The sequence below is a fragment of the Pseudomonas sp. 1L-C-7-B-C1 genome (assembly GCF_057291635.1).
Window position 1 is genome coordinate 1 of sequence record NZ_JBXAWH010000019.1, and the last position, 57,671, is coordinate 57,671.

At 60.5% G+C, this 57,671-nt stretch carries 49 protein-coding genes, 1 tRNA gene and 1 pseudogene (1 of these 51 running past the window's edge); 15 read left to right on the forward strand and 36 right to left on the reverse strand.

The features are described 5' to 3' along the window. Window positions 1–136 precede the first annotated feature (136 nt). From nuoN to cspD, 23 genes are all read right to left on the reverse strand, one after another. A complete protein-coding gene (gene nuoN / locus AC0Z8Z_RS24065; protein ID WP_074892029.1) occupies window positions 137–1,594 on the reverse strand; it encodes an NADH-quinone oxidoreductase subunit NuoN in 1,458 nt (485 codons plus the stop codon). A gap of 7 nt (window positions 1,595–1,601) precedes the next feature. Continuing rightward, complete coding sequence (gene nuoM, locus AC0Z8Z_RS24070; RefSeq protein WP_485620792.1) at window positions 1,602–3,134, reverse strand: NADH-quinone oxidoreductase subunit M; 1,533 nt, start codon at window positions 3,132–3,134, stop codon at window positions 1,602–1,604. A gap of 52 nt (window positions 3,135–3,186) precedes the next feature. Continuing rightward, window positions 3,187–5,034 (reverse strand): NADH-quinone oxidoreductase subunit L, encoded by a 1,848-nt coding sequence (nuoL, locus tag AC0Z8Z_RS24075; protein WP_272635025.1) that lies wholly within the window; start codon window positions 5,032–5,034, stop codon window positions 3,187–3,189. Beyond that, window positions 5,031–5,342 (reverse strand): NADH-quinone oxidoreductase subunit NuoK, encoded by a 312-nt coding sequence (gene nuoK / locus AC0Z8Z_RS24080; protein ID WP_065989117.1) that lies wholly within the window; start codon window positions 5,340–5,342, stop codon window positions 5,031–5,033. Before nuoK ends, nuoL begins: the two co-directional genes overlap by 4 nt. A gap of 4 nt (window positions 5,343–5,346) precedes the next feature. After that, a complete protein-coding gene (gene nuoJ / locus AC0Z8Z_RS24085; protein ID WP_037008804.1) occupies window positions 5,347–5,847 on the reverse strand; it encodes an NADH-quinone oxidoreductase subunit J in 501 nt (166 codons plus the stop codon). A 9-nt stretch (window positions 5,848–5,856) separates the two neighbouring features. Next, window positions 5,857–6,405, reverse strand: a complete 549-nt coding sequence (gene nuoI, locus AC0Z8Z_RS24090) for an NADH-quinone oxidoreductase subunit NuoI (protein ID WP_037008808.1) — start codon at window positions 6,403–6,405, stop codon at window positions 5,857–5,859. 11 nt (window positions 6,406–6,416) lie between these two features. Next, window positions 6,417–7,406, reverse strand: a complete 990-nt coding sequence (nuoH, locus tag AC0Z8Z_RS24095) for an NADH-quinone oxidoreductase subunit NuoH (RefSeq protein WP_037008811.1) — start codon at window positions 7,404–7,406, stop codon at window positions 6,417–6,419. Further along, complete coding sequence (nuoG, locus tag AC0Z8Z_RS24100; protein WP_485620793.1) at window positions 7,403–10,114, reverse strand: NADH-quinone oxidoreductase subunit NuoG; 2,712 nt, start codon at window positions 10,112–10,114, stop codon at window positions 7,403–7,405. Before nuoG ends, nuoH begins: the two co-directional genes overlap by 4 nt. Before the next feature lie 134 nt (window positions 10,115–10,248). Continuing rightward, entirely contained in the window at window positions 10,249–11,607 is a 1,359-nt protein-coding gene (gene nuoF / locus AC0Z8Z_RS24105; RefSeq protein ID WP_122536329.1) for an NADH-quinone oxidoreductase subunit NuoF, read from the reverse strand. Beyond that, entirely contained in the window at window positions 11,604–12,101 is a 498-nt protein-coding gene (gene nuoE, locus AC0Z8Z_RS24110; protein ID WP_074892019.1) for an NADH-quinone oxidoreductase subunit NuoE, read from the reverse strand. Before nuoE ends, nuoF begins: the two co-directional genes overlap by 4 nt. Before the next feature lie 2 nt (window positions 12,102–12,103). Further along, entirely contained in the window at window positions 12,104–13,885 is a 1,782-nt protein-coding gene (nuoC, locus tag AC0Z8Z_RS24115; protein WP_485620794.1) for an NADH-quinone oxidoreductase subunit C/D, read from the reverse strand. A gap of 74 nt (window positions 13,886–13,959) precedes the next feature. Further along, window positions 13,960–14,634, reverse strand: a complete 675-nt coding sequence (locus AC0Z8Z_RS24120) for a NuoB/complex I 20 kDa subunit family protein (RefSeq protein WP_065989126.1) — start codon at window positions 14,632–14,634, stop codon at window positions 13,960–13,962. Between the two features lie 10 nt (window positions 14,635–14,644). Next, window positions 14,645–15,058 carry an NADH-quinone oxidoreductase subunit A gene (locus AC0Z8Z_RS24125; protein WP_037008823.1) on the reverse strand — a complete coding sequence of 138 codons (414 nt, stop codon included), beginning with the start codon at window positions 15,056–15,058 and terminating at the stop codon, window positions 14,645–14,647. Between the two features lie 513 nt (window positions 15,059–15,571). After that, entirely contained in the window at window positions 15,572–16,897 is a 1,326-nt protein-coding gene (aceA, locus tag AC0Z8Z_RS24130; protein ID WP_485620795.1) for an isocitrate lyase, read from the reverse strand. 641 nt (window positions 16,898–17,538) lie between these two features. Next, the gene (locus AC0Z8Z_RS24135) at window positions 17,539–18,327 is read right to left on the reverse strand and encodes a secretin N-terminal domain-containing protein (protein WP_172611455.1); all 789 of its coding nucleotides are present in this window, start codon (window positions 18,325–18,327) and stop codon (window positions 17,539–17,541) included. Window positions 18,328–18,489: 162 nt separating this feature from the next. After that, on the reverse strand, window positions 18,490–18,915 hold the full coding sequence (locus tag AC0Z8Z_RS24140) for a GNAT family N-acetyltransferase (RefSeq protein ID WP_172611456.1): 426 nt from the start codon (window positions 18,913–18,915) through the stop codon (window positions 18,490–18,492). After that, window positions 18,908–20,074, reverse strand: coding sequence for a ribosomal protein uL16 3-hydroxylase (locus AC0Z8Z_RS24145; RefSeq protein WP_485620796.1), 1,167 nt, complete (start codon window positions 20,072–20,074; stop codon window positions 18,908–18,910). The genes AC0Z8Z_RS24140 and AC0Z8Z_RS24145 overlap by 8 nt, the downstream gene beginning before the upstream one ends. Before the next feature lie 84 nt (window positions 20,075–20,158). After that, window positions 20,159–21,529 (reverse strand): adenylosuccinate lyase, encoded by a 1,371-nt coding sequence (gene purB / locus AC0Z8Z_RS24150; RefSeq protein ID WP_485620797.1) that lies wholly within the window; start codon window positions 21,527–21,529, stop codon window positions 20,159–20,161. A gap of 132 nt (window positions 21,530–21,661) precedes the next feature. Further along, a complete protein-coding gene (gene hflD, locus AC0Z8Z_RS24155; protein ID WP_122536337.1) occupies window positions 21,662–22,282 on the reverse strand; it encodes a high frequency lysogenization protein HflD in 621 nt (206 codons plus the stop codon). After that, a complete protein-coding gene (gene mnmA / locus AC0Z8Z_RS24160; RefSeq protein WP_122536338.1) occupies window positions 22,282–23,412 on the reverse strand; it encodes a tRNA 2-thiouridine(34) synthase MnmA in 1,131 nt (376 codons plus the stop codon). Before mnmA ends, hflD begins: the two co-directional genes overlap by 1 nt. Window positions 23,413–23,505: 93 nt before the next feature. After that, window positions 23,506–23,946: an NUDIX hydrolase gene (locus AC0Z8Z_RS24165; protein ID WP_272635018.1), complete on the reverse strand. Its 441-nt coding sequence runs from the start codon at window positions 23,944–23,946 to the stop codon at window positions 23,506–23,508. A 194-nt stretch (window positions 23,947–24,140) separates the two neighbouring features. Beyond that, on the reverse strand, window positions 24,141–26,366 hold the full coding sequence (locus tag AC0Z8Z_RS24170) for an NADP-dependent isocitrate dehydrogenase (protein ID WP_485620798.1): 2,226 nt from the start codon (window positions 26,364–26,366) through the stop codon (window positions 24,141–24,143). 586 nt (window positions 26,367–26,952) lie between these two features. Continuing rightward, complete coding sequence (gene cspD / locus AC0Z8Z_RS24175; RefSeq protein ID WP_240356734.1) at window positions 26,953–27,219, reverse strand: cold shock domain-containing protein CspD; 267 nt, start codon at window positions 27,217–27,219, stop codon at window positions 26,953–26,955. Window positions 27,220–27,442: 223 nt separating this feature from the next. On the opposite strand from cspD, the gene clpS reads away from it, so the two are divergent. Together clpS and clpA are read left to right on the forward strand one after the other, a co-directional pair. Then, window positions 27,443–27,805, forward strand: coding sequence for an ATP-dependent Clp protease adapter ClpS (gene clpS, locus AC0Z8Z_RS24180; protein ID WP_122536342.1), 363 nt, complete (start codon window positions 27,443–27,445; stop codon window positions 27,803–27,805). Window positions 27,806–27,834: 29 nt separating this feature from the next. Then, window positions 27,835–30,105: an ATP-dependent Clp protease ATP-binding subunit ClpA gene (clpA, locus tag AC0Z8Z_RS24185; protein WP_205484210.1), complete on the forward strand. Its 2,271-nt coding sequence runs from the start codon at window positions 27,835–27,837 to the stop codon at window positions 30,103–30,105. A 291-nt stretch (window positions 30,106–30,396) separates the two neighbouring features. Here the strand turns inward: clpA and infA are convergent, their stop codons facing one another. The 3 genes from infA to aat form a co-directional block, all read right to left on the reverse strand. After that, the gene (gene infA, locus AC0Z8Z_RS24190; RefSeq protein WP_002553999.1) at window positions 30,397–30,615 is read right to left on the reverse strand and encodes a translation initiation factor IF-1; all 219 of its coding nucleotides are present in this window, start codon (window positions 30,613–30,615) and stop codon (window positions 30,397–30,399) included. Window positions 30,616–30,716: 101 nt separating this feature from the next. Further along, window positions 30,717–31,424, reverse strand: coding sequence for an arginyltransferase (locus AC0Z8Z_RS24195; protein WP_172611463.1), 708 nt, complete (start codon window positions 31,422–31,424; stop codon window positions 30,717–30,719). A 47-nt stretch (window positions 31,425–31,471) separates the two neighbouring features. Next, window positions 31,472–32,161, reverse strand: a complete 690-nt coding sequence (gene aat / locus AC0Z8Z_RS24200) for a leucyl/phenylalanyl-tRNA--protein transferase (protein WP_485620799.1) — start codon at window positions 32,159–32,161, stop codon at window positions 31,472–31,474. Between the two features lie 474 nt (window positions 32,162–32,635). On the opposite strand from aat, the gene AC0Z8Z_RS24205 reads away from it, so the two are divergent. From AC0Z8Z_RS24205 to cysG, 6 genes are all read left to right on the forward strand, one after another. After that, window positions 32,636–35,050 (forward strand): DNA translocase FtsK, encoded by a 2,415-nt coding sequence (locus AC0Z8Z_RS24205; protein WP_122536346.1) that lies wholly within the window; start codon window positions 32,636–32,638, stop codon window positions 35,048–35,050. A 76-nt stretch (window positions 35,051–35,126) separates the two neighbouring features. Continuing rightward, window positions 35,127–35,750: an outer membrane lipoprotein periplasmic chaperone LolA gene (lolA, locus tag AC0Z8Z_RS24210; protein ID WP_172611465.1), complete on the forward strand. Its 624-nt coding sequence runs from the start codon at window positions 35,127–35,129 to the stop codon at window positions 35,748–35,750. An 18-nt stretch (window positions 35,751–35,768) separates the two neighbouring features. Next, entirely contained in the window at window positions 35,769–37,091 is a 1,323-nt protein-coding gene (locus AC0Z8Z_RS24215; RefSeq protein WP_122536348.1) for a replication-associated recombination protein A, read from the forward strand. Next, window positions 37,091–37,465: a fluoride efflux transporter CrcB gene (crcB, locus tag AC0Z8Z_RS24220; protein WP_122536349.1), complete on the forward strand. Its 375-nt coding sequence runs from the start codon at window positions 37,091–37,093 to the stop codon at window positions 37,463–37,465. Before AC0Z8Z_RS24215 ends, crcB begins: the two co-directional genes overlap by 1 nt. A gap of 16 nt (window positions 37,466–37,481) precedes the next feature. Next, window positions 37,482–38,762, forward strand: coding sequence for a serine--tRNA ligase (serS, locus tag AC0Z8Z_RS24225; protein ID WP_485620800.1), 1,281 nt, complete (start codon window positions 37,482–37,484; stop codon window positions 38,760–38,762). Continuing rightward, window positions 38,763–40,157, forward strand: a complete 1,395-nt coding sequence (gene cysG / locus AC0Z8Z_RS24230) for a siroheme synthase CysG (protein WP_485620801.1) — start codon at window positions 38,763–38,765, stop codon at window positions 40,155–40,157. 186 nt (window positions 40,158–40,343) lie between these two features. On the opposite strand, the gene AC0Z8Z_RS24235 is transcribed toward cysG, so the two are convergent. The 7 genes from AC0Z8Z_RS24235 to AC0Z8Z_RS24265 all read right to left on the reverse strand — a co-directional run bounded on the left by AC0Z8Z_RS24235 (window position 40,344) and on the right by AC0Z8Z_RS24265 (window position 44,614). Continuing rightward, on the reverse strand, window positions 40,344–41,345 hold the full coding sequence (locus AC0Z8Z_RS24235; protein WP_485620802.1) for a glutathione S-transferase family protein: 1,002 nt from the start codon (window positions 41,343–41,345) through the stop codon (window positions 40,344–40,346). Between the two features lie 97 nt (window positions 41,346–41,442). Next, window positions 41,443–42,444, reverse strand: coding sequence for a glycosyl transferase family protein (locus AC0Z8Z_RS24240; protein ID WP_485620803.1), 1,002 nt, complete (start codon window positions 42,442–42,444; stop codon window positions 41,443–41,445). Beyond that, a complete protein-coding gene (locus AC0Z8Z_RS24245; protein WP_122625281.1) occupies window positions 42,441–42,776 on the reverse strand; it encodes a TusE/DsrC/DsvC family sulfur relay protein in 336 nt (111 codons plus the stop codon). The genes AC0Z8Z_RS24240 and AC0Z8Z_RS24245 overlap by 4 nt, the downstream gene beginning before the upstream one ends. Then, a complete protein-coding gene (gene tusB / locus AC0Z8Z_RS24250; RefSeq protein WP_272635010.1) occupies window positions 42,773–43,072 on the reverse strand; it encodes a sulfurtransferase complex subunit TusB in 300 nt (99 codons plus the stop codon). The genes AC0Z8Z_RS24245 and tusB overlap by 4 nt, the downstream gene beginning before the upstream one ends. Further along, entirely contained in the window at window positions 43,072–43,434 is a 363-nt protein-coding gene (tusC, locus tag AC0Z8Z_RS24255) for a sulfurtransferase complex subunit TusC (RefSeq protein ID WP_485620804.1), read from the reverse strand. The genes tusB and tusC overlap by 1 nt, the downstream gene beginning before the upstream one ends. A gap of 1 nt (window position 43,435) precedes the next feature. Then, on the reverse strand, window positions 43,436–43,828 hold the full coding sequence (gene tusD, locus AC0Z8Z_RS24260) for a sulfurtransferase complex subunit TusD (RefSeq protein WP_485620805.1): 393 nt from the start codon (window positions 43,826–43,828) through the stop codon (window positions 43,436–43,438). 114 nt (window positions 43,829–43,942) lie between these two features. Beyond that, a complete protein-coding gene (locus AC0Z8Z_RS24265; protein ID WP_122536358.1) occupies window positions 43,943–44,614 on the reverse strand; it encodes a Bax inhibitor-1/YccA family protein in 672 nt (223 codons plus the stop codon). 170 nt (window positions 44,615–44,784) lie between these two features. Here AC0Z8Z_RS24265 and AC0Z8Z_RS24270 point away from each other — a divergent pair. From AC0Z8Z_RS24270 to AC0Z8Z_RS24280, 3 genes and pseudogenes are all read left to right on the forward strand, one after another. After that, a tRNA-Ser gene (locus AC0Z8Z_RS24270) sits at window positions 44,785–44,875 on the forward strand. A 441-nt stretch (window positions 44,876–45,316) separates the two neighbouring features. Next, window positions 45,317–46,333, forward strand: a pseudogene (locus AC0Z8Z_RS24275) (cache domain-containing protein); the annotation flags it as partial. 102 nt (window positions 46,334–46,435) lie between these two features. Further along, complete coding sequence (locus AC0Z8Z_RS24280; protein ID WP_485620818.1) at window positions 46,436–47,191, forward strand: methyl-accepting chemotaxis protein; 756 nt, start codon at window positions 46,436–46,438, stop codon at window positions 47,189–47,191. A gap of 76 nt (window positions 47,192–47,267) precedes the next feature. Here the strand turns inward: AC0Z8Z_RS24280 and AC0Z8Z_RS24285 are convergent, their stop codons facing one another. Continuing rightward, the gene (locus AC0Z8Z_RS24285) at window positions 47,268–47,468 is read right to left on the reverse strand and encodes a hypothetical protein (RefSeq protein ID WP_205484192.1); all 201 of its coding nucleotides are present in this window, start codon (window positions 47,466–47,468) and stop codon (window positions 47,268–47,270) included. A 381-nt stretch (window positions 47,469–47,849) separates the two neighbouring features. Here AC0Z8Z_RS24285 and AC0Z8Z_RS24290 point away from each other — a divergent pair, with 381 nt between their 5' ends. Then, window positions 47,850–48,734, forward strand: coding sequence for an EamA family transporter (locus tag AC0Z8Z_RS24290; RefSeq protein WP_172611482.1), 885 nt, complete (start codon window positions 47,850–47,852; stop codon window positions 48,732–48,734). Window positions 48,735–48,853: 119 nt separating this feature from the next. Here the strand turns inward: AC0Z8Z_RS24290 and AC0Z8Z_RS24295 are convergent, their stop codons facing one another. Continuing rightward, a complete protein-coding gene (locus AC0Z8Z_RS24295) occupies window positions 48,854–50,341 on the reverse strand; it encodes a SulP family inorganic anion transporter (protein WP_485620806.1) in 1,488 nt (495 codons plus the stop codon). Window positions 50,342–50,822: 481 nt separating this feature from the next. Between AC0Z8Z_RS24295 and AC0Z8Z_RS24300 the strand changes: the two genes are divergently transcribed. Further along, window positions 50,823–53,045: a TonB-dependent siderophore receptor gene (locus AC0Z8Z_RS24300; RefSeq protein WP_485620807.1), complete on the forward strand. Its 2,223-nt coding sequence runs from the start codon at window positions 50,823–50,825 to the stop codon at window positions 53,043–53,045. A 42-nt stretch (window positions 53,046–53,087) separates the two neighbouring features. Here the strand turns inward: AC0Z8Z_RS24300 and AC0Z8Z_RS24305 are convergent, their stop codons facing one another. Further along, window positions 53,088–53,816 carry an SOS response-associated peptidase family protein gene (locus tag AC0Z8Z_RS24305; RefSeq protein ID WP_485620808.1) on the reverse strand — a complete coding sequence of 243 codons (729 nt, stop codon included), beginning with the start codon at window positions 53,814–53,816 and terminating at the stop codon, window positions 53,088–53,090. A 98-nt stretch (window positions 53,817–53,914) separates the two neighbouring features. On the opposite strand from AC0Z8Z_RS24305, the gene AC0Z8Z_RS24310 reads away from it, so the two are divergent. After that, window positions 53,915–54,355 (forward strand): LexA family protein, encoded by a 441-nt coding sequence (locus AC0Z8Z_RS24310; protein ID WP_122625290.1) that lies wholly within the window; start codon window positions 53,915–53,917, stop codon window positions 54,353–54,355. 117 nt (window positions 54,356–54,472) lie between these two features. After that, window positions 54,473–57,671, forward strand: partial view of an AvrE-family type 3 secretion system effector gene (locus AC0Z8Z_RS24315; RefSeq protein WP_485620809.1) — the 5' portion only. 1,406 nt of this gene lie beyond the right edge of the window; only the first 3,199 of its 4,605 coding nucleotides appear in the window; its start codon is at window positions 54,473–54,475; the stop codon falls past the right edge of the window.

Consider the following 57,671-nt stretch of genomic DNA (forward strand, 5'->3'; position numbering starts at 1 on the left):
TCCAAGTAACTCGCCGAAGGCGAAACGTCTGCCGTTAGGCAGATGCCGTTGATCCTCAAGTGTGCCGAAGTACTAAAAACTAAAGCCATAAAAAAACCCTGCTCTAAGGCAGGGTTTTTTGTGCATCACTCACTCATCACAAACCCGCATGGCCCACCAGGGTCAGCAGCGGTTGCGGGTACACGCCCAGGAAGAACGCCAGCAGCGTAATCCCCAACAGCATCACACCACCTGCACGCTGCGCCCAGTTGAACGGGGCGTCGTGGCGCTGGATCTTCGAGTCCTGCAGATACAGCGTCACCATCACCCGCAGGTAATAGAAAACACCGATGGCGCTGCCCACGACCAGCGAACCGGTCAGCCACCACAGGTGCGCTTCAACGCCGGTTGCGATGATGTAGAACTTGCCGATGAAGCCAGTCGTCAGTGGAATACCCGCCAGCGACAGCATCATCACCGTCAGCACCGCCGTCAGGTACGGACGACGCCAGAACAGGCCGCGGTATTCGAACATCGCGTCGGCATCGCGGCCGCTGTACGGCGACGACATCAAGGTGACCACGCCGAACGCGCCCAGGCTGGTCAGCACGTAGGTGACCAGGTAAACGTTGATCGCCTCGACCGCCATGCCCTTGCTCGCTACCATCGCGATCATCAGGTAACCGAAGTGTGCAATCGACGAATAACCCAGCAGACGCTTGAGGTTGTTCTGGGTCAGGGCCAGCAGGTTACCGACCAGGATCGACGCTACGGCGATAACCGACATCACGTCGGTCAGCACACCACTGGTGGCCGCCGGGGAGATCTGGAATAGGCGGACGAGCACGCCGAACACCGCGACCTTGCTGGCTGTGGCGAGGAAAGCCGCTACCGGGGCAGGGGCGCCTTCGTACACGTCCGGTGTCCACAAGTGGAACGGCACCAGCGACAGCTTGAAGCCCAGACCCACGAGCATCATGCCCAGACCCAGGCTGGCGATCGGGCTTGGCATGCCGGTGGCGGCGATGGCCTTGCCGATTTCGCTGAAACCCAGGCTGCCGGATTCGGCATACAGCAGCGCCATACCGAACAGCAGGAACGCCGAGCCAGCCGCCGACAGCACCATGTACTTGATGCCGCCTTCCAGCGAACGCTTGTTGAAGAAGGCGTAGGCCACCAGACCGTAGACCGGCACCGACAGCAGTTCCAGACCGATGAACAGGCTTGCCAAGTGTTGCGCAGCGACCAGTACCAGCCCGCCGGCCGCGGCCATCAGGATCAGCAGGTAAAGCTCTTCGCGGTTGCCCGGATAGCCCGCCTTGCCTTCACCCAGATAGGCGTGAGCCAGGGTGACACAGGCCAGCGTCGACACCAGGATGATGCCCATGTAGAGGCAGGCGAAGCTGTCGATTTGCAGCAATGGCGTGACCACCAGCGGCGCGACTTTCAGCGCCGGGTAGATGGAAAGCAAAGCCAGGTTGAGTCCCGCTACCGTCAGCAGGAATGATTGCGAGTGATTGCGACGCCATGCGATGCCCAGCATCACCACCACAATGGTGATGCTGGTAATCAGCAGCGGCGCCAGCGCAATAAAGTGTTGAATCGTCAGGTCCATAGCGCTCTTACCGGGCCGAAGCGAGTTGAGTGAAGGCGGTGCCGAGCCATTGCTGCACGCCATGCATGGTCGCCGAGGAGGTGTCGAGGATCGGTTGCGGGTACACGCCCAGCAGAATCAACAACACCGCCAGACCCAGCACCATGATCAATTCCCGGCCGTCCATGCTTTTATAGACCGCGTCGGATTTGGCTGGGCCGAAGTAGGCGCGGTGGATCATGATCAGCGAGTAGACAGAACCGAACACCAGGCCGGAGGTGGCGATGGCGGTGATCCATGGCGAGCTGACAAAGCCGCCAATCAGAATCAGGAATTCGCCAACGAAGTTACCGGTGCCTGGCAGGCCCAGCGAGGCGGCAGCGAAGAACAGGCTGATAGCCGGCAGGTACGCGATCTTGTTCCAGAGACCACCCATTTCGCGCATGTCGCGGGTGTGCAGGCGCTCGTACAACTGGCCGCTGAGGATAAACAGCGCGGCGGCCGACAGACCGTGAGCGAGCATCTGAACAACGACGCCTTGCAACGCCTGCTGGCTGCCGGAGTAGATGCCGATCAGCACGAAGCCCATGTGGGAAACGCTGGAAAACGCGATCAGGCGCTTGATGTCGGTCTGGGCGAAGGCGAGGAAGGCACCGTAGAAGATGCCGATCAGGCCCAGCACCATGGCGATCGGTGCGAACTCGGCCGAAGCATTCGGGAACAGTGGCAGGGCAAAACGCAGCAGACCATACGCAGCGGTCTTCAGCAGGATGCCCGCCAAGTCCACGGAACCTGCGGTCGGCGCCTGGGCGTGAGCGTCAGGCAACCAGGAGTGCAGCGGCACGATCGGCAGCTTGACCGCAAAAGCGATGAAGAAGCCCAGCATCAGGATGTATTCGGTGCCGTGGGACAGCTTGGTTTTCAGCAGGTCCGCGTAACCGAAGGTGATCACGCCGGTCTGGTTGAAGTGCACCAGCACCAGGCCCAGGATCGCCACCAACATGATCAGGCCGCTGGCCTGAGTGAAGATGAAGAACTTGGTCGCTGCGTAGATCCGCGTCTTCTTGCCGTCTGCCGAGCTGTGACCCCAGAGTGCGATGAGGAAGTACATCGGCACCAGCATCATTTCCCAGAAGAAGAAGAACATGAACAGGTCGATGGCGAGGAACACGCCGACGACCCCGCCCAGGATCCACATCAGGTTCAGGTGGAAGAAGCCGACGTTACGTTGAATCTCTTTCCACGAGCAGAGTACCGAGAGGATACCCAGCAGGCCGGTCAGCAGAATCATCAGCAGGGACAGGCCATCGAGCGCCAGGTGCACGCTGATGCCGAAGCGCTGGATCCACTGGAGCTTGAATTCAAGGGCCCAGGTCGGATCGGCGCCCGGAGCAGGAGCATAGGTAAACGTACCGGTGCTCCAGACCCACAGGCCCAGAATTGTCTCGAGAGACATGGTCAACAGCGCAATCCAGCGCGGCAGGGTAGGGCCGAAGCGCTCACCTTGCCAGCACAGCAGGCCGCCGATGAAGGGGATCAGGATTAGCCAAGGCAGAATCATGACGGGCTCAATTCCTTTCGCAAAGTCGCAAGGTTCATGTCAAATCGACTCATCAGACCAGCACAATCGCGCCGAGTACCAGTACGGCACCTGCGGCGATCGAAGCGGCGTACCAACGGAGCTGACCGGTTTCGGTGCGGGTCATCAAGCCGTTGCCTGCTTTGACCAGACGCGGAATCAGGCCGATTGTGTGGTCGAGCGGGTCACTACGCAGGATGCGGCTGATCGCCAGGTAAGGTTTGACGAACAGCACGTCATACACCCAGTCGAATCCCCAGGCTGCGAACCACCACGCGGACAGGAAACGACCCGGACCGCTGTTGGCGATGGCAGTGACCAGACGACGCTTGCCGAGGAACAGCACCGCCGCCAGCAGAATACCGGCCAGAGCGATGGCGCCCGAGGCGATTTCAAGGCTGTGCTTGGCTTCGCCACCGGCATGGCCTGCGCTTTCCGGCAACACACCCGCCAGTGGCGGATGAATCCAGGCGCCGATAAACGTCGACAGCACGATCAGCACACCCAGCGGCAACCAGTGGGAGATCCCGTGGCCGGCGTGGGCTTCAGTCTTCGCTTCGCCGTGGAAGGCGATGAAGATCAGGCGGAAGGTGTACAGCGAGGTCATGAACGCACCGAGCAGACCTGCGTACAGCAGATAGTCATGGCCGCTGGCGAAGGCTTCCCAGAGGATTTCGTCCTTGGAATAGAAGCCCGCCGTCACGAGCGGCAAGGCTGACAGCGCAGCGCCGCCGACGATGAAGCTGGCGTAGGCCAATGGCAGCTTCTTCCACAGACCGCCCATCTTGAAGATGTTCTGCTCGTGGTGGCAGGCAACGATCACCGCACCGGACGCGAGGAACAGCAGGGCCTTGAAGAAGGCGTGGGTCATCAGGTGGAAAATCGCGCCGTCCCAGGCACCCACACCCAGCGCCAGGAACATGTAGCCGATCTGGCTCATGGTCGAGTAGGCGAGGATACGCTTGATGTCGGTCTGCACCAGTGCGGCAAAGCCCGCGAGAACAAGGGTCACACCGCCGACAATCCCGACCAGATGCAGGATGTCCGGAGCGAGGATGAACAGGCCGTGAGTCCGTGCGATCAGGTAAACGCCCGCGGTTACCATGGTCGCGGCGTGGATCAGTGCCGAAACCGGAGTAGGACCGGCCATCGCATCTGCCAGCCAGGTTTGCAGCGGCAGCTGCGCGGATTTACCGACAGCACCGCCCAGCAGCATCAGCGTGGCCAGAACAATCCAGAAGTCGCCGACCTTGAAGTGCTGTGGCGCGCGGACCAGCAGTTCCTGGATGTTCAGCGTGCCCAGTTGCTGGAACAGAATGAACAAGCCGATGGCCATGAACACGTCGCCGATGCGGGTCACGATGAAAGCTTTCAGTGCCGCGTTGCCGTTGTTGCGGTTGCTGTAATAGAAACCGATCAACAAGTACGAGCACAGGCCCACGCCTTCCCAACCGAAGTAGATGAACAGCAGGTTATCGCCCAGGATCAGGAACAACATGCTGGCAATGAACAGGTTGGTGTAGGCGAAGAAGCGCGAGTAGCCGTCTTCACCGCGCATGTACCACGAAGCGAACAGGTGAATCAGGAAGCCAACGCCGACCACCACACCGAGCATGGTGATGGACAGGCCATCGACATACAGGGCGAAGTTGGGTTCGAAGCCGTCCACTGACATCCAGCGCCACAGCACCATGGTCAGGTGACCGCCTTCCGGTGGTGAGACGTTGAACTGGAAGATCACGTACGCGGCCACGATGGCCGACAGGCCAATGGAGCCCACGCCGATCAGGGCTGAAAGGTTTTCCGACCATTTGCCGCGCGAAAACGACAGCAGCAGGAAACCGATCAGGGGGAATACAAAAGTCAGAAAGAGTAGGTTCATCCGCGCATCTCGCTGGCAGCGTCGATATCGAGCGTGTGGAAGCGGCGATACAGTTGCAGCAGGATCGCCAGGCCAATACTGGCCTCGGCTGCGGCAAGGCTGATCACCAGAATGAACATGATCTGGCCGTCAGGCTGTGCCCAGCGGCTGCCTGCGACGACAAAGGCCAGCGCGGCTGCGTTCATCATGATTTCCAGACTCATCAACACGAACAGAATGTTGCGGCGTACCAACAGGCCCGCCAGGCCGAGGCAGAACAGGATGCCGGCAACCGCCAGACCATGTTCCAGAGGGATTGCTGAGTTCATGGCTTTACTCCTTCGCCTCGTTGCGGCCGACATGGAACGCCGTCACGGCTGCCGCAAGCAGCAGCATCGAGGCGAGTTCGACAACCAGCAGGTAAGGGCCGAACAGGCTGATGCCAACCGCTTTGGCGTCCACCGTGGTGTGACCGATGGAAGCGCCGGTGGAGTTGGCGAACAGCACGTAGATCAACTCCGCCAGCAGCAGACCGCCCAGCAGAATCGGGCCGAGCCAGATGCCGGGTTTGAGCCAGGCGCGTTCTTGTTGAACCGAGGCCGGGCCCAGGTTCAGCATCATCACCACGAAGACGAACAGCACCATGATGGCGCCGGCGTAAGCGATGACTTCCAGGGCTCCGGCGAACGGCGCGCCGAGGCTAAAGAAGGTCATGGCCACGGCGATCAGCGAAATGATCAGGTAGAGCAGGGCGTGCACCGGGTTCGTGTTGGTGATCACCCGAAGGGTGGCCACCACAGCGATGCCGGATGCGAAATAGAAAGCGAATTCCATCTTTCTTCCTTAAGGCAGCAAGCTCTTGACGTTGATGGGCTGGGCTTCGTTCTGTGCATCGCCTTTCGGCTTGCCGGCGATGGCCATCCCCGCAACGCGGTAGAAGTTGTAGTCAGGGTTCTTGCCGGGGCCGGAGATCAGCAGATCTTCCTTTTCGTACACCAGATCCTGACGTTTGAACTCGGCCATTTCGAAATCCGGTGTCAGCTGGATCGCGGTGGTCGGGCAAGCTTCCTCACACATGCCGCAGAAGATGCAACGCGAGAAATTGATGCGGAAGAACTCCGGGTACCAACGACCGTCGTCGGTCTCGGCCTTCTGCAGCGAGATGCAACCCACCGGGCACGCCACGGCGCACAGGTTGCAGGCCACGCAGCGCTCTTCGCCGTCAGGGTCGCGGGTCAGGACGATGCGGCCACGGTAGCGCGGCGGCAGATAGACCTGCTCTTCCGGATATTGCAGGGTGTCACGCTTACGGAAGCCATGGCCGAAGACCATGATCAGGCTGCGCAGCTGGGTACCCGTACCCTTAACGATGTCGCCAATATATTTGAACATGGGTCAAATCCTCACTGAGCCGCCAAGACGACCGCAGCGGTCACCAGCAAATTGATCAGGGTCAGTGGCAAGCAGAACTTCCAGCTGAAATCCATCACCTGGTCATAACGCGGACGAGGGATCGAAGCACGCAACAGGATGAACAGCATGATGAAGAACGCGGTTTTCAGGGCAAACCACATGAACGACAGTTGCGGCAGGATATCGAACGGGCCATGCCAGCCACCGAAGAACAGGGTCACCAGCAGCGCCGAGATCAGGATGATGCCGATGTACTCACCGACAAAGAACATGCCCCATTTCATGCCGGCGTATTCAATGTGGTAACCGTCGGCCAGTTCCTGCTCCGCTTCCGGCTGGTCGAACGGGTGACGGTGAGTCACGGCAACGCCAGCGATGAAGAAGGTACAGAAGCCGAAGAACTGCGGAATGATGAACCACAGGTGATCGGCCTGGTACTTGACGATGTCGCCCATGTTGAACGAACCGACCTGCACCACGATGCCCATCAGCGACAGGCCGAGGAACACTTCGTACGACACGGTTTGCGCCGAGGCACGCAAGCTGCCGAGCAGGGCGTACTTGTTGTTCGATGACCAACCGGCGAACAGCACCGCATAGACCGACAGACCGGCCATGGCGAAGAAGAACAGCAGACCGATGTTCAGGTCGGCGACCACCCAGGTCTGGGTGACCGGGATGACCGAGAACGCGATCAACAGCGCGCTCATGGCCACCACCGGTGCCAGGGTGAAGATCACCCGGTCGACGAAGGGCGGGTTCCAGTCCTCTTTAAAGAACATCTTCAGCATGTCGGCAGCAATCTGGAACATGCCGAACGGACCTACGCGGTTCGGCCCGTAACGGTCCTGCCACCAGCCCAGCAGACGGCGTTCGACGAAACTGAGCAGCGCGCCGCAGACCACCACGGCAAGCAGCACCACGATGGCCTTGACGACAGCGATGATCGAGTCGATCACTTCAGGGGTGAACCAGGTCATTGAGCGGCCTCCTGCACTGCATCAACGGTTTTGCCGAACAGCGCCGGAGGAATACCGGCCAGACCGGACGGCAGCGCCACCAGACCTGCGCCCAGTTCTTCGCTGATGCGCAGCGGCAGACGCAGGGTCTGGCCGGCAATGCTCAGGCTGAGCAACGCGCCTTCGTTGACACCCAGACGGTCCGCTTCGGACTTGGCCAGGGCGACGTAGGCCTGGGGAATGCGCTCTTGAACCGGCGCGGCTTTGGAAGAGGTCTCCTCGCTGCCGAACAGGTGATAGAACGGCACGACCTGCCAGGTCCCTTGCGCAGGGGAGAAGGCACGCGGCACGTTGGCGAACCAGCCCAGCTTGTCGCCGCTGCTTTCGATCAGACGCACGCCCGGATCGCCGGCACGCAAGTGACCACCGACCTCGTCCTGGAACTTGTTCCAGGCTTGTGGCGAGTTCCAGCCCGGCGACCAGGCAAACGGCACTTGGGAACGCGGTTCGGCAGAGCCCGAGTAGCCTTCCATCGAGAACGCGAACGCGGTGTCGATGTCCTGCGGCATACGGGGTTCGTGCACGCTGATGTTGGCGCGCATGGCGGTCCGACCGCTGTAACGCAGTGGTTCACGGGCCAGTTTCAGGCCCTTGATACGGAACGCGGCAGATGGCGCCGCACCGACGATGCCGGCCAGTTGCGGGTTGCTCGCGGCGCAGGCGGCAGTGACGTGGTCGAGCTGAGTCCAGTCAACCGGCTGATTCAACAGGGTGGCGCGCAGGGCGTGCAGCCAGCGCCAGCCTTCGTGAACCAGAATGCTCGCGTCCAGATACGTCGGATCAAAGACCTGGAAGAAGCGCTGGGCGCGGCCTTCCTGGCTGACCAGCGTGCCGTCGCCTTCGGCGAAGCTTGCGGCCGGCAGCACCAGGTGCGCGCGGTCGGTGGTGGCCGTCTTCTGGTGATCGGCAACGATCACCACTTTGGCGGCCTTCAGTGCAGCCTCGACTGTCGCAGCGTCCACACGGGTGAACAGATCGTTTTCCAGTACGACGATGGCGTCGGCTTGACCCGAAATCACGGCCTGCAGCGCAGCGTCGACCGAGTCGCCTCCGAACAGGGTCAAGCCCATGCTGTTGGCTTCCGGCACGATCAGGCTCAGCGAACCCTGCTTGTCGCGCAGCTTCAACGCTTTGGCGATGTTCGCCGCCGCTTCGATCAGCGCGTTCGAGCCCAGCGAGGCGCCGGACACGATCAGTGGGCGCTTGGCTTCAAGCAAGGCGGCGGCGATACGCTCGGCCAGTTCCAGCGCTTCGCTGTCCAGGCCGACAACGGCCGGGGCACTCGGGTCGATGGCGTGGGCCACGGCGAAACCGATGCGCGCCAGATCATCGGGCGCAGCGTGCACGCACTCTTCGGCGATGTCGTCGAGGCGGGTGTCGGTGAGGCTGGCGATGAACAGCGGGTTCAGCTCGTGCTGACCGATGTTCTTCACCGCAGCATCGAGCCATGGCTGGACTTTCATCGCAGCGGCCATGTCTTCGGCTTTGTTCTTCACCGACTGACGCAGGCCGAGGGCCATGCGCGCAGCGGTCTGGGTGACGTCTTCGCCGAGGATAAACACGGCGTCGTGCTCTTCGACTTCACGCAGGGTCGGGATCGGCAGCGGGCTGTCTTTCAGCACCTGGGCGATCAGGCGCAGACGCTCCAGCTCACCGGCTTCGATGCCCGAGTAGAAATGCTCGGCGCCAACCAGTTCGCGCAGGGCGAAGTTGCTTTCCAGGCTGGCGCGGGGCGAACCGATGCCGACAATGTTGCGCCCGCGCAGCAGGTCAGCCGCTTTGTCCAGCGCAGCGTCCAGGCCCAGCTTGATGCCTTCGGCCAGCGGCTGGCGTGGACGGTCCGTGCGGTTGACGTAGCCATAACCGAAACGGCCACGGTCGCAGAGAAAATACTGGTTCACCGAACCGTTGTAGCGGTTCTCGATACGGCGGATTTCGCCATAACGTTCGCCCGGGCTGATGTTGCAGCCGCTTGAGCAACCGTGGCAGATGCTCGGCGAGAACTGCATGTCCCATTTCCGGTTGTAGCGCTCGGAGTGGGTCTTGTCGGTGAACACACCGGTCGGGCAGACCTCGGTGAGGTTGCCGGAGAACTCGCTTTCGAGGGTGCCGTCTTCAACACGACCGAAGTACACGTTGTCGTGGGCGCCGAACACGCCGAGGTCGGTGCCGCCGGCGTAGTCCTTATAGAAGCGCACGCAGCGATAGCAGGCGATGCAGCGGTTCATCTCGTGTGCGATGAACGGCCCCAGTTCCTGATTCTGGTGGGTGCGTTTGGTGAAGCGATAGCGGCGCTCGTTGTGGCCGGTCATCACCGTCATGTCCTGCAAATGACAGTGACCGCCTTCCTCGCAGACCGGGCAGTCGTGCGGGTGGTTGGTCATCAGCCATTCGACGACGCTGGCGCGAAACGCCTTGGATTCGTCGTCTTCGATGGAAATCCAGGTGTTGTCAGTGGCGGGCGTCATGCAGGACATAACGATGCGACCACGGGTGTCGTTCTCGTCGGTGTACTGCTTGACCGCGCACTGGCGACAGGCGCCAACACTGCCAAGTGCCGGATGCCAGCAGAAATAAGGGATGTCGAGGCCCAGCGACAGACACGCCTGTAACAGGTTGTCTGCGCCATCGACTTCGAGCGCTTTGCCGTCTACGTGGATAGTGGCCATGGTTCAAAGTTCTTCGTTGGCCCGGTGTCAGCGGGCGTGGCTAATGGAATCTCGGTGCCATCCGACTCAAACAGCCTCGCGGCGTCGTCGGATGCAGGGAAGGCGGCCTTGGGAGCCGCCGACCGTTTATTGTGTTATGCGCCGACCATGGTCGGACTGATGACCTGAGTGAGGTCGCCCGCACGTGCGGGTGCGATGCCTGCCTCGAATTCCGGCCGGAAATACTTGATCGCGCTGCCCAGAGGTTCCACGGCGCCCGGTGCGTGGGCGCAGAAGGTTTTGCCTGGGCCGAGGAAGTTGACCAGCCCGAGCAGCGTCTCGATATCGCCCGGTTGACCCTGACCGTTCTCGAGGGCGCGCAGCATCTTCACGCTCCACGGCAAGCCATCGCGGCACGGCGTGCAGAACCCGCACGACTCCTGGGCGAAGAACTCTTCCATGTTGCGCAGCAGCGAAACCATGTTGACCTTGTCGTCCACCGCCATCGCCAGACCGGTACCCATCCGGGTGCCGACCTTGGCCACGCCGCCGGCGTAGAACTGGCAGTCCAGGTGTTCCGGCAACAGGAAGCCGGTACCGGCGCCGCCGGGCTGCCAGCACTTGAGCTTGAAGCCGTCGCGCATGCCGCCGGCGTAGTCTTCGAACAGCTCGCGAGCGGGCAGGCCGAACGGCAGTTCCCACAGCCCGGGGTTCTTCACTTTGCCGGAGAAGCCCATCAGCTTGGTGCCGTGGTCCTCACTGCCTTCGCGGGCGAGGGACTTGTACCAGTCGTTGCCGTTGTTGACGATGGCCGGGACGTTGCACAGGGTCTCGACGTTGTTCACGCAGGTCGGCTTGCCCCAGACGCCAACGGCGGCAGGGAAGGGCGGCTTGGAACGCGGGTTGGCGCGACGGCCTTCGAGGGAGTTGATCAGTGCGGTTTCTTCGCCGCAGATGTAACGCCCTGCGCCGGTGTGCACGATCAGCTCGAAATCAAAACCGCTGCCGAGGATATTTTTGCCCAGCAGGCCGGCGGCTTCGGCTTCTTTTACCGCGCGGCGCAGGTGCACCGCCGCGGTGGTGTATTCGCCGCGCAGGAAAATGTAACCGCGGTAGGCTTTCAGCGCGCGAGCACTGATCAGCATGCCTTCGATCAGCAGATGGGGTTGTTGCTCCATCAGCATGCGGTCTTTCCAGGTATTCGGCTCCATTTCATCGGCGTTACACAGCAGGTAACGGATGTTCATGGATTCGTCTTTGGGCATCAGCCCCCACTTCACGCCCGTGGGGAAGCCAGCACCGCCGCGACCCTTGAGGCCGGAGTCTTTGACGGCCTGGACGATTTCATCTGGCGACAGCGTCGCGAACGCTTTGCGTGCTGCGGCGTAACCGTCTTTCTTCTGATACTCATCGAGCCATACCGGCTCGCCGTCATCGCGCAGACGCCAAGTCAGCGGATGGGTTTCCGGGGCGCGGGTGATCAGGTTGGCGGGGCCGAAGGAAGTGATGGTCATACGTAACCCTCCAGCAGCGGGGCAACGCCCGCGGGCTGTAGATTGCCGAAAGTGTCGTCGTCGATCATGACCGCCGGCGCCTTGTCACAGTTGCCCAGGCAGCAGGCCGGCAACAGCGTGAAGCGGCCGTCGGCGGTTGTCTGACCCAGGCCGATGCCCAGCTTGCTCTGAATCTCGCCGACGATGTCTTCGTGACCGGCGATGAAGCAGACCATGCTGTTGCAGACGCGAATGATGTGGCGGCCCACCGGCTGACGGAAGATCTGGCTATAGAACGTCGCCACGCCTTCAACGTCGCTGGCAGGGATGCCCAGCACTTCGCCGATCGCGTAGATCGCGCCGTCCGGCACCCAGCCGCGTTCTTTCTGGACGATTTTCAGGGCTTCGATGGACGCCGCGCGCGGGTCCTCGTAGTGATGCATTTCGTGCTCGATGGCCGAGCGCTCGGATTCGCTCAGGGCGAAACGGTCTGTCTGGATAAGCGTGCTGTTCATGCTTAGCGGTCCACGTCGGCCATAACGAAATCGATACTACCCAGGTACGCAATCAAGTCCGCGACCATGCTGCCTTTGATCACCGAAGGGATCTGCTGCAGGTGCGGATAGCTTGGGGTGCGAATCCGGGTACGGTAGCTCATGGTGCCGCCGTCGCTCGTCAGGTAATAACTGTTGATGCCCTTGGTCGCCTCGATCATCTGGAAGGATTCGTTGGCCGGCATGACCGGGCCCCACGAAACCTGCAGGAAGTGCGTGATCAGGGTTTCGATGTGCTGCAGGGTGCGTTCTTTCGGCGGCGGCGTGGTTAGCGGATGGTCCGCCTTGTACGGCCCGGCCGGCATGTTGCGCATGCACTGCTCGATGATCTTCAGGCTCTGGCGCATCTCTTCGACGCGGACCATGCAGCGGTCGTAGGCGTCGCCATCGTGGGCCAGAGGCACTTCGAACTCGAAGTTCTCGTAACCCGAATAAGGGCGCGCCTTGCGCAGGTCGAAGTCCAGACCGGTGGCCCGCAGGCTCGGCCCGGTAACGCCCCATTCCAGCGCTTCCTTGGTGTTGTATGCGGCAACGCCAACGGTACGGCCTTTGAGGATGCTGTTCTGCAGGGCTGCCTTGGTGTACTCATCCAGACGCTTGGGCATCCAGTCAATGAAGTCCTTGACCAGTTTCTCCCAGCCGCGGGGCAGGTCGTGGGCAACGCCGCCGATGCGGAACCAGGCCGGGTGCAGACGGAACCCGGTGACGGCTTCGATCACGGTGTAGGCGCGCTGACGGTCGGTGAAGGTGAAGAACACCGGGGTCATGGCGCCGACGTCCTGGATGTACGTCCCCAGGAACAGCAGGTGGCTGGTGATGCGGAAGAACTCGGACATCATGATGCGGATGACGTTGACCCGATCCGGCACGGTGATGCCGGCCAGTTTCTCGACCGAGAGCACGTACGGCAGGTTGTTCATCACGCCGCCGAGGTAATCGATGCGGTCGGTGTACGGAATGTAGCTGTGCCAGGACTGACGCTCGGCCATCTTCTCGGCGCCACGGTGGTGGTAACCGATGTCCGGCACGCAGTCGACGATCTCTTCACCGTCCAGCTGCAGGATGATGCGGAACGCACCGTGGGCCGAAGGGTGGTTCGGACCCAGGTTGAGGAACATGTAGTCCTCGTTGGTGCCGGAACGCTTCATGCCCCAGTCTTCCGGACGGAAACGCGCCGCTTCCTCTTCCAGCTGCTGCTTGGCGAGGGTCAGGCTGTACGGGTCGAATTCAGTGGCACGGGCCGGGAAGTCCTTGCGCAGCGGGTGACCTTCCCAGGTCGGCGGCATCATGATGCGGGTCAGGTGAGGGTGGCCCGGGAAGTCGATCCCGAACATGTCCCAGACTTCACGCTCGTACCAGTTGGCGTTTGGCCAGATGCCAGTCACGGTCGGTATGCTCAGGTCGCTTTCGGACAGCGCGACCTTGATCATCACGTCACTGTTACGTTCGATCGACATCAGGTGATAGAACACGGTGAAGTCGGCGTCTGGCAGCCCACGGCGCTTGGTGCGCAGGCGTTCGTCGACGCCGTGCAGGTCGTAAAGCATCACGTACGGCTTGGGCATCTGACGCAGGAAGGTCAGGATTTCAATCAGCCGCGCACGTTGCACCCACAGCACAGGCATGCCAGTGACGGTGGACTGGGCGCTGAAGGCTTCAGCGCCAAAACGGTTATGGAGTTCAACGACGACTTCTTGGTCGTCAGCCTTGTGAGGCGGGATGTACAGAGCGGTGTCTGCAGTCATAGGTCTCGATCGCTATCGGTCAACGTACAGAATGAACCCAGGTTCAGGCTTCTTTTTCTAAAAGAAAAACTGGATCAGACTTCGTCGGGGCTGCGCAGGTTGGTCACCGCAATACGCTGTTCGCGGCGCTGTTCCTTCTGCGACGGCATCTCGGCGCGATAAACGCCCTGATCACCGACGACCCAGGAAAGGGGACGACGCTCCTGGCCGATTGATTCCTGCAACAGCATCAAGCCTTGCAGAAATGCCTCTGGACGGGGCGGGCAGCCGGGCACGTAAACATCCACAGGGAGGAATTTATCCACGCCCTGAACCACGGAATAGATGTCGTACATGCCACCGGAATTGGCACAGGCGCCCATGGAGATGACCCACTTGGGCTCCAGCATTTGCTCGTAGAGTCGCTGGATGATCGGGGCCATCTTCAAAAACGGTGTGCCGGCGATCACCATGAAATCCGCCTGACGTGGCGATGCCCGGATCACTTCGGCGCCGAAGCGCGCGATGTCATGGGGCGCGGTGAAGGCGGTGGTCATTTCCACATAGCAGCACGACAGACCGAAGTTGTACGGCCAAAGGGAGTTCTTGCGACCCCAGTTGACTGCACCATTCAGCACGTCTTCGAGCTTGCCCATGTAGATGTTTTTGTGGACTTGGTCTTCTAACGGATCGGAAACGACTTCGCGTTCGCCGATGGGGTACTGCTCGTTAGGAGCATCCGGGTCGATCCTGGTGAGATTATATTGCATTGCCAAAGCCTCATTGTTTTAGCTTCGCCTGCCGGTTACGACGACCAACGGGAGCCCAATCGAGCGCCCCTACCCGCCATAGGTAGACAAGACCTGCCAACAGAATTGCTATGAAAACGAGCGCTTCGGCGAAGCCGGTCCAGCCGCTTTCGCGGACGGACACAGACCAGGCGTACAGAAAGAGGGCTTCAATGTCGAAAATCACGAACAGCATCGCGACCAGATAGAATTTTGCCGAAAGCCGCAGACGGGCGCCGCCGGTGGGCAGCATGCCGGATTCGAACGGTTCGTTTTTGCTGCGGCCCCAGGCTTTGGAACCCAGCAGGCTGGAGAGGCCGAGCATGAAGGCGCAGAGGCCGACGACACCAAGGAGAAACACGGCGAAGCCCCAATTGTGGGCAATCAATCCTGTCGAGTCGGGCATGCTGGCAGTCCTTAACAGAGAGCAAAGGTCTCTGGGCTTGGAAGAAGTAGAAGCAGTGACGATATGTCGCAGTGCGATCAATTCCGGGATTTTATGTGCAAAAGGAGGGCAAGTAAATTTTCTGCATCAAATTTATTCGCAGGATTAATGAGATAGGTCACGGTTTTCATGCTTAGCCCCAGCAGGGGCGGGCGTCGAGGAGGGTTTCGAGAAATATGTATCTTACGACGGAGCGGCAGTTCGGCCTGGCTTAAATGATAATAAATATCATTTGGAGGGCGTGTTTGATGTGTGTCACTGGAACGTGACGAAGTTCCGTTTAATTATCCGAGACAATAAGTCGGTAATTGATTGCGTGGTTAATTAACGTTTGCGCGCTGATTTGAGTTGTCTATCGTTAATAGTTGACTGGCAACGTAGGTTAAGTCAGCCATTGTCACCAGAAAGCCGCCCGAAGGCGGCTTTTCATTTAGTAGGACCGGCTTTAGCCGGGAAGGGGAGGTTCAAAGAGCTTCAATGGAATTGTTCTTCTTCCGTCGAGCCAGTCAGTGCCGTCACTGAAGACTTGCCGCCCTGAATGACCGTGGTCATGTCATCGAAGTAGCCAGTGCCCACTTCCTGCTGGTGCGCCACGAAGGTGTAACCCTTGGCCGCGTCGGCGAACTCCTGTTCTTGCAGTTTCACGTAGGCGGTCATGTCGTTGCGGGCGTAGTCGTGCGCCAGGTTGAACATGCTGTGCCACATGTTGTGGATGCCGGCCAGCGTGATGAACTGATGCTTGTAGCCCATTGCCGACAGCTCGCGCTGGAATTTGGCGATGGTCGCGTCGTCCAGGTTCTTCTTCCAGTTGAAGGAAGGCGAGCAGTTGTAGGACAGCAGCTGATCCGGGTATTCCTTCTTGATCGCTTCGGCGAAGCGACGGGCCTCGTCCAGATCCGGCTTGGCGGTTTCGCACCAGATCAGATCGGCATACGGCGCGTACGCCAGGCCGCGGGCAATCGCCTGGTCCAGGCCGGCGCGTACTTTGTAGAAGCCTTCCGGCGTGCGGGTGCCGGTCACGAACGGCTGGTCGTACGGGTCGCAGTCCGAGGTCAGCAGGTCTGCCGCGTTGGCGTCGGTGCGCGCCAGAATGATGGTCGGCACGCCGGCAACGTCAGCGGCCAGACGTGCGGCGACCAGTTTCTGTACCGCTTCCTGGGTGGGAACCAGCACTTTGCCGCCCATGTGGCCGCATTTTTTCACCGAAGCCAGTTGGTCTTCAAAGTGCACACCGGCAGCGCCGGCCTCGATCATGCTCTTCATCAGCTCGTAAGCGTTGAGCACGCCGCCGAAACCGGCTTCGGCGTCGGCCACGATCGGCGCGAAATAATCGATATAGCCTTCATCGCCCGGGTTTTTGCCCGCTTTCCACTGGATCTGATCGGCGCGGCGGAACGAGTTATTGATTCGCTTGACCACGGTCGGCACCGAGTCCACCGGGTACAGCGACTGATCGGGGTACATCGATTCGGCGGAGTTGTTGTCCGCCGCGACTTGCCAGCCAGACAGGTAGATCGCCTGGATACCGGCTTTGACTTGTTGCACGGCCTGGCCACCGGTGAGGGCGCCCATGCAGTTAACGAAATCCTTGTCGGGACGGAAGGAAGGCTTGGCACCCTGGGTCACCAGGTTCCACAGCTTGTCGGCGCCCATTTTTGCAAACGTGTGTTCAGGCTGAACCGAGCCACGCAGGCGTACGACGTCAGCAGCGGAGTAGGTGCGGGTTACGCCTTTCCAGCGTGGATTCTCGGCCCAGTCTTTCTCGATGGCTGCAATTTGTTGTTCGCGTGTCAGTGCCATGGGGTAAACCTCGTTGCTTGATGTTGTGGGTCTTGAGGTGAAGTTCCTTGCTTCGCCGGCGCCGGTCTTTCTTCAAGGCGCACTGATGGCTGCTCGCTGAATCGGAAAGCATGGATTCTGGGTCAGATTTTTTCGCCCTCAGATGGTGAGGGGGTGAAGCTGCCTTGTGGGCGGAAATGACGCTAATCGGCACGAACATGCTGAGTTCGAGCGCGATCAGGAGGCGTTCTGCACGCCCTCCGATTAGCGGGAGCGAGGCCATCATGCCTCGACGATTTAGCCTCGTCAAACACTTTGTAGTGCTTTTTTAGTTGTACTACATAATTCGTCGAGTGCGACTTGGCGGTCAGTTTCGGGCGTGCGGGTGCTGGGGCGGAGAAGTCAGCGTAGATACTGGGCGGTCACGGAATTAAAGCAGGATGTAGTGTCTGTTCAGGCACTACATAATTGGCGGTATCTAGCCGGATTAGCACTGATAGCCGCGGTCCATGTGGGAGCGAGCTTGCTCGCGAAAGCCTTGTATCAGCCACCAGAAAGCCATTGGCTGAACCGGCCTCTTCGCGAGCAAGCTCACTCCCACAAGATTTGTGCAGTCGCCAGCACACCATGGGGCCTAGCGTCGTGATAACGAGCGGTTCCCCTCAATCCAGGCTATCGACCTTCACCCGCAGCTGCATGTCGTTGCTGCCTTGTGTTGAGTAGCGTCGGACGACGCCGCGCTCGTCGGCGCGAGATTGGTCGCTGGCGCCGGCCAGGGTGATCCACTCACCCAGCCGACCACTGACTTGCGTGTCGGTGCTCTGCACCTTGATCGCGTCGGCCTGTTGCTGGCTCATGCGGTCGTTGTTGGTGCTGATGCTCAGGTGGACGATGTCGCCGGTGACTGTCGCCGTGACGTAGAAACCCTGGGTCACGTTGCGATATTGCGTGTTGGTCTGGGGGTAGCCGTACCCATCGGACTGCACCGAAGTGATCGGTATGCTCTGGCCCATCTGAATCAGCGCCGGCGTGCCTTCATTGGCCTGAACCTGTTGCACGCCACCCTCGCGGCTGGCGGTGCCGTAATTCTGGATGCGCGTCCGGCCGTCGGCGCTGAGGCGTCCGTCCTGCGAACGCACGGTGCCGTTGACCGAGTAACCCTGATCGCTCTGTACCGTGCTGTCACTGGTGTCGACGCTGATCATCAGCCGTTTTGGCGCGGTGTCGAGTTGGCCGAGCAGGTCGCGCAGTTCACTGATTTTGTCCGGTTCGGCGTTGACGATCAGTTTGTTGCCATAGGCATTGACGCTGCCTTCGTTGCCCAGAAACGACTTTACGGTGGGCAGCAGATCGTCGCTGGTGCGGTAATTCAGGGGGATGACTTCAGTGGCGGCCGCGGCCGTGAAGCTGCAAGCCAACAACAGTGAAGCGAGCAGGGTGCGTAATGACATCGATGTGGTCTCCGCGAGGGGCGCGTCTGAACGACGAGTTTGCCAGTTTGTCGGCCTGGGCAGCACCAAGTTGAATCGCAGACAGCAAAACGCCCCGGTGCTTTTGTTTCAGCTTAGGCAGCTGAAGCGCGAACGCCGGGGCGCAACTGTCGCGAGGTGCAATCAGTGCGCGTTGCGCACCATGTCCACGTGGGGCAGGCCGGCCTCAAGAAACTCGTCGCTGACCACGGTAAAGCCGAAGCGCTCATACAGCGCCGTCGCATGAACCTGTGCGCTGAGCCGCGTCTGTTTCAGGCCGCGGCGTTCGGCTTCGGCGAGGATCGCGGTGATCAACGCCTCACCCACGTTCAGGCCGCGCCAGTCCTTGAGCACGGACAATCGGCCGAATTCACCATCGGGCAGCAGGCGCGCAGTGCCCACGGCGTAATCCCCTTCGAGCGCCAGAAAATGCAGGGCGCCTGCATCTTCCGAGTCCCATTCCAGTTCGGGCGGAACCGACTGTTCAAACACGAACACGGCGTCACGAATGCGCCGAATGTCGGCGTTGTCTTTCTGCCAGTCGGCTACCCGTACGTGGATCTTATTCATCAGCAAACCCCAGACTTCCTTGTTTGACCAGCTCACAGAGCAGGTTTCGTCCATCGTCATCTGCCAGCCATTGGCCCAGATTGTCGATGTGCAGCGCATCGGCCGCGCAGATCATTTTCAGCAGTTCACGCAGATGGCCCGGCAACAGACGGCTCTGACCGCTGGCGAACAGCAGCAGGTCGTCGTCGACCTCCGACCACGCCAGTCGCGCGCTCGGGTTGCGGATCAGCACGGCGCCCTGTTCCAGGCTGTCGAGCAGCTCGCTCTCGGCCAATTCGGGGCCGACCACCAGCTCGGGATAACGGGGCTCGGTCATGAACTGGCCGAACCAGGTCAGCAGCAGGCGCTCGTCACCCATGTGCTCGGCCAGCAAGCCCTTCAGACGGTCTAGGGCATCGTGTTGAATCTGGTGCGGATCGCTGACCGGCTGCGCGTCGGCGTCGGTGTAGCGTTCTTCTTCAGGCATGAACTGGCTGAGGAAGTCGGTGAAGTGGGTCAGCACTTCGGCGGCGCTTGGGGCGCGGAAGCCGACCGAGTAGGTCAGGCACTCATCCACGGCGACGCCGCAGTGCGCCAGACGTGGCGGCAGGTAGAGCATGTCGCCCGGTTCCAGCGTCCATTCGTCGGTACCCTGGAAGTCGGCCAGGATACGCAGGTCGGCGTGCTCAAGCAGTTTGCTTTCGGAGTCGCACATCTGGCCGATCTGCCAGTGACGCTTGCCGTGGCCCTGGAGCAGGAACACGTCGTAGTTGTCGAAATGCGGACCCACGCTGCCGCCGGGTGCGGCGTAGCTGATCATCACGTCATCGATGCGCCAGCTTGGCAGGAAGCGGAAGTTTTCCAGCAATTCGCTGACTTCAGGCACGAACTGATCCACGGCTTGAACCAGCAGGGTCCACTCGCGCTCCGGCAACTTGCTGAATTCGTCTTCGACAAACGGGCCGCGACGCAGCTCCCACGGACGCTCACCTTTCTCAATCACCAGGCGCGATTCAACTTCTTCTTCCAGCGCCAGACCGGCCAGTTCGTCGGCGTCGATCGGGCTCTGAAAATCCGGGATGGCCTGACGGATCAGCAAAGGTTTCTTCTGCCAGTAGTCACGCAGGAACTCGCGCGCTGTGATACCACCTAGGAGCTGAAGAGGGATGTCAGGATTCATGTGTAACCTATTGAAAAAACGGATTTTTACGACGGGAATAAAAACGCCCGGCTCAGCCGGGCGTTCAGAGCGGGTGCAGTGCGGTCAGATGCGCTGGGCTTGCGCCACGGCGTTGCCGATGTAGTTCGCCGGCGTGAGCTTCTTCAGCTCGGCCTTGGCTTCGGCCGGCATGTCCAGGCCGTCGATGAAGGTCAGCAGCGCTTCAGGGCCGATGCCCTTGCCGCGGGTCAATTCCTTGAGCTTCTCGTACGGGTTTTCGATGTCGTAGCGACGCATGACCGTTTGGATCGGCTCGGCCAGGACTTCCCAGCAAGCGTCCAGATCGGCGGCGATCTTCTGCTCGTTGAGTTCCAGCTTGCCGATGCCTTTCAGGCTCGCTTCGTAGGCAATCACGCTGTGAGCGAAGCCCACGCCGAGGTTGCGCAGCACGGTGGAGTCGGTCAGGTCGCGCTGCCAGCGGGAGATCGGCAACTTGCTGGCCAGATGCTGGAACAGCGCGTTGGCGATGCCGAGGTTGCCTTCGGAGTTCTCGAAGTCGATCGGGTTGACCTTGTGCGGCATGGTCGACGAACCGATTTCACCGGCGATGGTGCGCTGCTTGAAATAGCCCAGGGAGATGTAGCCCCAGATGTCGCGGTCGAAGTCGATCAGGATCGTGTTGTAACGGGCGATCGCGTCGAACAGCTCGGCGATGTAGTCGTGGGGTTCGATCTGCGTGGTGTAGGGGTTGAAGCCCAGACCCAGCTCGTCTTCGATGAACGCGCGGGCGTTGGCTTCCCAGTCGATGTCCGGGTAGGCCGACAGGTGCGCGTTGTAGTTACCGACGGCGCCGTTGATCTTGCCCAGCAGCGGCACGGCGGCCACTTGAGCAATCTGGCGCTCCAGGCGGTAAACGACGTTGGCCAGTTCCTTGCCCAGAGTGGTCGGAGAGGCCGGCTGACCGTGGGTGCGGGAGAGCATCGGTACGGCGGCAAAACGGATCGCCAGCTCGCGGATGGACTCGGCGATCTGACGCATCAGCGGCAGCAGCACGGTGTCACGGCCTTCGCGCAGCATCAGCGCGTGGGACAGGTTATTGATGTCTTCGCTGGTGCAGGCGAAGTGGATGAACTCGCTGACCTTGGCCAGCTCCGGCAACTTGGCCGCCTGCTCCTTGAGCAGGTACTCGATGGCCTTGACGTCGTGGTTGGTGGTGCGCTCGATCTCTTTCACGCGCTCGGCATGCTCGAGAGCGAAATCGTTAGCCAGGGCATCGAGGAGGGCGTTGGCTTCGGCGGAGAATGCCGGCACTTCAGGGATTTGCGGGTGGGCCGCCAGGCGTTGGAGCCAGCGTACCTCCACCAGGGCGCGGAAACGGATCAGGCCGTATTCGCTGAAAATCGGGCGCAGGGCCTGGGTTTTGCCGGCGTAGCGGCCATCTACAGGGGAAACCGCAGTGAGCGAAGAAAGCTGCATGGGGTGTTCTCGGACTGTCAGGCGACGAAAAGGGGCGCGTATCATACATGAAAATTCCGGTCAGCCGAGGCTGGCTGACCGTTATGACTCGCGCGATGTCGGGTTCGGAGCGAGCTGAAGGGCGTTCGCCACTCAGCGGTGAAGCAACGGATACAGTTCTTTCAATAACTTGCGGCGGCTGATGACCAGTTGCCAGCGGTGACCGCCCACTTGTCGCCAAAGTCGCGCGCAGCGAATTCCGGCCAGTAATAGTGCGCGGATTTTCGAGGCATTGTTGGGTTGCTGCAGATTGCGCATGTCGCCGTGGACCTGAATCCGCTGACGCAAGGTGCTCAGGGTGTCCTGATACAGCGCGCCGCTGGCGGCTATGACGTTTTCGTGAGCGATACCGAAATGCTCGACCTGGGATTTGATCTGCGGCAGGCGCTTGCCGATGGTGTCGAGCATGTCATCGCGCTTGGACAGTTGACGTTCCAGGCCCAGCATCGCCAGGGCATAACGCAAGGGTTCCCGTTGCAGGGTGGCCGGATCGCGCTCCAGGGCACTGGCGAGGGCGCGATAGCCCTCGTGCAGATTAAGGTCGTCGCCACCGAACACGTCCAGCGTGTCTTTCGGGTCCATGACCAGCAGCGTCCCCATCAGGCAGCCAACGGCGGCTTCACCGGCCTGGCCGGTCTTGGCGATGCGATCGACCAGCACGGCGGCCTGAAACACCCCGGCCAGGGCGACAAGTTGTTCCTGAATCGGGGTCATCAACGTGCATCCCTGGTGTGCCACGGCTCGGCGATTTCGATGACGCCGCCACCCAGGCAGACCTCGCCGTCGTAAAAGACCACGGACTGGCCAGGCGTTACCGCGCGTTGCGGCTCGTCGAAGGTGGCGCGATAACCGGTTTCAGTGCGTTCCAGGGTGCAGCGCTGGTCGCTCTGGCGGTAACGCACTTTGGCGGTCAACTGGCGCGGGCTGCTCAGGTCGATCGGGTTGACCCAGTAGATCTCCGACGCGAGCAGGGCACGGGAGAACAGCCACGGATGCTCGTTGCCCTGGCCGACGATCAGCTCGTTGTGCTCCAGGTCCTTGACCAGCACGTACCACGGCTCATCGCCGGCATCCTTCAGTCCGCCGATGCCCAGACCTTGGCGCTGGCCGATGGTGTGGTACATCAGGCCGGCATGCCGACCGATGACTTCGCCTTCGGTGGTCTTGATCTCGCCGGGCTGCGCAGGCAGGTACTGCTTGAGGAAGTCGGTGAAACGGCGCTCGCCGATGAAGCAAATGCCGGTCGAGTCCTTCTTCTTCGCGGTCGCCAGCTGATACTTCTCGGCGATGGCGCGCACCTCGGGCTTTTCCAGTTCACCGACCGGGAACAGGGTCTTCGCAATCTGCTCACCGCCAACGGCATGCAGGAAGTAGCTCTGGTCCTTGTTCGGGTCCAGGCCCTTGAGCAGTTCGGTGCGGCCATCAATGTCGCGGCGACGCACGTAATGACCGGTAGCGATCAGGTCGGCACCGAGCATGAAGGCGTAGTCGAGGAAGGCTTTGAATTTGATCTCGCGGTTACACAGGATGTCCGGGTTCGGCGTGCGCCCGGCCTTGTATTCTTCGAGGAAATGCTCGAAGACATGATCCCAGTACTCGGCCGCGAAGTTCACGGTGTGCAGTTTGATGCCGATCTTGTCGCACACGGCCTGGGCGTCCGCGAGGTCGTCCATGGCGGTGCAGTATTCCGTTCCGTCGTCTTCTTCCCAGTTCTTCATGAACAGGCCTTCCACCTGATACCCCTGCTCCATGAGCAGAAGGGCGGAGACCGAAGAATCCACGCCGCCGGACATGCCGACAATGACGCGCTTCTTTTCTGTATCGGAAAAGGCTGAATCAGACATAGGAATTCGATTGGGTAGCAGCAGGAAAGGGCGCGATTCTAACAGGGAGTCGGCGCCAAGGCTAAAAGCTATTCAGTTGCGCTGGGCGGCCAGTCAGTCGCGCACGACCTCCAGACTGTGAATCGGGCCCGCCAGGTACTCATCGACGCAGCGCAAGACCAACTCGCTTCGCCAGCGCTCCGGTTGGCCGGCGAGTTCGTCGCGGCTGAACCAGGGCGCGCCGACGATGCCGGTGTCTAGCGCACGCTCGGGGTGGTGTCGCGTCGCTTTGGCCGAAAAGCACACGCGCTGATAGGTCACGCCATTGCTGGGCGCGGTGTACAGGTAAATGCCGACGACGCCGGTCAGTTCGACGTCCCAGCCGGTTTCTTCCAGGGTTTCGCGAATGGCCGCTTCACGCAACGTCTCATCAGGCTCGAGGTGCCCTGCAGGCTGATTGAGCACCAGCTTGCCGTTTTTCAACTCTTCGACGAACAGAAAGCGGCCGTTGTCTTCGATGACGGTTGCGACGGTGATGTGGGGATGCCAGGTCATTGGGTTTCTCGTTTCTGTAGGAGCCATCCGAGTTTACGAGGGTCGCGAAGCGGAGTGTCAGATAAACCGCTTTCGCGACCGTCGTAACCTCCGATGGCTCCTACAGGAATGGTGATAGCAAAAAAAAGCCCCGGCGCAATGGCCAGGGCTTTCTTATCGCGCTAGACAGCTTTTCAGCCGCCGGTCGTCGCGCCTTACTTCAACGCATTGATCGCGTCGTTCAGGGTCTTGCTTGGGCGCATGGCGTTGCTGGCCAGTTCCGGGGTAGGGAAGTAGTAGCCGCCGATGTCCAATGGCTTGCCCTGTACGCTGTTCAGCTCGGCGACGATGGTCGCTTCGTTGTCAGCCAGGGTTTTTGCAAGCTCAGTGAACTTGGCTTGCAGCGCCGTATCTTCGGTCTGCGCCGCCAGGGCCTGGGCCCAGTAGGTGGCCAGGTAGAAGTGGCTGCCGCGGTTGTCGATACCGCCGACCTTGCGCGATGGCGACTTGTTGTTGTCCAGGAACTGACCGGTGGCCTTGTCCAGGGCCGTGGCCAATACCAGCGCCTTCGGGTTGTCGTAGACGTTGCCCAGGTGCTCGAGGGAAGCGGCCAGTGCCAGGAATTCGCCCAGGGAATCCCAGCGCAGGAAGTTCTCTTCGTTCAGCTGCTGAACGTGCTTCGGCGCCGAACCCCCTGCGCCGGTTTCGAACAGGCCACCGCCACTCATCAGCGGTACGATGGACAGCATCTTGGCGCTGGTGCCCAGTTCCATGATAGGGAACAGGTCGGTCAGGTAGTCGCGCAGTACGTTGCCGGTCACCGAAATGGTGTCCTTGCCCGCGCGGATGCGCTCCAGGGAAACCTTCATCGCGTCGACCGGCGACTGGATGCTGATGTCCAGGCCAGCGGTGTCGTGATCCTTCAGGTACTGCTCGACCTTCTTGATCATCGCCGCGTCGTGGGCGCGCTCAGGGTCCAGCCAGAAAATGGCCGGGGTGCTGCTCAGGCGCGAACGGTTGACGGCCAGTTTGACCCAATCCTGAATCGGCGCGTCCTTGGTCTGGCACATGCGCCAGATGTCGCCGGCTTCAACGTTCTGCTCCATCAAGACCTGACCTTTGTCGTCGGTCACACGGACCACGCCATCGGTTTCGATCTGGAAGGTTTTGTTGTGCGAGCCGTACTCTTCGGCTTTCTGCGCCATCAGGCCAACGTTCGGCACGCTGCCCATGGTGGTCGGGTCGAAGGCACCGTGTTGCTTGCAGTCTTCGATCACGGCTTGATAGATGGTCGCGTAGCAGCGATCCGGGATCACCGCCTTGGTGTCCTGCAGGACGCCGTCGTTGTTCCACATCTTGCCGGAATCACGAATCATCGCTGGCATCGAGGCGTCGACGATGACGTCGCTCGGCACGTGCAGGTTGGTGATGCCCTTGTCGGAGTTGACCATCGCCAGCGCAGGGCGGGTCGCGTAAACGGCTTTGACGTCCGCTTCGATCTGCGCTTGCTGGTCGGCCGGCAGGTCTTTGATGCGGGCGTACAGGTCGCCGATGCCGTTGTGCAGGTTGAAACCGATTTCCTTCAGGACATCGGCATGCTTGCTCAGCGCTTCCTGGTAGTACTCGGCGACGAACTCACCAAACATGATCGGGTCCGAAACCTTCATCATGGTGGCTTTCAAGTGCACGGAGAACAGCACGCCGAGCTTCTTGGCGTCTTCGATTTCACGGGCCACGAAAGCGCGAAGGGCTTTCTTGCTCATGACCGCGCAGTCGATGATCTCGCCTGCCAGTACTGACGTCTTGTCCTTCAGCACGGTGGTGCTGCCGTCTTTGCCGATCAGCTCGATCTTCACGGCGCCAGCAGCTTCGATCAGCGAAGATTTTTCGCTGCCGTAGAAGTCGCCGTTGTCCATGTGCGCCACGTGGGACTTGGAGTCCGCAGACCACGCGCCCATTTTGTGCGGGTGCTTGCGTGCATAGTTCTTGACGGAGAGCGGCGCTCGACGATCAGAGTTACCTTCACGCAGAACCGGGTTCACGGCGCTGCCTTTCACTTTGTCGTAGCCAGCCTGAGCAACCTTGTCGGCTTCGGTCACGACTTCATCCGGGTAGTTCGGGATGTCGTAGCCCTTGGCTTGCAGTTCCTTGATCGCGGCCTTCAGCTGTGGAACCGAGGCGCTGATGTTTGGCAGCTTGATGATGTTGGCTTCCGGCGTGGTCGCCAGTTGGCCCAGCTCTGCCAGATCGTCGGAAACCTTCTTGTCACCCAGGCGCTCGGGAAAGCTGGCGAGGATGCGGGCTGCAAGCGAGATGTCGCGGGTTTCAACGGCGATGTCAGCGGAAGCGGTGAACGCTTCGATGATAGGCAGCAGTGAGTAGGTGGCGAGGGCTGGCGCTTCGTCAGTGAAGGTATAGATGATCTTCGAGCGGTTGGACATATTCGGGATAACTCTCTTCTTTGCTGAGCGTACACAAAATTTCGAGATGCGCAGGGTAGGCACTTTCGCCCAAAGTATCGATGAGCCGAAAGTCGAGAATTTCGTCGCGTGATAGGGGGTGCATCAGTCGAGCGTCAAGCGGTCGGACCCGGGTAGCGGTCTGGCCTGTCGAGGGTTGAACGCCTGGTTTCAGGTGGTCTGGCCCCCAATGACCCAACGGTCACCGGCGCTGAGTATATCACTGCACCCGGCCATTGCTACGGTACTCGTGTGACGGCTTTGCGGTGCCCGGGACGTTCGCGGTGGTCTCGGAAGGTGTCCGGATTCCCCATGAAAACCGTTCAGCCCTTGTAGCACGGGGCCTGCGGCAACTAGTCGCAGTTGCCTGGGGCCGATGCGTCCTGACCAGTACCCCACCTGATTTCGACTAAAGGAGCATCTGGGCCATAGTTGAGTTGGCTCGCCTCTCTATATAGATGGACGCAACAGGGCAGCGAAGGCACAAAAAAGCCGGCCAACCCTGAAAGGATTGACCGGCTTGTCGAATCTCGCGCTTGAACGGTCCGGCTCACGCGTGATTGTTGCTCTATGCCTGTTGCTTCTCGAAATGTCGCTCGTGGTGGTGGGCTGCCTCAGGAATATCGGCAACAGCTTTCGCAGTGATGCCTACGGCATGAAGACCCTTGGGGCCCTGAGTGATCTCGAACTGAACCGGCTGCCCGGCCTTCAGGGTTTTATAGCCCTCCATACTGATCGCCGAGTAGTGTGCAAACAGGTCCTCGGACTTGCCGTCTTCAACGATGAAGCCATACCCCTTGGCGTTGTTAAACCACTTGACCTTACCGCTTAGCATAGTCACATCCCTCTGCAAAGGACTCCGATGGGAGTATCATCACCTCTCATCCGCCGGACCTAAAAAAATTTTGGTTGACTGCGCGGACCCTTTTTACCCAATGTGGGTTCTATTGTTTGTAACACTGATTGGCCGATAGTCAAGGTCAAGCGGCGGTCCAGTTGAAAACGGGTATCGCCGCCACCACTTATTTCAATCACGTCCTCTGTGAACCTTCTTTACCATGCATGCAATCAGCAAGATTCGACTAACATTCAATCAGGATGACCCGCATCCCCATGAGGACGATGCGTCGGGCACCGCTGTACAGGAAGCCAAGCCGATATTGCAGGTGCCGCCTATGTACAAGGTGGTTTTGTTCAATGATGACTACACCCCGATGGATTTCGTTGTCGAAGTGCTCGAGGTGTTTTTCAACCTGAATCGTGAGCTGGCGACCAAGGTCATGCTGGCCGTCCATACAGAGGGACGGGCCGTTTGCGGATTGTTTACCCGCGACATCGCCGAGACCAAGGCTATGCAGGTCAACCAGTACGCCAGGGAAAGCCAGCATCCGCTACTCTGTGAAATCGAGAAGGACGGTTAACGCCGGACACTTGGGTATGAGGTGAAGCTATGTTAAACCGTGAGCTCGAAGTCACCCTCAATCTGGCTTTCAAGGAGGCCCGCTCTAAACGTCATGAGTTCATGACCGTCGAGCACCTCCTGCTGGCCCTATTGGACAATGAGGCTGCCGCCACCGTACTGCGTGCCTGCGGCGCAAACCTCGACAAACTCAAACACGACCTCCAGGAGTTCATCGACTCCACCACGCCGCTGATCCCTGTGCATGACGAGGATCGCGAGACCCAACCCACACTCGGCTTCCAGCGCGTCCTGCAGCGCGCAGTTTTTCATGTGCAGAGCTCCGGCAAGCGTGAAGTCACTGGCGCGAACGTGCTTGTGGCGATTTTCAGCGAGCAGGAAAGCCAGGCAGTGTTCCTGCTGAAACAGCAGAGCGTTGCCCGTATCGATGTCGTCAACTATATCGCCCACGGTATTTCCAAAGTGCCGGGGCATGGCGATCAATCTGAAGGTGAGCAAGATATGCAGGATGACGAGGGCGGTGAGTCTTCTTCCTCAGGCAATCCTCTGGATGCCTATGCGAGCAACCTGAATGAGCTGGCCCGTCAAGGCCGCATCGATCCGCTGGTAGGGCGCGAGATGGAAGTCGAGCGCGTCGCTCAGATTCTCGCGCGGCGCCGCAAGAACAACCCGCTATTGGTGGGCGAAGCCGGGGTGGGTAAAACCGCCATCGCCGAAGGCTTGGCCAAGCGCATTGTCGACAATCAGGTGCCGGACCTGCTCGCCAACAGTGTCGTGTACTCCCTCGACCTGGGCGCATTGCTGGCCGGTACCAAGTACCGTGGCGATTTCGAGAAGCGCTTCAAGGCGCTGCTCGGTGAGTTGAAGAAACGCCCCCACGCGATCCTGTTTATCGACGAAATTCACACCATCATCGGTGCAGGTGCCGCGTCCGGTGGTGTGATGGACGCTTCCAATCTGCTCAAGCCGCTGCTGTCGTCAGGTGATATCCGTTGCATCGGCTCGACCACGTTCCAGGAATTCCGCGGCATCTTCGAAAAAGACCGTGCGCTGGCGCGTCGCTTCCAGAAGGTCGACGTCTCCGAGCCTTCGGTCGAAGACACCATCGGCATTCTGCGTGGCCTGAAAGGCCGTTTCGAACAGCATCACAATATCGAATACAGTGATGAAGCCCTGCGTGCCGCTGCCGAACTGGCATCGCGCTACATCAATGACCGTCATATGCCCGACAAGGCCATTGACGTGATTGACGAGGCGGGTGCCTACCAGCGGCTGCAACCGGTGGAAATGCGCGTCAAGCGTATTGAAGTGCCACAGGTTGAAGACATCGTGGCGAAGATCGCGCGGATTCCGCCAAAGCACGTCAACAGCTCCGACAAGGAATTGCTGCGTAATCTGGAGCGCGACCTGAAGCTGACCGTGTTTGGTCAGGATGCCGCCATCGATTCGTTGTCCACCGCGATCAAGTTGTCCCGAGCGGGCCTCAAGTCGCCGGACAAGCCTGTCGGTTCGTTTCTGTTCGCAGGTCCGACCGGTGTCGGCAAGACAGAGGCTGCGCGTCAGCTGGCCAAGGCGCTGGGTATCGAGCTGGTGCGTTTCGACATGTCCGAGTACATGGAGCGTCACACCGTATCGCGTCTGATCGGTGCGCCGCCGGGCTATGTCGGTTTTGATCAGGGCGGTCTGCTGACCGAAGCCGTCACCAAGCAGCCGCATTGCGTGCTGCTGCTCGATGAAATCGAGAAGGCGCACCCGGAGGTCTTCAACCTGCTGCTGCAGGTCATGGACCACGGGACGCTGACCGACAACAACGGGCGCAAGGCGGACTTCCGCAATGTGATCGTGATCATGACCACCAACGCCGGTGCTGAAACGGCTGCGCGTGCTTCGATCGGTTTCACCCATCAGGATCACTCCTCTGATGCGATGGAGGTGATCAAGAAGAGCTTCACGCCGGAATTCCGCAACCGTCTGGACACCATCATTCAATTTGGTCGCCTCAGCCATGAGGTTATCAAGAGCGTGGTGGACAAGTTCCTTACCGAGCTTCAGGCGCAGCTGGAAGACAAGCGCGTACAGCTGGAAGTGACCGACGCGGTGAGGAGTTACCTGGCCGAAGGCGGTTACGACGCAGCGATGGGTGCGCGTCCGATGGCCCGTTTGATTCAGGACAAGATCAAGCGTCCGCTGGCCGAGGAAATCCTCTTCGGCGAGTTGTCCGAGCATGGCGGTGTGGTACACATCGACGTCAAAGACGGCGAGATCACTTTCGATTACGAAACCACGGCTGAAATGGCCTGACGTTTCGGGTTATTGCAACAAACCTGAGAGGCGCCGATTGGCGCCTTTTTTGTTGGCTGCGAATCTGCCGAACCCTGTAGGAGTGAGCTTGCTCGCGATTGCGATTTGTCTGAGGCACATTAGGTGACTGACACGAAGCAATCGCGAGCAAGCTCACTCCTACATCTGTTGAAACGTGCCCGGTCTGATGGACCGAGTGAGCCGCTTTTTGCGACTTGCCGTGAGCGTGTAGGGTGAATCTCACGCACACAAAAACGCCCGGCAAGTGCCGGGCGTTTTTGTTAAGACCTGTTAGCGGGCGCGGTAAGTGATGCGCCCTTTGCTCAAGTCGTAGGGCGTCAGCTCAACGCGGACCTTGTCGCCGGTAAGAATGCGGATGTAGTTCTTGCGCATCTTGCCGGAGATGTGCGCGGTTACGACGTGCCCATTTTCCAACTCCACACGGAACATGGTGTTGGGCAGGGTGTCGACGACAGTGCCTTCCATTTCGAAGCTGTCTTCTTTCGACATGCAGTAAAGCCCTCGGTATCCAATGAATGGCCCGGTGCAAACGGCAGCCAGGCAAAAGCGGGCTGCATTGTGCCCGAAAACTGAGGTTTAAGCCAAGGGCTTCAGTAAAGAGTGACCCATCTTTGATTGGTGAGCAGTTCGATGGGGCGATATTGGGTCTTGTAATTCATCTTTTTGCAGTTCTTTATCCAGTAGCCAAGGTACACCGCATGCAATTGCATGCGTGCGGCCTCGGCAATTTGCCAGAGAATTGCGTAACGCCCCAGGCTGCGGCGCTCCTCCGCCGGCTCGTAGAACGTATAAACGGCGGAAAGGCCATTGGGCAGCAGGTCAGTGACGGCTACGGCGAGGAGTCGACCCTCCAGACGGAATTCGTAGAAACGCGAAAACGGCAGGTCGCGGACCAGGAAGGTGGAAAACTGGTCGCGGCTCGGTGGAAACATATCCCCATCGGCATGGCGCTGCTCGATGTAGCGCTGATACAGATCGAAGTACTCCTCACTGAAATGCGGCTTGGTGCTCGTCACTTCGAGGTCGGCGTTTCTTTTGAAAATGCGTTTTTGCTGACGATCAGGCACGAACAGTCCGACCGGAATGCGCGCAGGCACGCAGGCGCTGCAGTTCTGGCAATGCGGACGGTACAAATGATCGCCACTGCGGCGAAACCCCATGTCCGAGAGATCGGCATACACCTGGACATCCATCGGCTGGCTGGGGTCGAGAAACAGCGTGGTGGCTTGTTCCTCGGGCAGGTAGCTACAGGAGTGGGGTTGAGTGGCATAGAACTTCAACCGCGCCAGCTCGGTCATGATCAACCCTCGAGAAAAACTGTAGACATGAGTGTAAGCCAGCCCAATCAAACTCGCCTAGGCGACCAATCGGTGTAATTGCTCTCGTCGAGGTGTTTATGCAGGTAGTCGGCGAACGTCTGGCGCGCAATCGAGCGCGCGCCAAGGCTTAGCAGGTGCTCGGTAGGCATTTGGCAATCAATCAGGACGAAACCCGATTCTTTCAAGTATTCGACCAGCGTTGCGAAGCCGACCTTGGAAGCGTTGTCGGCGCGGCTGAACATCGATTCGCCGAAAAACAGCTGGCCCATCGCCAGTCCGTAGAGACCGCCTACCAGCGCGTCGCCGTCCCAGACTTCGACGCTGTGGGCGAAGCCGCGGGCGTGCAGTTCAATGTAGGCCGCCTGCATGGAGCCGGTGATCCACGTGCCGTCGGTGTAGGCCCGGGGTTCGGCGCAGGCTTGAATGACCGCCGCGAAATCCTGATCGAAAGTGACCCGATAACGCCCCTGACGCAGCAGCTTGCCGAGACTGCGTGATACATGCAGCTCATCCGGAAAGAGCACGGTGCGCGGGTCCGGCGACCACCAGAGAATCGGCTGGCCCTGCTGATACCAGGGGAAACAGCCATGTCGGTACGCGGCAATCAGGCGATCGGCAGACAGATCGCCGCCACCGGCCAACAGTCCGTTGGGCTCGCGCATGGCTTTTTCCAGCGGAGGGAAATCAAGGGTGTCGCGTTGTAACCAGGTCAGCATGGCATCCAGACTTTACGAGAGGGGAGGGGAGTCAACGCAGGCTTGCAACCCCGGCTGCAACTCTCTGTCGCAGGCAGGGTCACAAGCCGCTTGATCATGCCCGGATCGTCGACCCGCTGTCTTCTTGATCCGGGGATGGCCATTTGACAGTTCAAGGGAGCAGGATAAACACGTCATAAGCCTTTGTCGGCAAAGAAAATGCGTGCTCAAATTGTCACCGCCCGGCGACGCTTGAACATCTGCAAGCACCGCGCCAGACTAACGTAGCGCGCGGCGCGCAAATCCGTACAATGCCGATGTTGTTTAACCTCATTTCAAGTCACCTGTCGAGCGTGCGTTATCGCAGGCGCGGTTTTCCCTACGGCCAGGACGCTGTTCTGGCCGATGTTCGGGAAAGCCACTGCCATTTCGCCAAGGCAGTCGTACACAGTCAATCATCAGATGTTCGCGCTTGCGCGCAGGAATTGAAGCGTTTTGAAGAAATCCACCATAGCACCCACCCCCGTTCCGCTCTGGCGGCAGCACCTGCACTACCGGCTCAAGGAAGGTGCATTGATCGCGTTCGGCGCGCTGTGTCTTTATCTGATCATGGCGCTGCTGACCTACGATCAGGGCGATCCGGGCTGGAGCCACACCAGCAGCTCGAGCAACTCGGCCCAGGTTCAGAACGCCGCAGGCTTTGCCGGTGCGTATTCTGCCGACATCCTGTTCATGATCCTCGGCTACTTCGCCTACATCTTCCCGTTGCTGCTGGGGATCAAGGCTTATCAGGTCTTCCGGCATCGCCACGAGCCGTGGCAGTGGAGCGGCTGGCTGGTTTCCTGGCGCATGATCGGTCTGGTGTTCCTGGTCCTCGCCGGCGCCTCGCTGGCGCACTTGCACTTTCATTCGGCGTCGGGCCTGCCGGGTTCAGCCGGTGGCGTGCTGGGCGAAGTACTGGGTGATCTGGCCAAGCGCGCGCTGAACGTCCAAGGCAGCACGCTGCTGTTCATCGCCTTGTTTTTGTTCGGTCTGACTGTGTTCACCGATTTGTCCTGGTTCAAGGTCATGGACAACACCGGCAAGATCACGCTGGACCTGATCGAACTGTTCACGGGCTCGCTCAACCGCTGGTGGACCGCCCGCAATGAGCGCAAGCAAATGGTCGCTCAGTTGCGTGAAGTCGACATGCGCGTCGACGAAGTGGTGGCTCCGGTTGCCCCGGATCGACGCGAGCAGGCCAAAGCCAGGGAACGAATCATCGAGCGCGAGCAGGCGTTGACCGAGCATATGGCCGCCCGTGAGAAGCACGTGCCAGCCGTGATTGCCCCTGCGCCTCCCCGCGCCCCTGAGCCGAGCAAGCGCGTACAGAAAGAGAAACAGGCGCCATTGTTCGTCGACAGCGCCGTGGAAGGCACCTTGCCGCCGATCTCGATCCTCGACCCGGCCGAGAAAAAGCAGCTCAACTATTCGCCTGAATCGCTGGCAGCGGTGGGTCATCTGCTGGAGATCAAGCTGAAGGAGTTCGGCGTCGAAGTCACGGTGGATTCCATCCATCCGGGCCCGGTGATTACCCGCTACGAAATTCAGCCGGCTGCCGGTGTAAAGGTCAGCCGTATCTCCAACCTGGCGAAAGACCTGGCCCGCTCGCTGGCAGTCACCAGCGTTCGTGTGGTCGAGGTCATTCCCGGCAAGACCACGGTCGGTATCGAAATTCCCAACGAAGATCGCCAGATCGTGCGCTTCTCCGAGGTCCTGTCGACGCCGGAATACGACGACGCGAAATCGCCGGTCACCCTGGCGCTGGGTCATGACATCGGCGGCAAGCCGGTCATCACCGACCTCGCAAAAATGCCGCACCTGCTGGTCGCCGGTACCACCGGTTCCGGTAAGTCGGTGGGCGTGAACGCCATGATCCTGTCGATCCTGTTCAAATCCGGGCCGGAAGACGCCAAGCTGATCATGATCGACCCGAAGATGCTCGAGCTGTCGATCTACGAAGGCATTCCGCATTTGCTGTGCCCGGTGGTCACTGACATGAAGGACGCCGCCAATGCCCTGCGCTGGTCGGTGGCCGAGATGGAACGCCGCTACAAGCTGATGGCCAAGATGGGCGTGCGTAACCTGTCGGGCTTCAACCAGAAGGTGCGTGAAGCAGAGGAAGCCGGCACGCCACTGTCGGACCCGCTGTATCACCGCGAAAGCATTCACGACGAAGCGCCGCTGCTGACCAAGCTGCCGACCATCGTTGTGGTGGTCGACGAATTCGCCGACATGATGATGATCGTCGGCAAGAAGGTCGAAGAACTCATCGCCCGAATCGCCCAGAAGGCCCGTGCCGCAGGTATCCACCTGATCCTCGCCACCCAGCGACCTTCGGTGGACGTGATCACCGGCCTGATCAAGGCGAACATCCCGACCCGCATGGCGTTTCAGGTGTCGAGCAAGATCGACTCCCGGACCATCATCGATCAGGGCGGCGCCGAACAGTTGCTCGGGCACGGCGACATGCTGTACATGCCCCCGGGCACCAGCCTGCCGATTCGTGTGCACGGCGCGTTCGTGTCGGACGAAGAGGTTCACCGCGTCGTTGAGGCGTGGAAGCTGCGCGGTACGCCGAACTACAACGATGACATCCTGGCCGGCGTAGAAGAGGCGGGTAGCGGCTTCGAAGGTGGCGGTGGCGGCGGTGATGGCGAAGACAGCGAGAGCGATGCGCTTTACGACGAAGCCGTGAAGTTCGTGCTCGAAAGCCGTCGTGCGTCGATCTCTGCCGTGCAGCGCAAGCTGAAGATTGGCTACAACCGCGCCGCGCGCATGATCGAAACCATGGAAAACGCCGGCGTCGTGACGCCCATGAACACCAACGGCTCGCGCGAAGTGATTGCGCCAGCCCCTGTGCGTGACTGACACTTCCCGGTCACGCGTCACCGGGCGTCGCCATCGCGGCGGCGCCCGGCTTCAACCACACTCAAAGAGGAATCCCATGCGTCTTATCCGCATGCTGTTGGTATCTGCACTGGCTTTTTCTGCTGTCTCGGCCCACGCCGACAGCAAGGACGTGGCGCGCCTGACCCAACTGCTGGAAAACTCGAAAACCCTGAGCGGTCGTTTCTCCCAGCTCACCCTCGACGGTGGCGGCACCCAGTTGCAGGAAACCACCGGCGAGATGACCTTGCAGCGCCCGGGCCTGTTCTACTGGCACACCGACGCGCCGCAAGAGCAACTGATGGTGTCCGATGGCAAGAAGGTGTCCCTGTGGGACCCGGACCTGGAGCAGGTCACCATCAAGACCCTCGACCAGCGCCTGACACAGACCCCGGCGCTGCTGCTGTCCGGCGACGTCTCAAAAATCAGCGAGAGTTTCGACATTACCGCCAAGGAAGCGGGCGGTGTGATCGACTTCGTGCTCAAGCCCAAGTCCAGGGACACCCTGTTCGATAGCCTGCGTCTGTCATTTCGCAACGGCATGATCAACGACATGCAGCTGATCGACAGCGTCGGCCAACGCACCAATATCCTGTTCACCGGCGTCAAGGCCAACGAGCCTGTCGCGGCGAGCAAATTCCAGTTCCAGATCCCGAAGGGCGCTGACGTCATTCAGGAATAAAAGGGGTTCGCCTGTTTAATGGACCTGTTCAGCACTGAACCGATCGCGCAACCGTTGGCCGCCCGCCTGCGAGCGACCAACCTGGACGAGTACGTCGGCCAGCAGCATCTGCTCGCCCACGGCAAGCCGCTGCGTGAAGCGCTGGAGCAGGGCGCGCTGCACTCGATGATTTTCTGGGGGCCGCCCGGCGTGGGAAAAACCACGCTGGCGCGGTTGCTGGCGAAAGTCTCCGACGCGCACTTTGAAACGGTGTCGGCGGTGCTGGCCGGGGTCAAAGAAATCCGTCAGGCGGTGGAGATCGCCAAGCAACAGGCCGGGCAGTACGGCCGCCGGACCATTCTGTTCGTCGACGAAGTGCACCGCTTCAACAAGTCGCAGCAGGATGCGTTTCTGCCCTACGTCGAAGACGGCACGCTGATCTTCATTGGCGCCACCACTGAAAACCCGTCCTTCGAACTCAACAACGCGCTGCTGTCCCGCGCCCGGGTCTATGTGCTGAAAAGTCTGGACGAGGGTGCGCTGCGTCAGTTGGTCAATCGTGCGTTAACCGAAGAACGCGGGCTGGGCAATCGGCATCTGACCCTGGGCGACGAGGCCTTCCAGACGCTTCTGGCTGCGGCAGATGGCGATGGTCGGCGGATGCTCAATCTGCTGGAAAACGCCTCGGACCTGGCCGAAGACGGCAGCGAAATTGACCCCGAATTGCTGCAAAGCCTGCTTGGCGACAGTCGCCGTCGCTTCGACAAGGGCGGCGAAGCGTTCTACGACCAGATTTCCGCGCTGCACAAATCCATTCGCGGCTCCAATCCCGACGCTGCGTTGTATTGGTTCGCGCGGATGATCGACGGCGGCTGCGATCCGCTGTATCTGGCGCGGCGCGTGGTGCGCATGGCCAGTGAAGACATCGGTAACGCCGATCCGCGCGCCTTGCCGCTGTGCATGTCGGCGTGGGACGTGCAGGAACGCCTCGGCAGTCCGGAAGGCGAGTTGGCCGTGGCCCAGGCCATCGTGTACCTGGCCTGTGCGCCGAAGAGCAACGCTGTGTACATGGGTTTTAAAATGGCCATGCGCGAAGCCACCGAGCATGGCTCGCTGGAAGTCCCGCTGCACCTGCGCAACGCGCCGACCAAGCTGATGAAGCAGCTCGGTTATGGTGAAGAATACCGCTACGCCCACGACGAGCCGGACGCTTACGCCGCGGGTGAGGACTATTTCCCCGACGAGCTCGAACCGCGCCAGTATTACCAGCCGGTCCCCCGCGGTCTTGAGCTGAAAATCGGCGAGAAACTCAAACACCTGTCAGCGCTCGACCGCGCCAGCCCACGTCAGCGGAGAAAATAGTGATTCAGTTGATTCTTGCCGTGTCCGCCGGTGGCGTGGCTGGTACATTATTGCGCTTCGCCACCGGTAACGTCGTGGCGGCGAACTGGCCGCGCTACTTCTACACGGCCACGTTGGCGGTAAACCTGGTGGGCTGCCTGCTGATCGGTGTGCTGTACGGTCTGTTTCTGATTCGCCCGGAAGTCCCGATCGAGCTGCGCGCTGGTTTGATGGTTGGATTCCTCGGTGGTTTGACGACGTTCTCGTCTTTCTCACTGGACACGATTCGTCTGCTTGAAAGCGGCCAGGCGCCTCTGGCCATTGGTTACGCCCTCATCAGCGTACTGGGCGGGCTGCTCGCGACGTGGGCTGGCCTGTCTTTGACCCGAATTTAATATACGAGAGACCGATATGCTCGACTCCAAACTGCTGCGTACTCAACTTCAGGACGTAGCGGATCGCCTGGCTTCCCGTGGCTTCACACTGGACGTGGCCCGCATCGAAGCGCTGGAAGCCCAGCGCAAGACCGTGCAGACCCGCACCGAACAGCTTCAGGCCGAGCGTAACGCCCGTTCCAAATCCATCGGTCAGGCCAAACAGCGCGGCGAAGACATCGCACCGCTGATGGCTGACATCGATCGCATGGCCGAAGAGCTGAGCACTGGCAAGAAAGAGCTGGACGCCATCCAGTCCGAACTTGATGCCATGGCCCTGAGCATGCCGAACCTGCCCCACGAGTCAGTGCCAGTGGGCGCTGACGAAGAACAAAACGTAGAAGTCCGTACCTGGGGCACGCCGGCGTCGTTCGACTTCGCGGTTCAGGACCACGTCGCCCTGGGCGAGAAGTTCGGCTGGCTGGATTTTGAAACCGCCGCCAAGCTCTCCGGCGCCCGTTTCGCGTTGTTGCGTGGCCCGATTGCGCGCCTGCACCGTGCGCTGGCGCAGTTCATGATCACGCTGCACATCAACGAGCATGGTTACGAAGAGGCCTACACGCCGTATCTGGTTCAGGCGCCTGCGTTGCAGGGCACCGGCCAGCTGCCGAAATTCGAAGAAGACCTGTTCAAGATCTCCCGCGAAGGCGAGGCCGATCTGTACCTGATCCCGACCGCCGAAGTGTCGCTGACCAACATCGTCTCCGGCGAAATCCTCGATCCTAAACAGCTGCCCTTGAAGTTCGTCGCCCACACCCCGTGCTTCCGCAGCGAAGCCGGCGCATCGGGCCGTGATACCCGCGGCATGATCCGTCAGCATCAGTTCGACAAGGTCGAGATGGTGCAGATCGTCGAGCCGGAAAAATCCATGGAAGCGCTGGAGAGCCTGACCGGTAACGCCGAGCGCGTTCTGCAATTGCTCGAATTGCCGTACCGCGTACTGGCACTGTGCACCGGCGACATGGGTTTCAGCGCGGTCAAGACCTATGACCTGGAAGTGTGGATCCCGAGCCAGGACAAATACCGTGAGATATCCTCGTGCTCCAACTGCGGCGATTTCCAGGCGCGCCGCATGCAGGCGCGCTGGCGCAACCCTGAAACCGGCAAGCCGGAACTGGTTCACACGCTGAACGGCTCGGGGCTCGCTGTAGGTCGCACGCTGGTAGCGGTGTTGGAAAACTACCAGCAGGCCGACGGCTCGATCCGCGTGCCGGAGGTCCTCAAGCCGTGGATGGGCGGGATTGAGGTGATCGGCTAAATGGAATTCCTGCCGCTGTTCCATAACCTTCGGGGCGCCCGGGTGCTGGTGGTGGGCGGCGGCGAGATTGCCTTGCGCAAGTCTCGCCTGCTGGCTGATTCCGGTGCAGTGCTACGTGTGGTTGCCCCCGAGATCGGAGCGGAAGTGCGCGAGCTGATCGAGCGCAGCGGCGGGGAACAGATTCTGCGCGGCTACACCGAGTCGGACCTCAACGGCTGCGTGCTGATCATTGCTGCCACCGATGACGAGCCGCTTAACGCGCAGGTGTCAGCCGATGCCCGCCAGCGTGGTGTGCCGGTCAATGTGGTGGATGCGCCTGCGCTGTGCAGCGTGATCTTCCCGGCGATCGTCGACCGTTCGCCGCTGGTGATCGCGGTGTCCAGCGGTGGCGATGCGCCGGTGCTGGCACGGCTGATCCGCGCCAAGCTGGAAACCTGGATTCCACCGACCTACGGGCATCTGGCCGGTCTGGCCGCACGCTTTCGTCATCAGGTGAAAGGGCTGTTTCCCAACGTTCAGCAGCGCCGGGCGTTCTGGGAAGATGTATTCCAGGGGCCCATCGCTGACCGGCAACTGGCCGGGCAGGGCGCCGAAGCCGAGCGGTTGTTGCAAGCGAAGATCGACGGCGATGCGCCTGCCACGACCGGTGAGGTGTACCTCGTGGGCGCAGGGCCTGGCGATCCTGATCTGCTGACCTTTCGCGCCCTGCGTTTGATGCAGCAGGCGGATGTCGTACTTTACGACCGCCTGGTAGCGCCGGCGATTCTGGACTTGTGCCGTCGCGACGCCGACCGGGTCTACGTCGGCAAGCAGCGCGCCGATCATGCCTTGCCGCAGGATCAGATCAACCAGCAGTTGGTGGATCTGGCCAAGCAGGGCAAACGCGTGGTGCGACTGAAGGGCGGTGATCCGTTCATCTTCGGCCGTGGCGGTGAAGAGATCGAAGAGCTGGCGGCCCACGGTATTCCCTTTCAGGTCGTGCCGGGTATTACGGCCGCCAGTGGTTGCGCGGCGTACGCCGGGATTCCACTGACCCACCGCGATCACGCGCAGTCTGTGCGTTTCGTGACCGGGCACCTGAAGAACGGCACCACCGACCTGCCGTGGAAGGATCTGGTTTCGCCCTCGCAGACCTTGGTGCTCTACATGGGTCTGATCGGGCTGCCGGTTATTTGCGAGCAGTTGATCCAGCACGGTCGCGCGGCCGACACCCCCGCTGCGCTGATTCAGCAGGGCACCACGGTAAACCAGCGCGTCTTCACCGGCACGCTGGCCAACCTTCCGCAGTTGGTGGCCGAGCACGAAGTCCATGCGCCGACCTTGGTGATCGTGGGTGAAGTGGTGAAGTTGCGGGAAAAGCTGGCGTGGTTCGAAGGGGCGCAGGCGAGCGTCTGATCACGGCATGCGCCTGTCGAGTTTCGCGAGAGCAACACAATCCTTGTGGGAGTGAGCTTGCTCACGAAGACTGCCTTCCAGCCGCTGGAAATTTTAGCGGATGCACTGGCCTATTCGCGAGCAAGCTCGCTCCCACAATGATCATGCACCGGGGGCGACGGGTTTCAAATCTTTAACTGAAACCCATCAGCTGTTCTGCAAAATCCCTTTCCCGTTCAAACGCCCGCGATCATGTTCGCCGCTGAAATCCTGCTGCGGCCCTTTTGGTACGACGCCGGTCGGGTTGATGGTGGCGTGGCTCGCGTAGTAGTGATGCTTGATATGCACGAAGTCCACCGTCTCGGCCACGCCCGGCAATTGATATATCTCCCGCACCCAGTTGCTCAGGTTCGGGTAGTCGGCAATGCGCCGCAGGTTGCACTTGAAGTGCCCGTGGTACACCGCGTCAAAGCGAATCAGTGTGGTGAACAGGCGCACGTCCGCTTCGGTCAGGTATTCACCCGCCAAGTAGCGTTTCTCGCTCAGCAGCGTTTCCAGCACGTCGAGCTCGGCGAACACTTCATCGAAAGCCTCTTCGTAAGCACCTTGTGACGTCGCGAATCCGGCGCGATAGACACCATTGTTCACGGCCGGGTAAATACGGTCGTTCAGCCGGTCGATCTCGTTGCGCAGCGGCTCTGGATAGAGATCCAGGTGATTGCCAGTCAGGTCGTCGAACGCCGAATTGAACATCCGGATGATTTCCGACGACTCGTTGCTGACGATGCGATTCAGCTGCTTGTCCCACAGCACCGGTACCGTCACACGACCGGTGTAATCAGCGGTGTCGGCGAGGTAGCGCTGGTACATGAAGGTGTGGCCATCCAGCGCGTCGCCGGTAGACCCTTTCTGCTTGTCGAACGTCCAGCCATTCTCGCGCATCAGCCAGCTGACCACGGAGACGTCGATAAGGCTTTCCAGGCCCTTGAGCTTGCGCACGATCAACGTGCGATGGGCCCATGGGCAAGCGAGGGAAACGTACAAATGGTAGCGACCGGCTTCCGCTTTGAAGCCGCCTTCACCCGACGGTCCAGGCCGGCCATCACGGGTGACCCAGTTCCGCCGTTTGGCCTGCTCGCGCTGAAAAGCGCCGTCTTTGCTGCTTTCGTACCACTGGTCTTGCCAGCGTCCTTCAACGAGAAGGCCCATGTCTGACTCCAAATTGAGCTGTACCGAAGTACGTTGGAGATCAGTCTAAAGACAATCGTTCGAACGAATAGCGCAAAGACTGGGGGGTAGCTATCGGCTAAATCGATCTGTTGCGGTTTGCCCAGTACTGCTCCGCCTGGGCGAAGGCTTCAGCCCGCGGCATCCCGAGGCCCCGCAGTGCCAGCGCCATGGTCGCAATCAGCGCCAGTTGCGGGTAACTGTCCTCGACATCGCCTTTCCAGATCGCGACCAGATGCTGCGGGTCGAGAGTCGCCGGCTTCACGTGGCGACGGTCCGACAACGCCGGCCATTCTTCGTCCCACGGCTGGCCATCGGTGGTGCCGTACAAATGACTGATGGTGTCCGGGTTGATCTCGACTTCACCACCGTCTCCCTTGATCACGATGGCGTGGTCGCCGAGCAGGCTGCTGGCGTCACGATGCACGCCCTGATAGCCCGGATGGAAAATACTCTGTAGCCCGCAGCGGGCACCCAGGGGATTGAGAATGCGCGCCAGGGAATGGATCGGCGAGCGCAGGCCCAGCGTGTTGCGCAGATCAATCATGCGCTGCAGCTGCGGCGCCCAGTCGCCAAGGGGAAAGAACGCGATGTTCTGCTGCTCCAGTGCTTCACCCACCGCTTGCCAGTTTCGGCACAGCGGAATGCCCAACAGCTCCAGCAACTGCTCGCTGTACAGGCGGCCAGCGGTATGGGCGCCGCCGCCGTGCATCAGTACGCGCACGCCATTCTGCGCGAGGCACTTGGCCGCCAGCAGGTACCACGGCAGATGGCGCTTTTTGCCGGCGTAGGTCGGCCAATCGATGTCGACTGCCAGCGCTGGCGCGTGCAGACGTTCGCGCACGGCCTCGGTGAAGCCGGCGAGTTCGTCCGGGCTCTCTTCCTTGTGCCGCAGCAGCATCAGGAAAGCGCCGAGCTGGGTGTCTTCGACTTTTTCATCGAGCACCATGCCCATGGCTTCCCGGGCTTCGGCGCGGGTCATGTTGCGCGCACCACGCTTGCCTTTGCCGAGAATGCGAACGAAGGGCGCGAAGGGATGCTCGGCAGGGGTTTCGGTGACGAGAGGGGTGAAGTCGGTCATAGGCAATTGGTCGGCTTTGGCAGGCCCGCCAGCTTGGCGGCAAGTTTGGCGGGAGTGCCGTTGAACAGACGATTCAGGTGCAAACTGTTGCCCTTGTCGGCGCCCAGTTTCAGCGCGGTGTACTTGACCAGCGGCCGTGTGGCCGGGGACAGCTGAAATTCTGCATAGAACGCCCGCAGCAATTCGAGGATTTCCCAGTGATCGGGCGTCAGTGCGATGTCTGCCTCAAGGGCCAGGGCTTCGGCGACTTCGTTGGACCAGTCGTGCAGGTCCTCAAGATAGCCGTCTTTGTCCAGCGCAACACTGCGCCCGTCGACGATGAGCGGGTTCATAGCCACGTGTTGACCTTGTCGTAGTGCACCGAGAGTGCGACGAAGCCGGCGTAGTCGACGCTTTCTGCCCAGTCAGGCAGCGCGATGTCTCGAGCGGTAGCGTCTTCATCGAGCACGAACAGCCTCAGGCTGCCAGTCTTCGCGCTCAGTGCCTCAGCGGTGGCGGTGTCTGCGCGCAACGCATAGGTCGCGTCGCCGCACAAAAGGATCGCGTCTTGACTGCCGAGCACACGCAGGCAGCTGCTCAGGCGCGCGTCGGTAAAAGGGGAGTGAGAGAGTACGTGCAGAGTAGCCATCAGATCGTTATCACCTGGTCGTAACGGTCAATGAGGTCGGCGATTTGCAGGTCATCCAGTACCTCAAGTGGCTCGACACTCAGCGCGGTCGGCTGCATCCCTCGCTGATTCAGGCTGGTGCCGCAGGCGTACAGGTCTTCCACGCCGAACATCGACAACGCCTGAAGGTTGGCGGTCAGGTCTTTCTGCTGCACCTGGCTGGCGTTCTGCGCCGTCGCCAACTGCAATACGCCATCGTCCATGAACAGCATGGCGACCGGAAGATCGAACGCGCCGCCGGCCAGGGCAATGTCCAGCGCCTCGCGGGCATCTGGACCGGACCAGGGCGCCTGGCGGCTGATGATCAATAATGACTTCGCCACTTTAAGGCCCTCCGAAACAGATCAAGCGATCGGCCGCCTGGATCGCGTCATGCAGCTGACCCAGTCCCGACAACTCCCAGGGTGCCGCAAGGTTTGCCGCAGGTCGCGAGTAGCGCTCCGCTTCTTCAGCATTCAACACGCCCCGACGCAGGGCGGCGGCAATGCAGACCACGCCGTCAAGCTGGTGGGTGGTGACGAAATCACGCCATTGCGCGGCGGTGTCCGACTCGTCCTGGGGCGACACCACATTGCCGGACGCGCTGTGCACGCCGTCCTGATAGAAGAACAGGCGCACGATTTCGTGGCCCTGCGCCAATGCGGCTTTGGCGAACAGCAACGCGCGTCGGGAGGAGGCCGCGTGGGCGGGCGAATGCAGGGCGATGGCGAACTTCATGGGCGGCTCGGTGGTGCGCTGACAGGGAACATGGACGCAATGATAAAGAATTCACGAACGCCGGACAGCAAAAAGCCCGCCGAAGCGGGCTTTTTGTTGAAGCGGGCAAACTGATCAGTCTTTGCTGCCCATGATGCCGAAGATCTGCAGCAAGCTGATGAACAGGTTGTAGATCGATACATACAGGCTGATGGTCGCCATGATGTAGTTGCGCTCACCGCCATGAATGATCGCGCTGGTCTGGAACAGAATGCAGACCGACGAGAACAGCACGAAACCGGCGCTGATCGCCAGTTGCAGGCCGCTGATCTGGAAGAACATGCTGGCCACCACGGCCCCCAGCAACACGAAGAAGCCAGCGGTGATGAAGCCGCCGAGGAAGCTCATGTCCTTGCGCGTGATCAGCACGTAGGCCGACAGACCGCCGAAGACCAATGCCGTCATCGCGAACGCGGAACCGACGACTTCAGCGCCGCCCTGCATGCCGAGGTAACGGTTGAGGATCGGGCCGAGGATGAACCCCATGAAACCTGTCAGCGCGAACGCAGAAACCAGACCCCACGCCGAATCGCGCAATTTGTTGGTGAGGAAAAACAGACCGTAGAAGCCGATCAGCACAACGAAGACGTTCGGGTAACGGAAGTTCATCTGCTGGGAGACGAATGCCATGACGCCGCTGAAGGCGAGGGTGAGGGCCAGAAGGCCGTAAGTGTTGCGCAGGACGCGGCTAACCTCTAGCTGCTCGACCTGCACGCGGTTGTTGACTGCGTAATCCTGTTCGCGCATGGCGCTACTCCTGATGGTAAAAATGAAGGGTTTGAAACCTCAAGTTGCAAAGATCATAACAGAGGCGACGCAGTGCGCTAGCCGGAGAGTTTGACAGCTTGTTTCATTACGGTATTATGGCGCCCGCAAAGCGACGGAGGGGTTCACAAACCTCCAACGCCAGATGCTTCGGGGAATTGGCAGAGTGGTTGAATGCACCGGTCTTGAAAACCGGCGAACGTTAATAGCGTTTCTAGGGTTCGAATCCCTAGTTCCCCGCCAAACACAGTAAAAAGCCCTGCTTATGCGGGGCTTTTTCGTTTCCGGGGTTTGGTGCGCCATGGCTGCTTTTGGTCGTCGCCGCTCAAGACGCTAACGCAGGGGGAGCCCTTCGATTTAGGAATCAAGCGGCTGCGCCGATATAAGGGGCACGTTCGACGCATCCAAGGCACACCCATGTTCAATCGCTTCTCTATTCAGTGGAAAATCACGCTGCTCGCAGCCCTTTGTCTGTTGTTCATCGTGACGCTGCTGGTCGGTGCTTCGTTGTATCAGTCGCAACGCAGTGCCCAGGTCGTCCAGGCTTCCAGCACCGCCATGCTCAGGGAGTCCGCGCAGAAGCGCATGGCGGCTCGCGGCGAGAGCCAAGCCCTGCGCATCCAGCGTTATTTCATGGACGTTTACCAATACAGCGACGGTTTTGCCCGGCAAGTGAAGATGCTGATGGCCCAGGCCCGGCAGCACGGCATCGCCCCGGCATCCGTGCGTGCTGATCTGTCCTCACAGATACACAATGCTCTTCAAGGCAACCCCAATCTGCTGGGACTGTATGTGGTCTTCGAGGCCAATGGTCTTGACGGGCAGGACGAGCAGTTTTTAAACCAGCCGACTTTAGGCAGTAATGAAAAAGGCCGCTTCGCCTTGTACTGGTCCCAGTCCAGTGATGGAACACTCGAAGCCGAGGCCATGAAGGAAAAAGTACTCACTGACACCACAGTGATGAGCAACGGCGCTCCTTATAATTTCTGGTACACCTGCCCTGTTGCCAGCGGAAAAACCTGCGTACTCGATCCCTATGTAGATGAAGTGGACGACGTCAAAACTTTAATGACCAGCATTGCCGTTCCGCTTGTCGTAGAGGGCAAGGTCGTGGGTGTGGTCGGGGCTGACATTAGCCTGGCCAGCCTTCAAGAGATCAGCAACCAGGCAAATGCCGAGCTGTACGACGGCCATGGTCACATCAGTATTGTCAGTCCCTTGGGTCTTTTCGCTGCCCATAGTGGCGATGCCTCGTTACTGGGCAAACCCTTAAGCACGGGCTTTGGTGCCCAGAGTGATGAGCTCGTTCGCCTGACGGCGGGTGGTCGCTCGCAGATGCTGCATCAGGGGCCGATGCTGCAGGTGCTGGAACCGCTGCTACCCATTCCAGGCGCCAAGCCCTGGAGTGTCCTGCTCGAAGTGCCCGAAGAAATACTCACCGCGCCGGCGAGACAGCTTGAAGCCGAACTCGACAGCCGTCGTTCCAGCGACAGCCGTATGGCGCTGGGCATCGGCTTGCTGGCCGTTATTGCCGGTCTGGCCCTAATGTGGCTGACCGCCCGTGGCGTAACTCGCCCAATTCTGAAGGTGGCCGATATGCTCAAGGACATCGCCACCGGCGAAGGGGACCTTACTCGGCGCCTGGACTACAAAAAGGACGACGAGCTGGGCAAGTTGGCTGGCTGGTTCAACCGTTTCCTCGACAAGCTGCAGCCGATCATTGCCGACGTAAAGCTATCCGTGCTGGACGCACGTGCCACCGCTGACCAGTCGGCCGCCATCGCAAAACAAACGAGCGACGGGATGCAACAGCAGCTGCGTGAAGTGGATCAGGTGGCAACCGCTTTTCAGGAAATGAGCGCCACCGCCCATGATGTCGCGCACAATGCCGCGCAAGCCGCCGAAGCCGCCCGCAGTGCTGATGACGCGACCCATGAAGGGCTGGCCGTCATCGACACCACCACCACGGCCATTGAATCGCTGGCCAACAAGATGACTGAGGCCATGGGGGAGGTCGAGGGTCTTTCCAACAGCAGCCAACAGATCGGCTCTGTACTGGAAGTGATCCGCTCGATTGCTGATCAGACCAATCTTCTGGCACTCAACGCGGCCATTGAAGCTGCCCGTGCCGGTGAGGCCGGGCGTGGTTTTGCTGTGGTGGCTGACGAGGTGCGCAACCTTGCCAAACGCACCCAGGATTCGGTTGAAGAAATCCGCCAGGTTATCGAAGGCCTTCAAAGTGGCACGCGCGAGGTCGTCGGTACCATGGGCACGAGCCATGAACAGGCGCAGAACAGCGTACGCCAAGTGGAGCTTGCGGTGAGTGCTCTCAGGCGCATCAGTGCCGCGGTCGGGATGATTACAGACATGAACCTGCAGATCGCCAGCGCCGCCGAAGAGCAAAGTCTGGTGGCGGAAGAGATCAACAGTAACGTGGCCGCCATTCGCGACGTGACGGAGAGCATTTCCCGGCAGGCGGGCGAATCGGCGCAGGTGAGTCAAACGTTGAATAAACTGGCCAACCACCAGCAAGCCCTGATGGGTCAATTTAAGGTCTAGGAAGCCGACGTATCTCGGCTGAACGTCAATATCGTCGTTACCTCAATTGAGGCAGCTGGCTTCCCGGCGCATTCCCTTAAAGGTCGGCGTCGCCCAGAAGCTCGCCGGAGTTTTTCTTGCCGGCCAGCTTTGGTTGATCCTTGTGTCGGCCAAACACGAAATCCGGCCCGCTGTTGCCCGCCACAACGGCAAGCAATGTCCAGCCTTTGCCTAATAGATCGTTGGCACCCGAGGTGCTGCTGGTAGTGATCACTTCGGCTACGTCTTTAAAGTCCATCGATGCGGCTCCTTTGCTGGGTGGATGGCCGCGCCAGCATGGCGCGGCCGGGGCTTTTGTCTGCGATCTGCGAAACAGCGCGGCAGTGTTACACCAGGGTTGTTGCTCCGGCATCATTCCCAGAGAGCCCCATTCACGTTATTCCGAGAATGGCCTGAGCCGTTAGTTCCCGGTTTTAGAAGGGGTAGCACTCAACCGGCGATTTATCGTCGATGGGTGGCAGTAAGTGCTCAGGGCCGCAGAATAGCGGCGCGAGCCGCCGAGAAAAGCATGCGAACCCCCTGCAACGCCCGTCCGGTTGAACACATCCGTATGCTCCTGCACAATTCGCCGTGCCCATTTCGCCCAGCAGCGCGCTGCAGTCACCTTCCAAGGAACCCCATGCCGTTTAAAGACCTGTGCCTGGCATTGCTCGTCATCATTGCGTGGGGTTTGAATTTCATCGTGATCAAATACGGCCTGGATGGCCTGCCGCCGATGTTGCTCGGCGCACTCCGCTTCACGCTGGTCGCGATTCCCGCCGTGTTTTTCATCCGCCGCCCAAAGCTGCCGTGGTTCTGGCTGCTTGCGTATGGAGCGACCATTTCTTTCGGTCAATTCGCCTTTCTGTTCGAGAGCATGGCCCGTGGAATGCCACCGGGGCTGGCCTCCTTGCTCCTGCAGGCGCAGGCATTCTTTACCCTGCTGTTCGCCGCGATATTCATCGGTGAGAAATTACGCGTGTACAGCGTGGCTGGCTTATTGATCGCCGCAGGCGGGCTCACCCTCATCGGCATGGGCACGGGGGCCGCAACTCCACTGCTGGCGGTGTTGCTGGTGTTGTGCGCGGCGTCGATGTGGGCGTTGGGCAATATCATCACGCGCCGGTTTGGGAACGTCGATCTCGTCGCCCTGGTGGTCTGGGGTGCTATCGTGCCGCCGCTGCCGTTCCTCGCCATGTCGTTGTGGCTGGAGGGGCCAGCGCTCATTGAGCATTCACTGCTCAATCTGGGATGGAGCTCGGTGCTGTCCCTGGCTTATCTGGCCTTCGTCGCCACGCTCTTCGGCTACATCAGCTGGAGCAAGCTGCTGTCGCGCTACCCTGCGGGCAAAGTCGCGCCGTTTTCCCTGCTGGTGCCGGTGGTCGGCCTCAGTTCCTCGGCGTTGGTGCTGGGCGAGCGACTCAGCGTGCTGCAATGCGCGGGGGGTGTGCTTGTGATGCTGGGTCTGACAGTCAATTTGTTGGGCCCTAAATTATTCGGTAGAGGGCGCCGCGCGGTGGCTTGATGACGGGTGACGCGGGATCACTTTCGCACGCCACGCCTATCTATTGCAGCGCTGCGTCTCTGCGCAGCGCAAGCCGTTGCCAAGCCTTCCCGGCGTCACTATTGACCGTTTTGCTGCGGTCAGTGCCCCATTGGCGTCTCTAAACCGCCCGGTTTGTCATGAATGCCGAAGCGATCCACGAGGGTTGCACTGGCCTGGTTCATCCCGATGACATCCACATGGACCCCCAGTCGACGAAGTTTGAGTACGACTTTGTCCAACGCCGCAACCGCCGTGATGTCCCAGAAGTGCGCGGCGCGAAGGTCAATTGCCAACGTCTCGAGGGGCTCCTTGAGATCAAAGGATCGGATAAACCGGTCCGCTGATCCGAAGAACACCTGACCGGTTACCTGATACGTGCGGTGAGGGTGCTCGGGATCACGGGTTGAGCTCACATCGAGGTGATGGCCGATCTTGTTTGCGAAGAACATCGCCGCCAGCAAGGTGCCCGCGACGACGCCGAAGGCCAGGTTGTCGGTGGCGACCACGACCACGACCGTCACTACCATGACGATGTTGGTTGAAAGCGGGTACTTTTTGAGGTTGCGGATCGAGTCCCAGCTGAACGTGCTGATCGACACCATGATCATCACGGCCACCAGCGCCGCCATCGGGATTTTCGCAAGCCAGTCGCCGAGGAAGACCATCATCACCAGCAGCGATACCCCGGCGCTCAGCGTGGACAGTCGGGTGCGGCCGCCGGATTTCACATTGATCATCGACTGCCCGATCATTGCGCAGCCTGCCATCCCGCCTATCAGGCTGGACGCAATGTTCGCGATGCCTTGCCCCTTGCACTCGCGGTTCTTGTTGCTGGAGGTGTCAGTCAGGTCGTCGACGATGGTCGCGGTCATCATCGACTCCAGCAGTCCTACGATCGCCAGGGCGGCAGAGTAGGGCAAAACGATCAGCAGGGTGTCGAGGTTCAGGGGGACGTCCGGCCACAGAAATATCGGCAGGCTGTCAGGCAACGATCCCATGTCGCCCACGGTGTGTACGGTCAGTCCCATTGAGATTGAAATCGCGGTGAGTACGATAATGCACACCAGCGGCGAGGGGAGCAGCGTCCCCAGCACCGGCAGTCGGGGAAACAGGTAAATGATGGCCAGCCCGCCCGCCGTCAGGGCATAAACCGGCCAGGTCACTCCTGTGAGTTCCGGCAGTTGGGCCATGAAGATCAGGATCGCCAGAGCGTTCACGAACCCGGTCACGACGGAGCGGGAGACGAAACGCATCAGCTCGCCCAGGCGCAGATAGCCGGCCATGATCTGAAGCACCCCGCACAGCAACGAAGCTGCCAGAAGGTATTGAAGGCCATGGTCCCTGACCAGATTGACCATGAGCAGGGCCATCGCTCCGGTCGCCGCCGACACCATCGCCGGGCGGCCGCCGACGAAGGCGATGACGGTGCAGATGCAGAAAGAGGCATACAGGCCGACCTTTGGGTCGACGCCTGCAATGATGGAGAAGGCAATCGCCTCGGGGATCAGGGCCAGCGCAACAACGAGTCCAGCGAGTACGTTCGCTCTGGCGTCGGACAGCCAGGCGGTTCTGATGTTTTCAAACATTTATTCACCCATGGCAGGCACGGCATGACGCACAGCGACGGGCGCCGAGCGATACACGTGTGTCTGTTTCAATTGAGTTGTGGATTAGCCGCGGCCAGAAAATCAGGCGCAGCAGAGTTCGACCGCAGTCAGGTGGCGGTCAGGGTCAAGCGAGGGGGGCGTAGCGCTAAGGCGGCGTAGGCAGCCAGTTGGAACGGGGCAAGGTTGTACCTTTTGATTACTTATCGTGGGTCGTGAGGCCGGGGCATCATAATCCTCCTCTCGGCGCTTGGTCCAGCATGGGTTAGCCCGCGCCGACTGATGGACATGAACGCAGTAAAGCCAAATCACACGCTTTTACAAATGGAAACGCTTTGCATTAACAATTCATGAAAAGATTGTTACGATCGGCGCCCTCATAGCTTTTCGCCATGCGGAACGTCGCTCTTCAGGGTGCCGTGCCGCGGATCAGCACGCCTTCGTCCTCTCCAGGAAGCACCCGATGCTACGTCCCGTCCTGCCAGCTTTGTCGGCACTAGTTGCCCTTGGTTTCTCCAGCCAGTCCATCGCAGCGCCAGTGCAGCAGGATTTGCCCGATCGGCCATCGTCGACCTCGGCCGCTCAATCAGGCAGTGACAGCGCCAACTCGGCGCCGGGCGCAGTCGCGTTGGAAGGTCTGAGCATCAACGCCGATTACGGCATCGCCGGGCAGGCGACCACGGAAAGTTCGGGCTCTTACACAACGGGTTCCATGAACACGGCGACCAAGCTGCCGTTGTCCATCCGCGAGACGCCGCAGTCGGTGAGTGTGATCACCCGCCAGCGCATGGACGATCAGGGCATGAACGACCTGAACGACGTGGTGAAGTACGCGCCCGGCGTGACGCTGCACCGAACGGCGTCGGACCGTCAGGAGTTCCTGGCGCGCGGTTTCAAGATCGACAACATCATGTACGACGGGCTGCCGAGCAGCATCAGCGCGTACACCCAGGACGTGATTTCCGGCGCGGATCTGGCCATGTATGACCGCGTCGAAGTGGTGCGCGGGGCGACGGGACTGATGACCGGCGCGGGCAGCCCGGCAGCGACGTTGAACCTGGTGCGCAAGCATCCCACCGCCGTGCCACAGGTCAGCGTGACCACCAGCGCTGGGAGTTGGGACCGCTACCGCACCGAGGTCGATGCCTCGAACAAGCTCAATGATTCCGGCACTGTTCGCGGCCGCGTGGTGGCGGCGTACGAAGACGACAAGAGCTTCTCCGACATCCGCAAAAACCAGCGCCAGACCTTTTACGGGATTCTCGAAGCCGACCTCAATGACTCGACCACCTGGACCGTGGGCGCGTCGAAGCAGCGTGACGACAACACCTCGGACTGGGGCGGTCTGCCCAGTGGTCCGAACGGCGAAGACCTGCACCTCAAGCGTTCGACGTTCCTCAGCAACGACTGGTCGTACTGGAACAAAGACAACATCATGTTCTTCACCGACGTCACCCACCGTTTCGACAACGGCTGGTCGGCCAAGCTCGCCGGGCAGAAGATCTGGGCCGAAGCAGACACCTTCTCCAGCTACATCGGCAACTACGACGGTCTGGGCTTTCAGCAATACCACGGCAAATATCGCGACGACGATGACCAGACCAACCTCGACGCCTCTCTCAGCGGGCCGTTTCAGATGTTTGGTCGCGAGCATGAGCTGGTCGTGGGCGTGAGTCACCGGCAGGAGAAGTTTCACCAGTGGGGCGGCTGGACCGATGGCACGCCGATCGATCTCTACAACCCGACCCATTCACTGCCCAAACCTGACGTCGACACCAGCCTGTATGAAACCCGCAACGCCGCCACCGAAGAAGGCGTTTACGCCGCCGCGCGCCTGAACCCGATCGACCCGCTGCACGTCATCCTCGGCGGCCGCGTCAGTTGGTATGACTACGACAACCGCGTGGGCGATGGCGATTACAAGGTGGTCCGCGAAGTCACGCCGTACGCCGGCGTCATTTATGACCTGAACGAGACATACTCGGCCTACGCCAGTTACACCGAAATCTTCAAGCCGCAGACCGAGACGGATTCATCGCGCTCGGTGCTCAAGCCAATGACCGGCAAAAACTACGAGATCGGCCTGAAGGGTGAGTATTTCGACGGTGCCCTGAACGCCTCGGTGGCGCTGTTTGAAATGGAGCAAGAGAACCGCGCCTATCAGGAGCAAAATCAAAGCGCCGCTACTTGCCCGGGTTTCCCGGCGACCAGCTGCTATGCGGCAGCGGGCAAGGTGCGCAGCCGCGGCATCGACACCGAGCTGAGCGGCGCGCTGACGCCGGACTGGCAGGTCTCGGCATCCTACACCTACGTGCTGAGCCAGTTTGTCGAAGACGGCATCAAAAGCAACGAAGGCAAACTGTTCGCCCCTGAACAGCCGAAGCATCTGTTCAAAGCCGCGACCAGCTACACCTTGCCCGGGGAGCTGCACAAATGGCGAGTGGGGGCTGACGTGCTGGCCCAGAGCAAGACCTTCAACCGCGTCGGCGACGGTCAGGCGGACCAGGACGCTTACGGCATCGTCGGCCTGATGGCCGGCTACAAGCTGAACGAGCACTGGGACGGCCGGGTCAATGTCAACAACCTCTTCGACAAGCGCTACTGGCAGGGCATCCCGAAAGAGTCCGGCACCGGCGTTTACGGCGATCCGCGCAACCTGATGTTCTCGGTGAAGTGGACGCTCTGATCACGCCGCTGTCGTGCAACGTTTGACCGCGCAATGCAGCGATCAAAAGTCGAGCGTGGTTTGACTCTCTGCCAGACCGGGCCCCTCCAGGGCCTCGATCAGCCTGGCGCCGTCGTTGCGCACATTGCCCACGTCTCTGCCCACCGCGTGCCAGCGAAAATCACTGACCGGTCGGCAACCTTCCTGAGCGATTTGCGCAAGCCGTGATGCCGGCGTCTGCGGATCGATCCACTCCCGAGCGAGCTCCGGCGTCAGCACCAACGGGCGACGGTCGTGGATATCGAGCATGCCGGCGTCACTCGCAGCCGTAATGATGACGAAGCCGTCGCGTTCGTCCGGTTCAAGCCCGGGCCTGACCTGTCCCAGCGCGGCGAAGTACATAGGCTGTCGGTCTTTCAAATGGATGAACCAAGGCTGTTTGCGCTTTGCATCATTCGGGTCTTTGACCCACTCAAACCAGCCGTTGGCCGGCGCCAGGGCGCGACCGTCCGGCCACAGTTCTTTGAAGAATTTGCCCGTCATCACGGTTTCCACCCGCGCATTGATCGGGTCGGGCCGTTTGCCCTTTGCCCAGAAGGGCGACCAGCCCCAGCGTACTTTGTCGACGCTCAGACCGTCAGCGACCGGCCGGATGATTTCAACGCGGGTGGTCGGCGCCACGTTGTAACGCTCGATGGGCCAGAGATCATAGCCGTTGATGACCAACTGCTCTGGCGCCAGCGTCTTGAGGTAATGGTCCATTGGCTCGTAGATCGAATAGCGTCCGCACATGTGTCACCCGTCGAATTTTCCTGCCTACCAGATTGACCGCGCGCGGCTGAGAACGTTAACTGTATATACGTACAGTTAACAAACACAAGGTCAGTCTCATGAGTGTCACCATCCTTGGCCGGTTGTCGGCAGCGGGCGAACGGTTTCCCCTTTACGCCTTTCAGGTGCCGGCGGGTTTTCCTTCGCCGGCGGCCGATCACATCGAGCGGCACATCTCGCTGGACGAGCTGTTCGACATCCGCGCACCCCACGTCTACCTCGTGAAAATAGAAGGCGACAGCATGCAGGGCGCGGGCATCTATTGCGGCGACCTGGTGATCGTCGACCGCAGCCTTTATGCCGAGCATGGCGACATCGTCATCGCCGCGCTGAATACCGAACCGGTCTGCAAGCGCCTGCACATGCGGGGCAACGAGGTCATCCTCAAATCCGAGAACAGCAAATACCCGCCGCGCTACGTCATGGAAGGCGACGAGTTGCTGATCTGGGGCGTGGTGAAATACAGCGTTCGCGATCACGACAAAGTGATGCATTCGTGAGGGACGAGCTCCCTTATAGAGAGAGCGGGCAAGGCGGCAGGTAAAAACGCTCCATGTGGTGGGAACCCTCCGGGCGTCGGCAGCCACACAGGCGGACGCTTCCATGGATTCCTGCTCATGCGCTTTGATAACCCGTTGCGATCGCTTCAACACTTCGGTGCCTCGGTCTTTCGCCGCCATGACGGCGCGCAGCAGCCTGCCGCCGGACCAAACCCCGGCGTTCCCCTGCAGCCGTTGGGTCCACCGACTCGTCTCGCCCTGGCGGTCAACGCGCAGGGGCGGGTGGAGGTCAGCGACAGGGCGACCATTGGAGGGCTGGACAACGAACAGCGCCTGTTGAGCGAGATCCTCAACAAGCCGGGCCAGTCGTTTGCCCAGCATCCGGGCGGTCAGTTGATCGACGCCCAGGGCTTTGCCGTCAGGGCCGATGCGTCCGCGCATACCGTTCATGCCTATGTTGCTTCCAGGCCTCATCGCGCCGGTGGCACGCCGCCACCGATCCCCTTCGACAAAGGTCATCTGGCTCAGAAAAGTGGCATTTTCGAGGGCGCTGGCAGGGACGTCTGGACCCTTCATGACAAGCAGCTTTTCCGCTTTGGCGGCGACGCCAGCTGGCACGCCGCCGGACTGCCCGATGGCCACGAGGGCAAATTCAAATCATTGAGCCTTGATGGCAACGATGTCCACGCCCTCGATGAAGCAGGTGTTGTCTGGAAGCTGGGCGACAGTCAGCCAGCGCGCGTGATGTTTGCCCATCCGGTCAGTGCGACGGCCGTACAAGACAACGAGTTGCTGGGGGTGTCGACCCACGACGGGGCTGTTCACCTGGAGGAGCCGGAAGGTCGCTCCACGGAACTGACCCTCAACAACGCGCCGTTGGGTGAAAAAAAAGCCGACAAGCCTTCAGCCATCGGCACCGCCGGATCCCATTTGCTGATGGTCGATGGCGGCGGGCGTTTGTACAAAGGTCGGTTGCCGACTGGCGACCCGTGGCCGGACACACTGAATCTACAGCCCCATGCAGCGACGGAGTTGGCGGTCGCGGAATTTGGCAAGCTGACTTTCAGCGGTCTGTTCAATGACCAGGCCGGCAACTTGAACGCGCGGTTCAAGGACGGTCATGGCAAGGAGCACACCGCTCAATGGGACGCGACCAAGGGTGATTTCGTGCCTGGCTGGAACCTCAGTCAGTCCACGGCGGTGGTCAAGCAACGGAATTTGCCGACGCTGGTACCCGACGCCCACGAGATGATCCATCTGGACGGTGGCAGCGTGGCGCACAAAGACGGTCAGCTGCTGGTGAAGGACCCGAGAACCGACGAGTGGAGCAAAGGTTCGGAGTCGAATCTGCAGGACCTGCATCAGGGCAACGATGGCTTCGCCTATGTGGTCGACAAAGAGGGTGCGGTCAAGCGTCTGGCGGTGCAGGCCCAGGCGTTGTCGCGAACGATGGGCAGCGGCCCGGACCTCACCACCGGGCATGGCACCGAGGTGAAAGCGGGCGCGACACTTCGGGGCGCCCATGATGTTGTCGCGGAAAAAATCGCGGTGCTCAACGATGATCGCTACGTCACCCTGAGCGACGGACACCTGCGCGCCCACGACCAGAAAGGCACGCGCCAGGCGCTGCCGCCGTTGCCGGGCTTTGGCGACGACGAAACGCTGGGCATTCCGGATCCCCATGAGGTCGACCAACGTCACATCCAGGACATGACTATCGCGGGCGGCGATCTCTACGTGCTCAAGGCCGGCGCGCTGTTTCGCATGGCGGCGCAGCACTGGCAGGGCGGCAAGCAGGGCTTGGGGGTTCATCACCAGGATCAGTCCGCCTGGGAACTGGTTGAGCCGAATCTGCCAGCGGGTGTCTCGGTGGATAGTATTCGCACTGCCCCCGATGGGGCGTTGCTGCTGAAGCATGGCACCACCGAGCAGCAATTGGGTGCCGATGGAAGCCTGACTGCGCCTGCGCCGCAGGACGCCAGATTGACCCGACAGCATGCCTTGCATCAACGCCTCGCCGACCGTGAAGACGCCTTGGGTCGGTTTACCCGCCACGGCAATCTCAAGGTCAACGCTGCCGTGCTGGGGCGGGCGAACATGGAAACGGTCACGCCCCGGGAAGCGACGCCCGGCCCGTTGAACTACCTGAGGTCGCACCTGCGCGTCGGGTCGGGCCTGCGCAAGCCGTTCGACAAGGCCACTCATGCGTTTAAGGGCCGCAAAGGTCTGGCGGAGGTCTATCAAACCGAATCGGACATGCTGGCGCGACTGGATCAACGCTGGAGAACGAGGCCCACGTCCAGGGTCCCGGCGATGAGCGAGCGATTGGAGCAGATTCGCGGCAACGGTGCTTTCATCAAAAACCCCAAGGCTGACTTGCTCGCCGACGTCATAGAGCGAGCCACCCAGACGGTTGCCGAAGACACCGAGCGGTTGCTGCGTTCGCTGGCCCAGGACCATGGCGTGCTGATGAGCGACGGGCAGGACAACCCGACCTTCACGCCGTCCAAACCGGTTGCCAATGACATGGTTGCCGGGCTGGCGCACTCCCTGGCGGTTTCCGGCGTGACCGGGACACCGCTGAACGGGTTACTTGAACAGTTGACATCCCAGCGCTTTCAGGTCGGCCATCGCAAGCCCGAGGGTGATCGCGACCGTGGCGATGCGCAGGCGCTGGTGAAGGCGCGGCTGGCGCTCAACGCCGATGTGCTCTTTCAGTTGAATCAACAGCTTGACCTGCTCACGGCGGCCGCCCGCGAAGGCAATGCCTCGAACGCGCTGCTCGATGGCGTGGCAAATACCCTTGAGCAGACGTACGCCAAGGAATACGCCAACGCGCCGCTGAAGAAATACACCGACGCCGGGTTTCGCAGCCACACGGAACTCGAGGCCAGCTACGACGCCAGCAAGACGATGCTCAAATACTTCCGCGATGAAAAGCACCCGATGACGCAGAACCTGCGCGCCGGAATGGACGTCCCGCCCGCGCGCATGAGCGAAGAGCTCAGCACGGCGCTGCGTCAGCTCAAACCCCGGGAGAACCTGAAAATCAGTCGCAACTATGCCGGCAACGTCAACGCTGGTGTCAGTGGTCCGGTCACAGGACCTGCGTACCTGGGCGGACGGGTCAACGTCGAGCCGGAGCGTACTTACGGCCTGACCTTCACCCGGTACGAGCGCGGCCTCAAGGTCTCGATGAACCGCGACGGCGCCGTGGCCGGCGGCGGCAACATTGGCTTCGGCGCCGGCTTTGCCGATCACGCCGCGCCGAAACAGGACACCTCCGCCAACCTGATACAGAACGGCAGCTGGTTAG

Excerpts from the sequence above, each read along its gene's own strand:
- nuoN (WP_074892029.1), bottom strand. The coding sequence starts at position 1,594 with ATGGACCTGACGATTCAACACTTTATTGCGCTGGCGCCGCTGCTGATT.
- nuoM (WP_485620792.1), bottom strand. The coding sequence starts at position 3,134 with ATGATTCTGCCTTGGCTAATCCTGATCCCCTTCATCGGCGGCCTGCTG.
- nuoL (WP_272635025.1), bottom strand. The coding sequence starts at position 5,034 with ATGAACCTACTCTTTCTGACTTTTGTATTCCCCCTGATCGGTTTCCTG.
- nuoK (WP_065989117.1), bottom strand. The coding sequence starts at position 5,342 with ATGAACTCAGCAATCCCTCTGGAACATGGTCTGGCGGTTGCCGGCATC.
- nuoJ (WP_037008804.1), bottom strand. The coding sequence starts at position 5,847 with ATGGAATTCGCTTTCTATTTCGCATCCGGCATCGCTGTGGTGGCCACC.
- nuoI (WP_037008808.1), bottom strand. The coding sequence starts at position 6,405 with ATGTTCAAATATATTGGCGACATCGTTAAGGGTACGGGTACCCAGCTG.
- nuoH (WP_037008811.1), bottom strand. The coding sequence starts at position 7,406 with ATGACCTGGTTCACCCCTGAAGTGATCGACTCGATCATCGCTGTCGTC.
- nuoG (WP_485620793.1), bottom strand. The coding sequence starts at position 10,114 with ATGGCCACTATCCACGTAGACGGCAAAGCGCTCGAAGTCGATGGCGCA.
- nuoF (WP_122536329.1), bottom strand. The coding sequence starts at position 11,607 with ATGACCATCACTTCCTTCGGCCCCGCCAACCTGATCACCCGCGCCCCG.
- nuoE (WP_074892019.1), bottom strand. The coding sequence starts at position 12,101 with ATGAACAGCACGCTTATCCAGACAGACCGTTTCGCCCTGAGCGAATCC.
- nuoC (WP_485620794.1), bottom strand. The coding sequence starts at position 13,885 with ATGACTGCAGACACCGCTCTGTACATCCCGCCTCACAAGGCTGACGAC.
- AC0Z8Z_RS24120 (WP_065989126.1), bottom strand. The coding sequence starts at position 14,634 with ATGCAATATAATCTCACCAGGATCGACCCGGATGCTCCTAACGAGCAG.
- AC0Z8Z_RS24125 (WP_037008823.1), bottom strand. The coding sequence starts at position 15,058 with ATGCCCGACTCGACAGGATTGATTGCCCACAATTGGGGCTTCGCCGTG.
- aceA (WP_485620795.1), bottom strand. The coding sequence starts at position 16,897 with ATGGCACTGACACGCGAACAACAAATTGCAGCCATCGAGAAAGACTGG.
- AC0Z8Z_RS24135 (WP_172611455.1), bottom strand. The coding sequence starts at position 18,327 with ATGTCATTACGCACCCTGCTCGCTTCACTGTTGTTGGCTTGCAGCTTC.
- AC0Z8Z_RS24140 (WP_172611456.1), bottom strand. The coding sequence starts at position 18,915 with ATGAATAAGATCCACGTACGGGTAGCCGACTGGCAGAAAGACAACGCC.
- AC0Z8Z_RS24145 (WP_485620796.1), bottom strand. The coding sequence starts at position 20,074 with ATGAATCCTGACATCCCTCTTCAGCTCCTAGGTGGTATCACAGCGCGC.
- purB (WP_485620797.1), bottom strand. The coding sequence starts at position 21,529 with ATGCAGCTTTCTTCGCTCACTGCGGTTTCCCCTGTAGATGGCCGCTAC.
- hflD (WP_122536337.1), bottom strand. The coding sequence starts at position 22,282 with ATGACCCCGATTCAGGAACAACTTGTCGCCCTGGCCGGGGTGTTTCAG.
- mnmA (WP_122536338.1), bottom strand. The coding sequence starts at position 23,412 with ATGTCTGATTCAGCCTTTTCCGATACAGAAAAGAAGCGCGTCATTGTC.
- AC0Z8Z_RS24165 (WP_272635018.1), bottom strand. The coding sequence starts at position 23,946 with ATGACCTGGCATCCCCACATCACCGTCGCAACCGTCATCGAAGACAAC.
- AC0Z8Z_RS24170 (WP_485620798.1), bottom strand. The coding sequence starts at position 26,366 with ATGTCCAACCGCTCGAAGATCATCTATACCTTCACTGACGAAGCGCCA.
- cspD (WP_240356734.1), bottom strand. The coding sequence starts at position 27,219 with ATGCTAAGCGGTAAGGTCAAGTGGTTTAACAACGCCAAGGGGTATGGC.
- clpS (WP_122536342.1), top strand. The coding sequence starts at position 27,443 with ATGCATGCAATCAGCAAGATTCGACTAACATTCAATCAGGATGACCCG.
- clpA (WP_205484210.1), top strand. The coding sequence starts at position 27,835 with ATGTTAAACCGTGAGCTCGAAGTCACCCTCAATCTGGCTTTCAAGGAG.
- infA (WP_002553999.1), bottom strand. The coding sequence starts at position 30,615 with ATGTCGAAAGAAGACAGCTTCGAAATGGAAGGCACTGTCGTCGACACC.
- AC0Z8Z_RS24195 (WP_172611463.1), bottom strand. The coding sequence starts at position 31,424 with ATGACCGAGCTGGCGCGGTTGAAGTTCTATGCCACTCAACCCCACTCC.
- aat (WP_485620799.1), bottom strand. The coding sequence starts at position 32,161 with ATGCTGACCTGGTTACAACGCGACACCCTTGATTTCCCTCCGCTGGAA.
- lolA (WP_172611465.1), top strand. The coding sequence starts at position 35,127 with ATGCGTCTTATCCGCATGCTGTTGGTATCTGCACTGGCTTTTTCTGCT.
- AC0Z8Z_RS24215 (WP_122536348.1), top strand. The coding sequence starts at position 35,769 with ATGGACCTGTTCAGCACTGAACCGATCGCGCAACCGTTGGCCGCCCGC.
- serS (WP_485620800.1), top strand. The coding sequence starts at position 37,482 with ATGCTCGACTCCAAACTGCTGCGTACTCAACTTCAGGACGTAGCGGAT.
- cysG (WP_485620801.1), top strand. The coding sequence starts at position 38,763 with ATGGAATTCCTGCCGCTGTTCCATAACCTTCGGGGCGCCCGGGTGCTG.
- AC0Z8Z_RS24235 (WP_485620802.1), bottom strand. The coding sequence starts at position 41,345 with ATGGGCCTTCTCGTTGAAGGACGCTGGCAAGACCAGTGGTACGAAAGC.
- AC0Z8Z_RS24240 (WP_485620803.1), bottom strand. The coding sequence starts at position 42,444 with ATGACCGACTTCACCCCTCTCGTCACCGAAACCCCTGCCGAGCATCCC.
- AC0Z8Z_RS24245 (WP_122625281.1), bottom strand. The coding sequence starts at position 42,776 with ATGAACCCGCTCATCGTCGACGGGCGCAGTGTTGCGCTGGACAAAGAC.
- tusB (WP_272635010.1), bottom strand. The coding sequence starts at position 43,072 with ATGGCTACTCTGCACGTACTCTCTCACTCCCCTTTTACCGACGCGCGC.
- tusD (WP_485620805.1), bottom strand. The coding sequence starts at position 43,828 with ATGAAGTTCGCCATCGCCCTGCATTCGCCCGCCCACGCGGCCTCCTCC.
- AC0Z8Z_RS24265 (WP_122536358.1), bottom strand. The coding sequence starts at position 44,614 with ATGCGCGAACAGGATTACGCAGTCAACAACCGCGTGCAGGTCGAGCAG.
- AC0Z8Z_RS24280 (WP_485620818.1), top strand. The coding sequence starts at position 46,436 with ATGCAACAGCAGCTGCGTGAAGTGGATCAGGTGGCAACCGCTTTTCAG.
- AC0Z8Z_RS24285 (WP_205484192.1), bottom strand. The coding sequence starts at position 47,468 with ATGGACTTTAAAGACGTAGCCGAAGTGATCACTACCAGCAGCACCTCG.
- AC0Z8Z_RS24290 (WP_172611482.1), top strand. The coding sequence starts at position 47,850 with ATGCCGTTTAAAGACCTGTGCCTGGCATTGCTCGTCATCATTGCGTGG.
- AC0Z8Z_RS24295 (WP_485620806.1), bottom strand. The coding sequence starts at position 50,341 with ATGTTTGAAAACATCAGAACCGCCTGGCTGTCCGACGCCAGAGCGAAC.
- AC0Z8Z_RS24300 (WP_485620807.1), top strand. The coding sequence starts at position 50,823 with ATGCTACGTCCCGTCCTGCCAGCTTTGTCGGCACTAGTTGCCCTTGGT.
- AC0Z8Z_RS24305 (WP_485620808.1), bottom strand. The coding sequence starts at position 53,816 with ATGTGCGGACGCTATTCGATCTACGAGCCAATGGACCATTACCTCAAG.
- AC0Z8Z_RS24310 (WP_122625290.1), top strand. The coding sequence starts at position 53,915 with ATGAGTGTCACCATCCTTGGCCGGTTGTCGGCAGCGGGCGAACGGTTT.